Origin of the sequence: uncultured Aquimarina sp. (assembly GCF_947500065.1) — a bacterium.
GTDB lineage: Bacteria > Bacteroidota > Bacteroidia > Flavobacteriales > Flavobacteriaceae > Aquimarina.
Genome location: NZ_CANMQT010000017.1, coordinates 1 through 57671, shown reverse-complemented (window position 1 = coordinate 57671; position 57671 = coordinate 1). Strand labels below are relative to the sequence as shown.

The 57671-nt window shown below is 34.0% G+C and carries 34 protein-coding genes and 2 pseudogenes (1 of these 36 running past the window's edge); 22 read left to right on the top strand and 14 right to left on the bottom strand.

Features of this window, described 5'->3' with window-relative positions; genetic code table 11:
* Nucleotides 1–11054, bottom strand: partial view of a PKD-like domain-containing protein gene (locus tag Q0975_RS26670; protein ID WP_299443437.1) — the 5' portion only. The gene continues 1282 nt to the left of window position 1, outside the view; only the first 11054 of its 12336 coding nucleotides appear in the window; it begins with the start codon at nucleotides 11052–11054; the stop codon falls past the left edge of the window.
* Between the two features lie 325 nt (nucleotides 11055–11379).
* Between Q0975_RS26670 and Q0975_RS26665 the strand changes: the two genes are divergently transcribed.
* Nucleotides 11380–12678 carry a hypothetical protein gene (locus Q0975_RS26665; RefSeq protein WP_299443434.1) on the top strand — a complete coding sequence of 433 codons (1299 nt, stop codon included), beginning with the start codon at nucleotides 11380–11382 and terminating at the stop codon, nucleotides 12676–12678.
* Here the strand turns inward: Q0975_RS26665 and Q0975_RS26660 are convergent.
* The gene (locus Q0975_RS26660) at nucleotides 12675–14171 is read right to left on the bottom strand and encodes a hypothetical protein (protein ID WP_299443432.1); all 1497 of its coding nucleotides are present in this window, start codon (nucleotides 14169–14171) and stop codon (nucleotides 12675–12677) included. The genes Q0975_RS26665 and Q0975_RS26660 overlap by 4 nt on opposite strands.
* A gap of 179 nt (nucleotides 14172–14350) precedes the next feature.
* Between Q0975_RS26660 and yiaA the strand changes: the two genes are divergently transcribed.
* The 6 genes from yiaA (at nucleotide 14351) to Q0975_RS26630 (ending at nucleotide 18680) form a co-directional block, all read left to right on the top strand.
* On the top strand, nucleotides 14351–14827 hold the full coding sequence (yiaA, locus tag Q0975_RS26655) for an inner membrane protein YiaA (RefSeq protein WP_299443429.1): 477 nt from the start codon (nucleotides 14351–14353) through the stop codon (nucleotides 14825–14827).
* Nucleotides 14828–14955: 128 nt separating this feature from the next.
* A complete protein-coding gene (locus Q0975_RS26650; protein ID WP_299443426.1) occupies nucleotides 14956–15231 on the top strand; it encodes a hypothetical protein in 276 nt (91 codons plus the stop codon).
* A gap of 49 nt (nucleotides 15232–15280) precedes the next feature.
* Complete coding sequence (locus tag Q0975_RS26645; RefSeq protein ID WP_299443423.1) at nucleotides 15281–16315, top strand: hypothetical protein; 1035 nt, start codon at nucleotides 15281–15283, stop codon at nucleotides 16313–16315.
* A gap of 99 nt (nucleotides 16316–16414) precedes the next feature.
* Nucleotides 16415–17710, top strand: a complete 1296-nt coding sequence (locus tag Q0975_RS26640; protein WP_299443420.1) for a DUF2157 domain-containing protein — start codon at nucleotides 16415–16417, stop codon at nucleotides 17708–17710.
* 1 nt (nucleotide 17711) lies between these two features.
* Nucleotides 17712–18263, top strand: a complete 552-nt coding sequence (locus Q0975_RS26635) for a GDYXXLXY domain-containing protein (protein WP_299443417.1) — start codon at nucleotides 17712–17714, stop codon at nucleotides 18261–18263.
* Between the two features lie 72 nt (nucleotides 18264–18335).
* Complete coding sequence (locus Q0975_RS26630) at nucleotides 18336–18680, top strand: DUF6515 family protein (RefSeq protein WP_299443414.1); 345 nt, start codon at nucleotides 18336–18338, stop codon at nucleotides 18678–18680.
* Nucleotides 18681–18763: 83 nt separating this feature from the next.
* Here Q0975_RS26630 and Q0975_RS26625 read toward each other — a convergent pair whose 3' ends face one another.
* Nucleotides 18764–19387, bottom strand: coding sequence for an SPOR domain-containing protein (locus tag Q0975_RS26625; RefSeq protein WP_299443411.1), 624 nt, complete (start codon nucleotides 19385–19387; stop codon nucleotides 18764–18766).
* A 671-nt stretch (nucleotides 19388–20058) separates the two neighbouring features.
* Between Q0975_RS26625 and Q0975_RS26620 the strand changes: the two genes are divergently transcribed.
* The gene (locus tag Q0975_RS26620; protein WP_299443408.1) at nucleotides 20059–23679 is read left to right on the top strand and encodes a T9SS type B sorting domain-containing protein; all 3621 of its coding nucleotides are present in this window, start codon (nucleotides 20059–20061) and stop codon (nucleotides 23677–23679) included.
* A 35-nt stretch (nucleotides 23680–23714) separates the two neighbouring features.
* Nucleotides 23715–24710, top strand: a complete 996-nt coding sequence (locus Q0975_RS26615) for a type IX secretion system membrane protein PorP/SprF (RefSeq protein WP_299443405.1) — start codon at nucleotides 23715–23717, stop codon at nucleotides 24708–24710.
* 82 nt (nucleotides 24711–24792) lie between these two features.
* Here Q0975_RS26615 and lysS read toward each other — a convergent pair whose 3' ends face one another.
* A complete protein-coding gene (gene lysS / locus Q0975_RS26610) occupies nucleotides 24793–26484 on the bottom strand; it encodes a lysine--tRNA ligase (protein ID WP_299443402.1) in 1692 nt (563 codons plus the stop codon).
* 354 nt (nucleotides 26485–26838) lie between these two features.
* Here lysS and Q0975_RS26605 point away from each other — a divergent pair, with 354 nt between their 5' ends.
* The 4 genes and pseudogenes from Q0975_RS26605 to Q0975_RS26590 form a co-directional block, all read left to right on the top strand.
* Nucleotides 26839–30342, top strand: a complete 3504-nt coding sequence (locus tag Q0975_RS26605) for a hypothetical protein (protein WP_299443399.1) — start codon at nucleotides 26839–26841, stop codon at nucleotides 30340–30342.
* Between the two features lie 15 nt (nucleotides 30343–30357).
* Complete coding sequence (locus tag Q0975_RS26600) at nucleotides 30358–37083, top strand: DUF6443 domain-containing protein (RefSeq protein WP_299443396.1); 6726 nt, start codon at nucleotides 30358–30360, stop codon at nucleotides 37081–37083.
* Nucleotides 37084–37085: 2 nt separating this feature from the next.
* Nucleotides 37086–37574 carry a hypothetical protein gene (locus Q0975_RS26595; protein ID WP_299443393.1) on the top strand — a complete coding sequence of 163 codons (489 nt, stop codon included), beginning with the start codon at nucleotides 37086–37088 and terminating at the stop codon, nucleotides 37572–37574.
* A 438-nt stretch (nucleotides 37575–38012) separates the two neighbouring features.
* Nucleotides 38013–38096: pseudogene (locus Q0975_RS26590) on the top strand (transposase); the annotation flags it as partial.
* Nucleotides 38097–38214: 118 nt separating this feature from the next.
* Here Q0975_RS26590 and Q0975_RS26585 read toward each other — a convergent pair.
* Nucleotides 38215–38490 (bottom strand): hypothetical protein, encoded by a 276-nt coding sequence (locus tag Q0975_RS26585; protein WP_299443390.1) that lies wholly within the window; start codon nucleotides 38488–38490, stop codon nucleotides 38215–38217.
* Nucleotides 38491–38512: 22 nt separating this feature from the next.
* On the opposite strand from Q0975_RS26585, the pseudogene Q0975_RS26580 reads away from it, so the two are divergent.
* The 4 genes and pseudogenes from Q0975_RS26580 to Q0975_RS26565 form a co-directional block, all read left to right on the top strand.
* Nucleotides 38513–38653 (top strand): annotated as a pseudogene (locus Q0975_RS26580) (transposase); the annotation flags it as partial.
* A gap of 148 nt (nucleotides 38654–38801) precedes the next feature.
* Nucleotides 38802–39167, top strand: a complete 366-nt coding sequence (locus tag Q0975_RS26575; RefSeq protein ID WP_299443387.1) for a hypothetical protein — start codon at nucleotides 38802–38804, stop codon at nucleotides 39165–39167.
* Nucleotides 39168–39776: 609 nt separating this feature from the next.
* Nucleotides 39777–40973, top strand: coding sequence for a hypothetical protein (locus Q0975_RS26570; RefSeq protein WP_299443385.1), 1197 nt, complete (start codon nucleotides 39777–39779; stop codon nucleotides 40971–40973).
* Between the two features lie 136 nt (nucleotides 40974–41109).
* Nucleotides 41110–41307 carry a hypothetical protein gene (locus Q0975_RS26565; RefSeq protein WP_299443382.1) on the top strand — a complete coding sequence of 66 codons (198 nt, stop codon included), beginning with the start codon at nucleotides 41110–41112 and terminating at the stop codon, nucleotides 41305–41307.
* Nucleotides 41308–41384: 77 nt separating this feature from the next.
* On the opposite strand, the gene Q0975_RS26560 is transcribed toward Q0975_RS26565, so the two are convergent.
* The 3 genes from Q0975_RS26560 to Q0975_RS26550 form a co-directional block, all read right to left on the bottom strand.
* Nucleotides 41385–42272 carry a thioredoxin family protein gene (locus tag Q0975_RS26560; protein ID WP_299443379.1) on the bottom strand — a complete coding sequence of 296 codons (888 nt, stop codon included), beginning with the start codon at nucleotides 42270–42272 and terminating at the stop codon, nucleotides 41385–41387.
* Nucleotides 42273–42600: 328 nt separating this feature from the next.
* Nucleotides 42601–43089: a DUF1573 domain-containing protein gene (locus tag Q0975_RS26555; RefSeq protein WP_299443376.1), complete on the bottom strand. Its 489-nt coding sequence runs from the start codon at nucleotides 43087–43089 to the stop codon at nucleotides 42601–42603.
* A gap of 277 nt (nucleotides 43090–43366) precedes the next feature.
* On the bottom strand, nucleotides 43367–44428 hold the full coding sequence (locus Q0975_RS26550; RefSeq protein WP_299443373.1) for a helix-turn-helix transcriptional regulator: 1062 nt from the start codon (nucleotides 44426–44428) through the stop codon (nucleotides 43367–43369).
* A gap of 119 nt (nucleotides 44429–44547) precedes the next feature.
* Between Q0975_RS26550 and Q0975_RS26545 the strand changes: the two genes are divergently transcribed.
* Together Q0975_RS26545 and Q0975_RS26540 are read left to right on the top strand one after the other, a co-directional pair.
* A complete protein-coding gene (locus Q0975_RS26545) occupies nucleotides 44548–44706 on the top strand; it encodes a YqaE/Pmp3 family membrane protein (RefSeq protein ID WP_299443371.1) in 159 nt (52 codons plus the stop codon).
* Between the two features lie 41 nt (nucleotides 44707–44747).
* Complete coding sequence (locus Q0975_RS26540) at nucleotides 44748–45527, top strand: hypothetical protein (protein ID WP_299443368.1); 780 nt, start codon at nucleotides 44748–44750, stop codon at nucleotides 45525–45527.
* A 61-nt stretch (nucleotides 45528–45588) separates the two neighbouring features.
* On the opposite strand, the gene Q0975_RS26535 is transcribed toward Q0975_RS26540, so the two are convergent.
* Nucleotides 45589–46431 (bottom strand): hypothetical protein, encoded by an 843-nt coding sequence (locus Q0975_RS26535; RefSeq protein WP_299443366.1) that lies wholly within the window; start codon nucleotides 46429–46431, stop codon nucleotides 45589–45591.
* Between the two features lie 133 nt (nucleotides 46432–46564).
* Here Q0975_RS26535 and lipB point away from each other — a divergent pair, with 133 nt between their 5' ends.
* Nucleotides 46565–47281 (top strand): lipoyl(octanoyl) transferase LipB, encoded by a 717-nt coding sequence (gene lipB / locus Q0975_RS26530; protein ID WP_299443363.1) that lies wholly within the window; start codon nucleotides 46565–46567, stop codon nucleotides 47279–47281.
* 51 nt (nucleotides 47282–47332) lie between these two features.
* Here lipB and Q0975_RS26525 read toward each other — a convergent pair whose 3' ends face one another.
* From Q0975_RS26525 to Q0975_RS26505, 5 genes are all read right to left on the bottom strand, one after another.
* Complete coding sequence (locus Q0975_RS26525; protein WP_299443360.1) at nucleotides 47333–48361, bottom strand: hypothetical protein; 1029 nt, start codon at nucleotides 48359–48361, stop codon at nucleotides 47333–47335.
* 24 nt (nucleotides 48362–48385) lie between these two features.
* Nucleotides 48386–48871, bottom strand: coding sequence for a T9SS type A sorting domain-containing protein (locus Q0975_RS26520; RefSeq protein ID WP_299443357.1), 486 nt, complete (start codon nucleotides 48869–48871; stop codon nucleotides 48386–48388).
* A gap of 104 nt (nucleotides 48872–48975) precedes the next feature.
* Nucleotides 48976–49482 carry a hypothetical protein gene (locus tag Q0975_RS26515; protein ID WP_299443354.1) on the bottom strand — a complete coding sequence of 169 codons (507 nt, stop codon included), beginning with the start codon at nucleotides 49480–49482 and terminating at the stop codon, nucleotides 48976–48978.
* Nucleotides 49483–49565: 83 nt separating this feature from the next.
* Nucleotides 49566–52034 (bottom strand): ribonuclease HII, encoded by a 2469-nt coding sequence (locus Q0975_RS26510; protein WP_299443351.1) that lies wholly within the window; start codon nucleotides 52032–52034, stop codon nucleotides 49566–49568.
* A gap of 88 nt (nucleotides 52035–52122) precedes the next feature.
* The gene (locus tag Q0975_RS26505; protein ID WP_299443348.1) at nucleotides 52123–52725 is read right to left on the bottom strand and encodes a ribonuclease HII; all 603 of its coding nucleotides are present in this window, start codon (nucleotides 52723–52725) and stop codon (nucleotides 52123–52125) included.
* Between the two features lie 138 nt (nucleotides 52726–52863).
* On the opposite strand from Q0975_RS26505, the gene Q0975_RS26500 reads away from it, so the two are divergent.
* Both Q0975_RS26500 and Q0975_RS26495 read left to right on the top strand, forming a co-directional pair.
* On the top strand, nucleotides 52864–54927 hold the full coding sequence (locus Q0975_RS26500) for a putative porin (RefSeq protein WP_299443345.1): 2064 nt from the start codon (nucleotides 52864–52866) through the stop codon (nucleotides 54925–54927).
* A 203-nt stretch (nucleotides 54928–55130) separates the two neighbouring features.
* Nucleotides 55131–57434: an FdhF/YdeP family oxidoreductase gene (locus Q0975_RS26495; protein WP_299443342.1), complete on the top strand. Its 2304-nt coding sequence runs from the start codon at nucleotides 55131–55133 to the stop codon at nucleotides 57432–57434.
* Nucleotides 57435–57671 lie beyond the last annotated feature (237 nt).

Genomic DNA, 57671 nt, shown 5'->3' with positions numbered 1-57671 from the left:
GTTACAGAAGCTGTATTTGTTACCGAACCTGTGTCTAAGTCTTGTTGTGTTATGGTATGCGCAGCAATAACAGTAATTGTTTCTCCTGGTAATAATGTAGCTATATTAGATGGTACAATACTACCTGCATCAGCATTAGAATCTGAGATGGTAATGTTGCTTAAAGTAACATTACCAGTATTAGTTACCTGTAATGTATAGGTAATAATTTCACCTACAGTATCCCATAATCCATCTGGTGCATCATCTGCAGCTTTGGTTAATCCAATAGATGGGTTTTGAATCATATCTGTATTTGTTATATCATCAGGATCACCGTCACCATTACTATCATTATTAGTAGGGTCATTAGGATCATCTGAAATGTCATCTAGAATATTTCCGAATGGATCAGTTCCCTCTACAGTAGCAGTATTACTAACAATGCCAGTGTCTAAATCTAATTGAGTAATCGTATGCGCTGCAGTTACAGAAATGGTTTCTCCCGGAAGTAAAATGGTAATGTTTGATGGACTAATACTGCCAGCATCTGCATTATTATCGGTAATGACAATATTTGTTAACGTAGTATTGCCAGTATTGGTAATTGTTAAGGAGTACTTAATTTGTTCTCCTACTGTATCATAAGCGCCATCATCGGCACTTAATGATTCTTTGATAATACTAATTCCTCCTTGTACCATAAATGTGGTTACTGTGTCATCATCGGGATTTCCATCATTATTATCATCTATATCTGTAGGGTTATTTGGATCATCAGAATTATCTGTGATATTAGTTCCATTAGGATCTTGTCCAGAAACAACAGCAGCATTGGTAATACTTCCTGTATCAACATCAAACTGAGTTATTGTATAGGTTGCAGTAAATGTTGTTGTGTTATTTTGCCCAGGAATTAAATCAATAAGACCTCCATTAACAGCTACTAATGGATCAGAAATTGTAATATCCGTAATAGTAGTATTTCCTGAATTTATTACTTCGAAAGCATATGTAATCGTTTCTCCGATTTGAGCAAAGCCATCACCATTCGTATCATTGAACGTTCCTGTTTTTAGTAAAGTTAATTCAGGGTTGCCAATAAGATCCGTAACTGTTGGGTCATCCGGATCACCATCTCCATCCAGATCCTCATTATTTGGATTATCCGGATCGTCAGAGAAATCACTTACATCCGTAATAATACCACCATCATCATCTTCTCCGGTTACTAAGGCACTGTTAGAAATATTACCAGAGTCAATATCTGATTGCAAAATAATATAAGTTGCTGTAAAGCTTGTATTATCAGTTTCTGCAGGGTTTAAATTGATCGGGCCACCTGTTACAGATACTATGGGATCGGAAATTGTAATGTTGGTTATTGTTACATTTCCAGTATTTCTAACATCAAATGTATAAGAAATTGTTTCTCCATTTTGAGGAATTCCATCACCATTTTCATCATTGAAATTAGCTGTTTTAAATAAAGTTAGTTGTGGATCTCTAGCTAATGTGGTTATTGTTGCATCATTATTATCAGTGGTAGTTGGATCATCGGAATCATCCGTCACTGTTCCCCCAGACGGATCAATCCCAGAACTTGTTGCAGTATTAATGACTTCACCAGCATTTACATCTGATTGTAATAAAACATAAAATGCTGTAAATGTTGTGTTGTCCGTCTGACCAGGAATCAAGGTAATTGGTCCTCCGGTTACAGGAATTAATGGATCCGAAACAGTGATATTAGAAATCGTTACATTTCCAGTGTTAGATACATCAAAGTTATACTGAATCGTTTCTCCTGCTTGCGCAAGTCCATCATTATTAGTGTCTATAAACACACCAGTTTTAAAGATTGTAAGTTCTGGATTACTTGGTAATGTGGTAATTGTCACATCATCAGGTTCTCCATCACCATTAGTGTCGTTATCAGTTGGATCATTAGGATCATCAGATGTATCTGAAATTGGATTTCCATTAGTGTCTTCTGCATTAACTGTTGCAGAATTCGTAATACTTCCTGAATCAATGTTTGCTTGCGTTATTGTATATGTAGCAAAGAATGTAGTAGTATCATTATTGGAAGGAGCTAAGGTAATAGGACCTCCATTAACTGTTGCTAAAGGATCTGATATAGTAATATTTGAAAGGGTTACATTTCCTGTATTGGTTACATTAAAATTATAGGTGATCGTTTCTCCTTGTTGAGGTATTCCATTACCATTCTCATCATTGAAAGTAGCAGTTTTTTCTAGTTCAATTGAAGGGTTTTGTGCAATATTAGTATCTGTAATATCATCAGGATCGCCATCGCCATTTGCATCATTATCTGTAGCGTTATTAGGATCATCAGAAATATCAGTAATAGGATTTCCAAACGGATCGACACCTTCTACAGACGCAGAGTTACTTACTACGCCTGCATCAATTTCATTTTGAGTAATAGTATGAGTTGCATTCGCAATAATCGTTTGTCCTGGAGATATACTAGTAATAACTGAAGGCGTAATGCTTCCTGCATCCGCGTTAGCGTCTGAAACGACAACATTAGTGAGTGTTACATTTCCTGTGTTGGTTATCGATAGTTCATATATTATTTGTTCTCCAACACTGTCATAGCTACCATCAGGAGCTACTAGTGCCGTTTTGATAAGGCTAAGATTTCCTTGAAAAGGTAAAACAGTATTGGTTACATCATCAGGTTCTCCATCTCCATTAGTGTCATTATCGGTTGGATTGTTAGGATCGTCTGAAGTATCTGATACTGGATTTCCATTAGGATCTTGTCCATTTGTAATTGCGGTGTTTTGGACTAATCCTGCATCAATGTCATTTTGATTAATACTATATGATGCAGTAAATGTCGTTGTATCATTTTGCCCTGGATTAAGATTTATCGCAGCTCCAGTTACAGTTACTAAGGCATCTGTAACATTAATATTCGTTATGGTAACATTGCCGATATTCGATATATCGAATGCATAGCTTATTGTTTCTCCAACCTGGGCTAAACCATCACCATTTTCATCTTCAAATATGCCAGTTTTTGTTATGCTTACTCGAGGATTCGATAGTAACGGAGTAACGGTAGTGTCATCAGGATCTCCATCTCCATCTATATCATTGTTATCTGGATTATTAGGATCATCACTAATATCTGTAATAGGAGTTCCATCTGGATCTTGTCCAGTAACCGTAGCAGAATTTGTGATACTTCCAGTGTTTAGATCCGAAAGAGTGATTGTATAGGTTGCTGTAAAAGTAGAAGTATCTGATTCATTAGGATCTAGATCTATTGGACCTCCTGTTATTGAAACTAGTGGATCAGTAATTGTGATACTAGAAATCGTTACATTTCCTGTGTTTCTTACATCAAATATATAGTTAATTGTCTCTCCTTCTTGTGGAAATCCATCTGCATTTTCATCATTAAAAACAGCTGTTTTTAGTAATGTTAGCTGAGGGTCTCTGGATAAAGAGGTAATTGTATCGTCATTATCATCGGCAGTTGTAGGATCATCAGAAACATCTTCTACAGGATTTCCATTTGGATCAGTTCCAGAACCAATAGCAGAATTAGTTACACTTCCTGTATTGATATCATCTTGCGTAATAGTATAAATAGCTGTAAATGTGTTACTATCTGTTTGATTCGGAGGAAGATTAATCGATCCACCACTAATGGTTACCAATGGGTCTATTATCGTAATGCCAAATACCGTTACATTTCCAGTATTTGATACATCAAAACTGTATTGAATGGTTTCTCCAACCTGAGCTAGACCATCACCATTACTGTCAATAAATACTCCTGTTTTATTGATTGTTAATTCAGGATTAGATTGTAAAGTAATGATTGTTGCATCATCTGGATCTCCATCTCCATTACTATCATTATTATCGGGATTATTAGGATCATCAGAAGTATCCGTAATAGTGCTTCCATCTGGAGCTTCTGTATTAACCGTTGCAGAATTTGTAACACTTCCGGAGTCTATGTTTCCTTGAGTTATTATAAAGGTAGCTACAAAAGTAGTAGTGTCAGATGCTCCTGGATCTAAACTAATTGGACCTCCATTAACCGTAACAAGTGGATCTGAAATGGTAATGTCAGTAAGTGTTACATTTCCGGTGTTAGTTACAGAAAAATTATAGGTTAATGTTTCTCCTTGTTGCGGAAATCCATCTCCATTTTCATCATTGAAAGTAGCTGTTTTTTCTAAAGAAATGGATGGGTTTTGATCAAGAGGAGTTATTGTATTATCATTTGGTGTTCCCGTCGTAGGATCATCAGAGATATCAGATACTATATTTCCGCATGGATCAACAGCCACTACAGTAGCGCTATTTATAACCTGTCCAGTATTCAAATCGTCTTGAGTAATTGTATGTAATGCTGTAATGGTAGCAGATCCCATTGCTGGGATTGTGGGAATTGTAGCAGGAGAAATGCTTCCTACATCTGCATTAGTGTCAGTAATATTTACATTGTTTATTTCAACATCGTTTACATTTTGTATAACTATTTCATACTGAATAACCTCGCCAACTGCATCATAGCTTCCATCTGCGGAAGGTAGAAATGATTTTGTTACTATCATTTCAGCCTCAGGACTTACGGTAACTGTATAGGTGTATGGCATTCCAACACACCCATCAGGACTGGTTGGAGTAACAGTATAAATCACCGTTTGAATACTTCCACTAATATTAATTAAAGTATCTGTTATTAAAGAAGATGTATCTGGAGTAGTTGTTTCTCCACTTACGTTCGTATTATCTGCTGCCACCCATGAGAAAGAGGTTCCTGCAATATTTACATCTGAACTCAGATTGTGATTTAAAGAGGTGTTACTACAAGTGTCATCTGTAGGAGCTGCCGTATTAAGAGGTTCTGGTTGAATAGTAATAGTAAGCGTAAATGTATTTCCATTACAACCATTACTATTGAATGGTGTAATGGTATAGATAACATCCTCATTATTTCCTGAGATGTTTTGTATAGTATCTGGAATAATAGTTCCATTACCATTAATAGCTCCACTAACATTGGGGTTTGGTGTAACTACCCAATCAAATGTAACACCAGATAGGCTTGTCAAGTTTGATAAATTATATTCTAAAGAGGTATTACTACATATAGAGGTCGAAACATCTGAAATCTCTAAAGTAGCTGTAACATCAATGGTATATGTAAAATTATATGTACTATTGTTTCCTGCGCAATCTGTATACGTGAAAGTATATGTTTTGATTCCATCACAAGTAGGATTGGTACTTTCTGTTATTACTGGAATAATATTATTTCCACATACATCAGTTACTATTGGCGCAGTTGGTTGTATTGCATCAATTATGTCATTTACTATTGCAGTTCCATCGACAGGTACAACTGGTGATGTAGTCACATCAAGGGTATACGTAAACGTATAGATAGAAACATTTCCAGCACAATCAGTGTAGGTATAAGTATATATATTATCTCCTTCACAAGCAGGATCTGTATTTTCTGTAATTACTGGAGTGATATCATTATTACATACATCAGTTACAGTTGGCGCGGTTGGTTGTGTGGCATCTGCAATACATTCTACAGTTGCAGTTCCATTTACTGGCACTACTGGGGATGTTGTTACATCAAGGGTATACGTAAACGTATAGATAGAAATATTTCCAGCACAATCAGTGTAGGTATAAGTATATATTTTATCTCCTTCGCAAGTAGGATCTGTATTTTCTGTAATAACTGGGGTGATATCATTATTGCATACATCAGTTACTGTTGGTGCAATTGGTTGTGTAGCATCTGCAATACATTCTACAGTTGCAGTTCCATTAGCAGGTACTACTGGTGATGTTGTTATATCAAGGGTATATGTAAACGTATAGATAGAAACATTTCCAGCACAATCAGTATAGGTATAGGTATATATCTTATCACCTTCGCAAGCAGGATCTGAGTTCTCCGTAATTACCGGAGTGATATCATTATTACATACATCAGTTACGGTTGGCGCAGTTGGCTGTGTAGCATCTGCAATACATTCTACAGTTGCAGTTCCATCTACAGGTACAACTGGTGATGTTGTTACATCAATCGTATATGTAAATGTATAGATAGAAACATTTCCAGCACAATCAGTATAGGTATAGGTATATATTTTATCTCCTTCACAAGTAGGATCTGTATTTTCTGTAATTACTGGGGTGATATCATTATTACATACATCAGTTACTGTTGGCGTGGTTGGCTGAGTAGCATCAGCAATACATTCTACAGTTGCAGTTCCATCGACAGGTACAACTGGCGATGTTGTTACATCAAGGGTATATGTAAATGTATAGATAGAAACGTTTCCAGCACAATCAGTGTAGGTATAAGTATATATTTTATCTCCTTCACAAGCAGGATCTGCGTTCTCCGTAATTACCGGAGTGATATCATTATTGCATACATCAGTTACTGTTGGTGCAATTGGTTGTGTAGCATCAGCAATACATTCTACAGTTGCAGTTCCATTTACTGGTACTACTGGCGATGTTGTTACATCAATCGTATAGGTAAACGTATATATAGAAACATTTCCTGCACAATCGGTATAGGTATAGGTATATATTTTATCTCCTTCACAAGTGGGATCTGTATTTTCTGTAATTACCGGAGTGATATCATTATTACATACATCAGTTACTGTTGGCGCAGTTGGTTGTGTAGCATCTGCAATACACTCTACTGTTGCAGTTCCATTTACTGGTACTACTGGCGATGTTGTTACATCAATCGTATAGGTAAACGTATATATAGAAACATTTCCTGCACAGTCAGTATACGTATAGGTATATATTTTATCACCTTCACAAGTAGGATCTGCGTTCTCTGTAATAACTGGTATGATAGAACTACCACTACTATCAGTAACTACAGGCGCAGTTGGTTGTGTAGCATCGGCAATACATTGTACTATAGCTGAATCATTAGGAGGTAATACCAAAGGTGGTTCTATGGTTACTGTGATTGTGTACATTGTTCCTACACATCCATTAGCATCAGCAGTAGGAGTAATAGTATATATTATATCTTGATCAGTTGAAGATGTATTGGTAAGCGTATCTTGTATTCGATCATCTGTTGAAGTAGAAGTGGTCTCTCCTGATACATTGGGATTGTCAACAGCAGACCAAGAAAAAGTAACTCCATTAGTATAATTTGTAACATGTGTAATTAAATTTTGATTAAGTGTATCTCCTGTACAAATATCTACAGTCCTAGTAGTATTGTTTACTCTGGGAGTTCGCTGTATTGTTACAGTATAAGTATATGTATCCAGTACTGCTCCTAATGAATCAAATCCTGTGATAGTATAAATCACTTCTTGATCTGTAATACTCGTATTTACTAAAGTATCTGTAATATTTGAGTCCGTCGAAGTAACGGTTGTTTCTCCTGCAACAAAAGGATTATTGGTAGCAGACCAGCTAAATGAAACTATAGTAGGGTCAACATCTGCAGTTAGATCATGTGCTAAAGTAGTTCCGCCACATATGGTTTCTATTGGATTTACAGTTACCGTTTCGGTTGCTATAAGGTCTGTGGGATCGGCAATACTTCCTGTTCTTGGTGTGGTGGTTACGGTTACGGTATTGGTAATATCCGTTTGATTAGTAATATCTGATGCGGTTGTAATATATGTCGCTGTCCATGTAGCAATGGTTCCAGGGTCCAATTGATCCACATCATTATCAACACCATCATCGGTTCCGGTAGTACTTTGTAAAGTAATTGTGCCTAAACTACCACTACCCGAATGAATATCGGTAAGACTCACTTCATCAAAAGTTACATTTCCTAGATTGGATACGGTGTAGGTATACGTTATTATTTGACCTTCTGTAACATTGCTATCGTCATCTGCTAATTTGGTTACAGATATAGAAGGAGTAGATATGAGGGGAACGATTGTAGGGTCGTTGGTAGTTGTTGTCGGGTCATCAGGATCATCCGATAGATCCGTCACACTTCCTAAACCTGGATCTTGAGCTCCGACGGTTGCTGTATTTACCGCTTGGGCTGCATCCAAATCGTCTTGTGTAATTACATGAGTTGCTTCAAAAGTAGCAGTATCCATAGGAGCCATACTATCTACGATATCATCTGTTCCAGTATCCGTTCCTGTAGTACTTATCAATGTAATTGTATCAGCATTAGGATCTACTACATTTATATCTGTTAATGTTACATTTCCCACACTAGTGGCAATAATCGTATAGGTTATAGTTTGCCCTAAAGTATTGTATGGGCCATTTGTTGGAGCATCATCTACTTTGGTAACCTCTAATTGACCAAATTGGGGAATTGTAACTACCGTTGCATCATTTGGTGCTAAAGTAGTAGGGTCATCTGATGTGTCAGATACTACCAGTCCTTCTACAGGTTCAGTCCCACTAGCAGTTGCTGAGTTGGTAGTACTTCCATTATCAAAATCTAATTGAACAATTGTATGTGTAGCAGTAAAGACTGCCGAAGCTCCTGCAGGTAAATTTGCAACAGATATAGGGCTTAAGCTACCTGGGTCAATATTAGGATCAGTGATAGTTACATTATCTAGACTTACATTCCCAGTATTGATTACTGTAAATTCATAGGTGATAACTTCTCCTAAAGCGTCATATAAGCCATCTAGAGCAGGTTGAGCAATTTTTTCTAGTACTAGTGCTCCCAATTGTTCGATGGGAGTAATCGTTGGATCTTCTGAAGCAATAGTTGTAGGATCATCCGAAGTATCAGAGATAACAAAGCCGTTGGATAAAGTACCTTCGGCTGTAGCTGTATTTACTACTTGATCTGCTTCTATATCCGATTGCGTAATTGTGTGTGTAGCAGTAAAATTAGCTACCGCTCCTATGCCAAGATTAGAGACTGATGCAGGAGATAAACTTCCTGAATCTATATTAGGATCTGAAATGGTCACACTTGGAATAACCTGATTCCCTGTATTGGTGACTACAAAATCATAAGTAATTACTTCTCCAACACTATCATAACTTCCATCTGGAGGTGCTTGATCACTTTTGGTGATTTCTAATTCGTTATTAATAATGGTAACATCTTCTGTTGGATCATCTGGTAAAGCATTTGCTTCTACTTCGGTTTGAGTATTGCTTATAGTATTTGTAACTGTTAATCCAGCAGATCCTTCATTAACCGTTGCTTCTAATATTAATGTATGGATTTCGCCACTAAACATAGTTCCAATCGTCCAATCAGGAGCAGTCCAGGTTCCAAAACTTGGAGTTCCTGTTCCAAAGGTTAATTCTGAAGGCAAAGCATCATTGATTACCAAATTACTTACAGGATTCACACCTAAATGCTCTACCGTAATGGTAAAAGTCACCGTATCTCCTTCAATTACAGGGCTAGTATCTACTGTTTTTGTTAATACAATTTCTGGATCGCAATTATATACAGATAATATAGCAGAATCATAAGTACAGGTTCCTTTGGTAACTCGTACAAAAAAATTACCTGGTTCTGTAGGAGTAAAGCTATTAGTTGTTGCTCCTCCTATTAATACACCATTCTGAAACCATTGATATGCATCAAAACTGGATGAGATTTCAAAAACATCTGCTCCAGGTAGACATCCACCACCAGTAACATCTAGTTCTACTACCGGAACGGTGTCAAACCCAGAAAAATATCCTGCGATTCCAGCTGCGCCACTTACTCCCAAAAAACCAACGGCAATAGGTCCTGTAGATTGTACAGAAACATTTCCTGTAAGACCAGGAATGTAAAAAGTTTTCCAATCTCCTGTGCCATTTACTGTTTGTTCATTAGCTAAGGCTATCGTTCCAGTACCGTCAGTAACTATAATGTTTGCATTTGGAGTAGTAGTAGCTGCTACGATTGTAATACCTCCATTAAAATTAGAACCATCTACATCTCTAATATTGGAGATGTTACTTAGTCTATCTGGTAGCAAGCAGTTTACAGGTGCGATAAAATTTAAACCACCAGTAAAAATACTGCCAGAACCGGACAAATGTTGATAAGCATACACTTCTTTGGAAGTGGTTACGTACATGTTTCCACCTGCAGATTGAGGTGAATAATTACTTCCGTTGATTACATAATATTCTCCGTTATTTATTGTTGTTTGAAGTACACCACCTACAAAAATATCTGTACCGTTCTGAGTTCCGATTATTATAGGGGTTTCTATGTCATTTACTCCATTTCCTCTTATGAATATATACTCTCTACCCAAAACATTCTCCGGAACCGGTTGGTCAATTACAGCGTCTCTGCTATTAGCACCAATTCTGGGAGCTCCATTTAGGTTTCCATTAGAAATGGCAATTTTTTTATCCGATTGGATGGTTGCTCCCAGCCAACAGTCAATATTTGCTGCTGTTGCATTTCTCCATGCTTCTAAAACATAGGTTTGGCCTTGAGTTAGTGTAATTGTAAGAGTGTCATCTGTAATTCCATCATCGTCTCCTTGTAGTCTAAATTCGCAATCTGTTCCGTAACCAAAAATATTAATGGTTGTAGTGCCTGGATCTGTAGCCATAATCCCTAAAGTAGCATTCAGACTATTTTGGCCATTACCATAATTAGGCCTACCACCCCATTTGAATAGTGTTCCTATGGCTTGTCTACCTTTGGATGTTAATGAAGTAGCTTGTGAGCTGGATCTACCTCGATAGTTAACATAAAATTCTTCGCCATTTTCAGATTCAAAACGTAACCCACTATTGTTTAAAACTATTCCGGTATTAGTATTTGTAACAAGCGTAATATTATTGTCACCATCCGCTATATTATATTGTTCTGGGGCGGTATTTGAAATGTTTAGGGTTGCAATTGCTGTTGTATTGGTTCCCCGAAAAACACTAACGTCAAAAGCTGTTGTTTCTGGCGTAGATAAATAAAAAGCTTGTTGACGTATTGCCTGATTATTTCCTCCTTGTTTTAGTGGCGGTAAATAATGCACATTACTAAGTTGCGCCTGAATATGTATAATGCTTATAATAAAGAAAAAGAGGAGTAGGTAATATTTTTTCATTAGGTGGGTAGTTATGACAATGGTTTTCTAAATTAGAAAAGAACGATAGGTTTGGCTTTATTAGGTACTTATAAAAAAGGTGTTTATCGATTAAGTACACTAAATATGGTTAAACGGTAAAAACTGTTAAAAACTGTTAAAAAATCAAACCTTATCAAAGGTACATTATATGGGAAATAACCCACTATGTGAAAACCACAAACTATTAAATGATATAGCGTAATAAGCAGTGGACATTATGAGTAATCGGTATATTTAGCAATAAATTGTATAATGTTAAATTAGAATAATTGAATTACTTTAGTCTTCAATTATAAATTAATGTATGCAGTATATCGTATCTAATCATATACACAGAATATTCCTATACTTACTTATTTGTATATATGTTATTTGGGTTGGAGTAGTGATTGAACCTGATACAATTAGTTATGTTGGGTTTTCTTTAATTACACCGCCAGGATATGGTACTTTTTTATTCATTTTTCGTAAACTGTTTGGAGAAGATCATTATTATCCCATTATCGTATTTGTCCAATTAATTCTGAGTTTTATTTCTTGTTGGTATCTTATTAAAACAATAAGAAAGGTATTTGCGTTGGATAAGAGGTTGTTGATATTGATTGATGTAATGCTATTGGCACCTATTTTTATTCCAGAATATTTGATCGTTAACCGTATTGTAACCCAAGGCCTGGCATATCCTTGCTTTTTGATAATTACGACATTTTTGATTCAATATGTTTTTCTAAATAGTAGAAGAACAAGCGTGTGGTTGCTATTGAGTGTTTTTGCAGGATTATTGATCCGAACACAGTTTTTCTTTATCATTCCGGTATTGCTTTTGGTTTTTGGCTATCAATGGTATGTCACTAAAAATTTTAGAAAATTTATAGTTCTGATAATTGCATTGCTATTGATGCCAATGACGATTTCTCTGGCTCAGAAAACGTTTAATTATGTAGTTCATGGCAGGTATATTAATATTTCGAGCACAGGACTTCAGGTAATGATTATGCCATTTTTTGTGGCAGATGCTGAGGATTATAAGATATATGATGATCCCAAAACTCAAGAATATTATAAGCAGATGTACCAAGTGGCAGTGGATCGAAAATTACTAGACGATTTTTATGTCCCAGTTAATGATAATGTGTTTCATCATTTCGATTATAATTTTGTTAATATATCCTATGGAGTATTTTCTAAAGAAGGACGAAAATTTTTAATGCCATCTAATCCGGATTCTCACGAAGCCTTGATTGCAAATGACAAGTTCTTAATGGATATGTGGTTGCCATTATTGTTTGATAATTTCTGGAAGTGTTTGGATCTTTTCTATAAAAATGTAGCACATGCTTTTGGCGGATTTTATATGATATGGTTATCGCTTTTGATTTTAATAGGGGCTTTGTTTATCTGGAAGACCTATAATGAGAAACTTGCATTACTTGCATTCGTTTTAATGTTATTGACATTTAGTAATATACTATTGATATGTATTGTGCAGCATAGTATTGATCGATATATGATATATCATCAATGGATGATTCCCGTATTGTTCATATTGTTGTTAAATGAGATCAATAAAAGAGTAGACAACATTCCTGAATCCAATAATTAGTTTTTGTTAGATTGTGCTACTACTTCTAGTGTAGTTTGGTAGACGTCAGATTTTAGAACTCTTGCTTTTAACCAGGCATAAAAGCTCATTGCAAAAATATCTTCTTGATCAGGACTATTCTGTATTAATGATTTTTGAATTTTAGATAAAAAACTATCAGTTTCAATGGTGTCACTATTCAGGTAATAGGCCATTGCTAAAGATAGGAACTCTAAAACTCGATTTTCATTATTGTTTTTTAAGTAAGTACGATGTTTTTTTCTAAAGCTTTTTATTCTAGATTCTACTACGTCGAGATGATCTAATTCGATATGTAATAATATTTCTGTAAGGTTTTTTTTGATCACCCAAATGATTCCCGCTTTTTCTGTATACCAGGTATCACTATGGTGTAATTCGTTGAATAACCTTAAAGCTTCTTTGAATCTGGATTGTTGGAAATAAAATACTATTAAGGTTAGCTTTAAGTCTAAAATATAGGTAGTTTGATCTTTGAACTTGTAATAATTGAAATTCTCCAAAGCAAGTGATGCTTTTTCTGTTTCTCCACTATAATGTTGGTTTAATGCCTTCAGGAGTTTGAATTGAGGAAAAAATCTTTTGTAATATTTTTCACGTTGTTTGATCATTTGCAATTCCATTGATTTTAAATACTCTTGCGAGGTTGAGAAGTTTTTGTTTCTGAAATAGGAATTAGCTACATAATATAATATCTGGATATGATAGAAGAGGTGTTTGTCTGTTAGTTGTTCTTTTGATTCGATTTGCTGGTAGGTTTTTTCGACAAAAGATAGAATCGAATGAAAGTTACGAGTAACGTTTGCTGCTTGATTTATAATTTCTAATAACTTAAATAATGATCTAAAAGTCATGTCATTAGTGATCGAAATATCAAATTTCTCCAAAGAATCACGGATGGTTTTAGTGATGTCATCTCTGTTTTGAGTAAGTTTATTCTGAATACTCGCGTAAAAAAGATTTAGATTTTCTTCCTGTTGTAATAACTTTTGATTGTGTCTAAAATCGTGTATTAAGCTTTCCAAGGATGTATCTGGGTCAACATGGGCATATTGAATTTTAGTATAATAGATCTCATGCAGTATGCTAAAAAGGTCGTAAGTTTTGGCTTTTAAAGTTGCTTTTTTTATAGTTTTTAAAGCAATCTTGTATTGTTTCTGTTCAAAGAAAATTCTACTACTAAGCAATAGTTTAAGAATCTCCATCTCTTCTGAAGTCTCGCTTTCAAAACTTTTGGTAGCAATAAAATCGATAAGACTATCATGTAGCCTTTTGCAAAGCGCATGGAAAGCACCTTTAGCACTCTTGCCATATAACTGGATATCTAAGTTTTTAGTGTCAGACGAAGTGTCTAAAAGCTTAAATAATTGAATGTTTTTAGTATCGTTTCTCTTGTTCTTTTGTTTGAGATTATTAATAAAATTCCTTTTTTCTTCAGAAGATAAAGTAGCAATTATAGAAGAAATTGTGTTCATTATATCATAAGTATGAATAATGTAAAAGTACTATAAATAAAGAATAGTTTACTTAAAAACCACAAATATATCATAAGTTTTTTGTGAATATTGAGTTTTTGGACTGATTAAGTATTTGCAAATTTGTCCTGTTCAAAACAAACAATTGAAATAAAATTTAATCATCAAAATTAATTATTATGGATTATAAGTTTAGTAACGATGTAACAGAAGAAATAGGTAAAGACAACATCGATAAAAAAGAAATCAAAGTATATGATCAAAAACCAACACCGGCATTTATAAGTGCTTCTTGGGTAGCATTGTTTGCTGGTATGGTATCCTTTTGTACTGGTTTATGGAATGCAGAAATGCTACTGAATGAGAAAGGATATTATTTTACAATTTTACTATTTGGATTATTCTCAGCGGTATCGGTTCAGAAAAATGTGCGAGATAAACTAGAGGGATTGCAGGTTACAGAAATCTATTATGGGATTAGTTGGTTTGCAGCATTAGCGTCTATTGTGTTATTGATCATAGGATTATGGAATGCGGATTTAGATCTCAGTGAAAAAGGATTCTACGGGATGTCATTTACGCTTAGTTTATTCGCAGCCATCGCGGTGCAAAAAAATACCAGAGATAAAAAATTCATTGAAAGTAAGGATGCATAATTGGAAGACTAATCAAAAGGAGGAACTGCCATATGGTAGTTCCTTGTTTTGATGATTAGAAAAGGCAGCTGCGGCTGTAGCTGCCTTTTTTTAGTATTAAGAAATACGGGTTAATAATATTTATAAAAATGCAAAACTTCAAACAGAATTTAAAAAATAAACCAACCTTATTTCTAATAATAGGGGTTATTATGTTTGCCTTTGGAATTCCTTCAGGAATTTATGGTTTAACTCTTAACGGCGGTGCTAGTTTAGGAGGAGTGTTAATTTTAAGTGGTGTTGTTATTTTTATCCCGTTTATTCTGTTAGATAGAATTCTAGTACAGCATATAAAACCGCTCAAACTCTCAATATTTGAATTAATTTTTAGCTTAATCATTTTGTTGTGTTATAGTATTCAATAAAGTTATTTCTAATTAATAAAAAACAATTAACTAAATAACCATTCATAGTATGAGTTCAAAATTTAATAAAGAATTAAAAGAGCTGGTCAGTGATCAGGTAATCTCATCTGAATCAGTAGAAATTACTTTGTATTACAATCAGAAACAAACTTCTAAAATAAAACGTAAGCTTTTCGTAGTTTTTACTCTAATAACTTTACTGATTTCAACATCATGTAGAAGTGTTCTTTTTTTTAAACAAGAAAGTCAAGCTAAGAAATTCATGAAACAAGAAATTGAAAAGAATTATGGAGAGAGGTTTAAAATTAACCGATTGGGGGCTTATCACGAATTTGGTAAAATTTACGGCTTTCAGATTAAAATTGTAGATGATAGAAACAATCCTATTTACTTCTTTTATAACCTTCCTTTTTCAAAACCATTGTATTTCGATAAGGCGCAATTTGAAAAAAATTACACTATGGTTAGCGAGGTATTAGAAAGCTCAGAAGAACTTGAAGAAGTATTTAAAAAGGTCTTTTCTAGTTCAAGAGCTCTATCAAATAAAATTGAAACAAAAGACAGTGCTTTTAGATGGGTTCATAATATCTATACAGCAGTTCCTCTAGATGAAAAAAATAAAACATTGGAAAAAGTAGATTCCATTTGTAGGATAACTTTGGGCAATTATGAGGAGTTTGACTTAAAATATAACTTGTATTTTACCAAAAAAGAAGATACCAAGGAGTATAGCAATAACAAAGGAAAACTTTTTAGCTATGATAATTTAGAAGATAAATGTATAATCCATTATAGGGTAGATTTTAAGAAAGATAGTTCTGGTTTTAAGATTGTTGATCATAAACTAATGAATAACATTAATGAGAAGGTTGAAAAAGGCTTGAAAAATGAAATAAGGAAATGGATCATTAAAAATAATACAGATTATGACCAAAAAGGAATATGGCTCCTTCATGAAGAGAAAGTAGATAGGGATATTCAAAAAAAGAAATTCCTTTTCAATAATAACCTTGGAGAAAAACGATTTGGTTTTATAAACATTGAGACGAAGGAAATTGACTTATTAAAACAAAACAAATTGTGATCCATAACGGATAACCGAGTTAGGGGCAGACAGTATTATGATCAGTATTGTTTTATGTCTATGAGTAAAAGAGAAATGTATTATAGCTAAAATGACACTATGAGTTCAAAATTTAATAAAGAATTAAAAGAGCTGGTTAGCGATCATGTGATCTCATCTGAGATTGCTGATAAGATATCACAGTATTATGATCAGAAGCAAGCAAATAAACCTAATCGGTTATTTACCATATTTGGGATTTTTGGAGCTTTGCTCGTTGGATCTGGCATTATTCTGATGCTAGCACACAATTGGGATGATTTCCCAAGAATGATAAAAACTATTTTTGCATTTGTTCCTCTAATCATCGGACAATGTGTAGCAGGTTTTTCTATACTGAAAAACAAAAGCCGTACATGGAAAGAAGCTTCTGGAACTTTCCTGTTTTTTGCAGTAGGAGCTAGTATCTCTTTAGTAAGTCAGATTTATAATATATCGGGCGATTTAGGTTCGTTTTTAAGAACTTGGGTACTACTTTGTTTGCCAGTGATCTATTTGCTTAGATCCCATGCGGTTGCGCTACTCGTTATCTTATCAAGCACCTATTATGCAGTAGAGGTCGGTATCTGGAGTTATAGAAACCAGAGTACTCCTTGGTTATATGAGGTTTTTATTATGGGAATAGTACCATATTATTGGTTGCAACTCAAGAATAATCTATCTAGTAATGCGACCACAATTTTTAACTGGATCATACCTGCCAGTATCACTGTAGGATTAGGAGCATTTATAAGAGGTAATGAAGAATTAGGTTTTATCATGTATATGACGCTCTTTGGGATATTCTATAATATAGGAAGGTTGTCGATATTTAAAGAGTTAAGAACATTGAGAAATGGACATCTGATTATAGGTTCATTAGGAACTATTGTTTTGCTAATGATATTTACATTCAGATGGCCTTGGGAAGAAATATATGATAAAACAATGTATGTTTCTCAGGAATTTTATACTTCATTGGCTTTAGGAGTTGTAGCAATTTCGATTTTGGGATATACTGTCATTAAAAAAGGAATCCGATTGATAAATCCGTTTCAAATTTCATTTTTAATATTCTGGGGGTTGTTCTTTTTACTTTCTGGAATGTCTACACTGCCAATGATCTTAACCAATATATTAGTTTTTTTACTAGGAATTACCGCTATCAAGATAGGTGCAGACAAGTTTAACTTTGGAATTCTTAATTATGGATTGTTGATCGTTTCAATACTCATCATATGTAGATTTTTTGATACTGATGTGAGTTTTGTAATACGAGGATTATCATTTGTCATTGTTGGTGCAGGATTTTTTATGACCAATTATATGATGTTAAAAAGACAACAGAAAAAATCAAATACATTAAAAACACAATAAGATGAAAATCAGTTATTTATTTATCCTGTTTATTCTAGTAGCACTGGCTCAGATTTTTGTTCCAATTCGGATGATTGTAGGTAGTGAGAATGCGATTATGTCTGGAGTTGCTTATAAGTTTAAAACAAGACCGATTGACCCAACAGATCCTTTTAGAGGTAAATATATTACATTACAATATGAGATGAATCATTTTAATACAAAAGATTCGACCTATGTCGTGGGTGAGGAAATCTATATTTATCTTAAAAATGACACTGAAGGTTTCGCAGAAGTTTCACAAATAAGTAAAACACCTTTGGAGATAGAAGCCGATTACGTGACTGCCAGAGTAACCTATTATTATAAAGGGAAAGTGAATTTTCAACTGCCTTTTAATACTTTTTATATGGAAGAAACAAAGGCATATGATGCTGAGTTGGCATATGCCAAAGCTATTAGAGATAGCATAGCTAATAATGTTTATGCATTGGTGTATGTTAAAGATGATCAAGTGGTTCTTAAAGATGTATTGATAGATGATATTCCTATACAAGAGTATGTAGAAAAGTGAAATTTCTCATTAGAATTAAACCTTTTTTCATAACGATAGTCCTAATAAGGAAGAACAAAAAAGACGATCATTATGAAGGCATTATTAAAAATACCAGTATTAGTAATCTTGTTATCTGCATTGACGACTTCTTGCGCAACTACAGTAAGAGTTCGTCCAGCGAATAGCGTAGTGGTAACCAAAGTACATAATCCTAGAGTCATAGTTCATAAAAATGTAAAGTACTATAGAAGCGGAGGTGTTTGGTATATAAAAAAGAATAGAGGTTATGTTACTGTTGCGGCACCAGTTGGTATTCGAGTACAAGCATTACCCAGAGGATATAAGGTGGTAAAAGTAAAAGGCGTGAGATATTATAGACATAACGGAATATACTACAAAAAATCCGGTAGGAATTATGTAGTAGTAAATGTATAGTTATTTAAGATAGATTGAGTTGGTTAGTTTAGTTAAGAGAAAGTCCTTGAGGTTTTATAAAATGAAACCTTGAGGATTTTTGATTACCAAGCTTCCTCAATTTTTATGCGTTCTCCATTCTGGTAAGAAGCGATAAAAGCATTTCTAAAACCTAAACCAACAAGTTCTCTACGAAATTTCTTAGCCTCAGATAAAGAAGCAAAATTACCAAGTGCATATTTATTAAAACTACCTGATTTGATTTCTTTAAAATTAACGAACTTATCCGAGTATAAAGACAAATCTTTTTCTTCAAAAGCTCCTATCTGTACGGCATATACGAGTTGATCTCGCAGAGAAGCTTTCTCCTGTCCGTTATCAGTATCAGTATCATTTCCAGAAGCATTGATCTCCTGATCCATAGATAGATTCTTAATTGTCTCTTCTAGTTCGGTAATTTTATTTTTAAGAATGTCAGACTGCGCTTTAGATTCACTTTTGGCAATCAGATTATCAGGAGTATTAAAGTTCATAAAATAAACAGTTCCTGCAACACCCAGAAGAGAGATAATCCCTAAAATAATGGTAGCTATCTTAAACTTTCTGGTGTTTTCTTCTTCATCTCTAAGTGCTTTGGTATGAGCATAGTTAGAAACACGTTTTTCTTCTTTAGCATCGTCAATTTGAACCTGGAAATCCAATAGTTCATCATCACTAATATAAGGCATGATTTGTGGTTTTAATATGTTCAAATATAGGGGATTATTGTTTTACCCAAAAATTAAATTACTGATTAACCGTAGTTCCTTGATAAGAATTGGATGTTTTGATTGATTTTGATATGGAAATAATAAAAAACTAAAAGATAAGAAAGTTATAAAAAAGCGAGAGAATCAATAATTGTTGTAAAATCAACTCGTTCAGACTATACAGGAATAAAAATAGCTGTAGGATTTTTTGTCAAAAAAAATAATAAAGTGTCTTTTAATATACTCCTAACGATTTTTAGCTACATCATATCGAATACTTTCAAAACCTAAAAATATAATCTAGACTAGTACGTTATTCTTTTTTCGGTATTCTATTTCAACGATCTTCCCACCCTAAATCGAAGTAGAGTACGGTTGCTGTTACCATATACAAAACTTAACCATCGTGAACACAAAGATATACCTAAGGGTACTGCTTGTATTGTTTTTCTTTTTATCGAATCATAAACTTTTACTTTCAAAATTTCTTTTGGAGGGACACAAGTTGAAATTCAAAAATATAAGTATACAAACCTCAATCCTAATTCATACACTCACCAATTCTTTTACTAGAAATGTATGTCGAGGAATGGAATACTTGTCTGTTGATGATGCTTTTTTAAAAACCAACTTAATCAATGTCAACAATTATGATACGTAAACTATTTTCTACTTGCGTAACCCTGTTTTTATTCACATTTAGTTATAGCCAAACTGTTACTTTTCAAACAGATGATGGTTTGACTGCTAAAACTATTTGTAAAGGAACCGAAATTCAGCTAAATCTGGATATCGATCCTCCTAGACCATCGGGAGGCACTAGTACATATAATATACAATGGGAAAAAACAACAAACCCAACGTTTATTAGAAATTGTCAATTTCCTAGTGCTGATGGTTCCTGTTCATTTTATAGAGATATTCCAGGAGCTACCACTACCTATACAGTAACGGTCAATGGGGGTTCTAGTGGACCTATTTCCGAAAGTATCGTTATCACTGTAGAAGATCTTGCTGATCCAGGATTAAATACCACTATGTTTTTATGTGGTAGAACGGGGATTATCAATTTGTTTGATGAATTAGACGGATCTCCTTCTGCCGGAGGAGTTTGGAGTAATGGTACTGGTACTTATGATACTTCAGATCCTACTGGAGGAGCTTTTACATATACAATTGATAATGGCGGGTCATGTCCAGCTGTTAGTGTAGTACTAACCGTAAAACCTTGCGGTGATAATGATTCTGATAATGATAATGTACCTGATGCAACAGATGATGATGATGATAATGATGGTATTCCTGATATAATAGAAGATGGTTTTTGTACCGCTGTAACAACCTCTCCTATATTTGTTTTAGAAGAAGATTTCGGTTTTGGAGGACCTACTAGAAGTAGGTATTCAGAAGGCTTGGGGTTGACATACAATCCTCTTCTACCGGAAGATCGATTTAGTGATGGAGAATACAATGTAGCAACCTCTACTTACTTTCGTACTGCAGGAGGATTTGATGCAACATTCCTTTCTTCAGACCTTATAGGCGAGGTTGATGCAAATGGAGATGTAGATGGTAGATATTTAGCCATAAATATGAAGTCCAGTGCTTTTGCGGATAAACCTGTTTTTGTGGCCGAAAATTTACCTGTTACTCCAGGTATAGCATATGATTTTAGTATGTCTATTGCTAGTTTAAATAATAATGTTGGTGAGCGACCGGCCAATCTGACAATAGAAGTAGTAGATCAAACTACTGGAACTCCTATTTTTAGTCAAAACTCTGGAGAAATACAAAATGGTACGGATAATTGGATTCTTGTGCAAAGCTCTTTTGTTCCTGATCCAGCAGTTAATGTCGTTACTATAAGAGTAATCAATAGACAAGGGACAGATGGAGATGGAAATGATATTGGGATTGATAATATTTTCTTATCCACAAATGCTTGTGATTTTGATCGTGATGGAATTCCTAATTCTCAAGATTTAGATGCGGATAATGATGGAATCTATGATATTGTAGAGTCAGGTAATGCAGCAGCAGATGGAGATGGAGATGGACGTTTTGATGGAGCAATTAATGCAGATGGGACATCGACGACGATAGTTCATAATGTTATAAATTCTGATAGTGATTCGAATCAAGATTTCTTGGATATCGATGCTGATGGAGATGGTATTATTGATAATATAGAAGGGCAATCTACTGCGGGTTATATAGCAACAAGTGGTGTGGATGGAGATTTTAATGGAGTAGATGATAGCTATGATACTAATGGTGTGGCAATAACTCCTGTTAATACAAATACTACGGCAGCTCCTGATTATATAGATCTAAACGCTGATCCTTTATCAGGAGATTGTTTAGAAGATGTAATAGAAGCATATGATATAGATCAAGATGGAGTTTCTGATATTTCTGCAAGTGGTTCAGATAGTGATGGTGATGGATTGGATGATGCGTTTGATATGATTACGTTGGATAGATTAACAGTAGAAACGAATGCAACCAATGGAGGAACCGTTCCTACCGATTTTCCTAATAATCATAACCCTTTAACAGATGAAAGAGATTGGAGAGAAGAAATTGGTGATGTGGATGTTGGGAGTTTAGCGATTACTATATGTGATCCTTTAAATTTATTTGAAGAATTACCAATGGGAACATTGACAACAGGAACTTGGAGTGTACCAGCAACTGGTGCAGCACTAACGGGTGGTCATTTAGGAACATTGGATCCAACTGCTACTGGTGTTTTAGATGGAGAGTATGTATATACACTTCCAGTGTTAGTCGCCGGTTGCCCGCCTATACGATATCTTGTGGATGTTGCAATTGATAGTGTTTGTACATGTCCTGATATTATTGAGCCTACCAATCCAAGTAATGAGAGTATATGTGTAGGTTCAGTAACACCTGTGTTGTCTGTAGATGTATTGACGGGTCAGACAGCCAATTGGTATGATGCAGATGGAAACCAATTAATTACTAATAGTACAACCTTTACACCAACAGATACAGCAGTTGGAAATTATATTTATAATGTGGAAGCATTTGATACTGTAGAAAATTGTGCAAGTGATCGTATAGAAGTTTTTTACCAAATTCTTGATATTCCTGTTATTGACCCAATAAATGCAGTTTCTGTCTGTGAATCTTATGAATTACCTACACTTACTATTGGGAATTATTTTACACAAACGAATGGAGTCGGTACTCAGCTCAATGCAGGTGAAATTATTGACGTAAGTCAGGTGATATATGTGTATGCCGAAACAGGAACAACTCCTAATTGTTTTGATGAAGAAGTATTAGATATTACAATTAATCCATTACCTAATCCATTAGCACCAGTAAATCCAGGAGATCGTTTCTGTCAAAGTTATGTTTTACCAGCTTTACAAAGTGGGCAGAATTATTATACGGCATCTAATGGAGGTGGAACGCAGTTAAATCCTGGCGATACGATACAAGCTAGTCAAACAATTTTTTTACAAGAAATCGATAGCAATGGCTGCGAAAATGAAGTGCAATTTTTTGTAGAGATAACAGATATCGAAGAGTTGGAAATCGAAGCAGGTGTTATATGTGCTGGCCCTATTACTTCGACTTCTTTTATGATCAACACAGAATTAAGTGAAACCGATTTTTCTTTTGAATGGAGTTTTGAAGGAACAGTAATAACGGGAGCAACCCAATCTTTTTACGAAGCAACGCAAGTCGGAACATATACAGTTGCTTATACGGATATAGTGTCCACTTGCTCCGGAAATTCACAAGTGACAATCATAGGCGTTAATGATCCAGAGAGTTTGGATCTCAGATTGTCAGCAGGAGCATTTTCTGGTAATAGCGATATCATTGCAACAGTTGTAGGGGATAGTACTTATGAGTTTATCCTTGATAATGGAAGCCCACAAGATAGTAATGTATTCACCAATGTGTCTCTTGGGTTACACGAGGTTACAGCAGTGGATATTAATGGGTGTGGTTCTATAACAGCATCTATTTTCGTAATTGGATTTCCTAACTTCTTTACTCCTAATAATGATGGAATTAATGACGAATGGGGAGTTGTAGGAAATGCGGATACTCCAGAGATGGATATCTTCATTTTTGATAAATACGGAAAACTTCTTCAACAATTGAATAGAGATAATAGTTGGGATGGAATGTACGGAGGAAAACCTCTTCCGGCTACAGATTATTGGTTTGTTGCAGAATTCAAAGATGGATCAGCTACATACAGAAGACACTTTACACTAAAACGATAATGGAAACAATTTTTTTCTATTTCAAAACAAGCAACATGAAATTTACACAAATATGTCTAGCAACAATAACGATGTTGTTTTTAAGATTTGGAACTGCTCAAGAAGGGTTGTCAATATATTCAGATTATCTCACTGATAATTATTATCTATTACATCCATCCATGGCAGGAGCCGCTAATTGTTCACAGATTAGATTAACGGGTCGTAGGAATTGGATAGGCGAAGAAGATAGTCCGGGGTTGTATACTGCAGCATATAATGGTAGAATCGGTAATTCTCAATCAGGGATTGGCGCGATAGTATATAACGATAAAAATGGATTTTCTTCTCAGACAGGTGGATATGTGACGTATGCGCATCATCTCATATTTTCTAGAAGTGAAGTAGATCTAAATCAATTATCCTTTGGATTAAGCGCAGGTGTAATTCAGTATAGATTAGATCAAACTAGATTTGATCCCAATGACCCTTTAGTTGGACCTGGATCACTAAGTCAAAGTGAATTTAATATGGATGTAGGTTTTTCATATAATCTGTATAATTTTTATACTCATGTTACGGTAAAAAACCTTTTGAAAAATTCTGGAGTTAACAACGACCTACAAGTGGCTAATAATTTAAGGAACTATCTGATTTCTGTAGGATATGTTTTTGATCGTCCGGGAAAAACATTTTCTTATGAACCCTCTATCTTGTATTCTCATAGAGATGGAATAGGTCAATCTACTATTGATTTTAATCTAAAGGTATATAGTGATATGAATTTTGGCAAACTATGGGGTGGATTATCATATAGAAGGGGTTTTGACTCCATCGATTTTGTAGAAGAAACAGAAATAAAAAGTCAGACATTAAATTATGTAACTCCTTTTGTCGGAGTCAATTTTGGAAAATATATGTTTGCTTATACGTATTCGTATCAGTCCAATCCGGTAACATTTAATAATGGTGGTTTTCATCAAATTACCTTAGGGATTGATTTTTCATGTAGAGCTAAAAAATATGCGTGCTATTGCCCTTGGGTAGAATAGTTTTTATTTATAAGTATTAGAATGAAAAACGCAACCGATGAGGTTGCGTTTTTTATCATAAATTATATGTTCAGTAGTATACTTACTCAGCTACCTCTACAACCAGATTGTCATCTGTCTTAGTAACTTTGGTTAGACCAAGTTTAGAAAGACCTTTCATTCCTTTGTCCCAAGCTTTATTACTTAAACCAGAAGCAGTTTTAAGATCACCTAAAGCCATGCTTTGTTCTTTTTTGATGATATCAAAAATTGCTTTTTCATTATCATTAAGTGCTACTGCCTTTTTCTCAGGGCGCATCTGCGGGAAGAATAATACTTCTTGGATTGATTGATTATTGGTTAGATACATAATCAACCTGTCCATACCAATTCCCATTCCGGATGTTGGAGGCATACCATATTCTAGTGCTCTAATGAAATCGTCATCAATAAACATTGCTTCATCATCTCCTTTTTCACTTAGTTTTAATTGTGCTTCAAAACGTTCTCGTTGATCAATAGGATCATTAAGCTCAGAGTATGCATTGGCAATTTCTTTACCACAAACCATTAGTTCAAAACGCTCAGTAAGTTCAGGATTATCTCTGTGCTCTTTACATAGAGGACTCATCTCTTTCGGATAATCCGTGATAAATGTTGGTTGGATATAGTTTCCTTCACATTTCTCGCCAAAAATCTCATCAATCAATTTTCCTTTACCCATGGTTTTATCCACTTCTACACCCATTCCTTGTGCTGCCTCACGAATCTCTTCTTCAGACTTTCCTGTGATATCAAATCCAGTAAAGTGTTTGATAGAATCGGTCATCGTTACACGAGCATATGGAGTCTTGAAGTTTATTTTATGTTCTCCAAAAGTAGCATCAGTAGTTCCATTTACTGCAATAGCGCAATGTTCTACTAAGTTTTCGGTAAATTCCATCATCCAGTTGTAGTCTTTATAAGCTACATAAATTTCCATGGCAGTAAATTCTGGATTGTGGGTTCTGTCCATTCCTTCATTACGGAAGTTCTTAGAAAACTCATATACGCCTTCGAATCCACCTACGATTAATCGCTTTAGATAAAGTTCATTAGCGATACGCATATACAAAGGAATATCAAGAGAATTATGATGCGTTATGAAAGGACGAGCCGAAGCACCACCGGGTATTGGCTGTAGGATCGGAGTCTCTACTTCAAAATACCCTTTGGTATTAAAAAACTCACGCATGGCATTAAAAAGTTTTGTCCTTTTAATGAATACATCTTTTACACCTGGATTTACAACTAAGTCTACATAACGCTGACGGTATCGTAATTCTGGATCTGTAAATGCATCGTGAATATTCCCATCTGCATCAGTTCTTGGTTGAGGTAGCGGTTTTAGCGTTTTACTTAATAACGTAAAGTCTTTTACCATAACCGTTTTTTCACCAACCTGAGTTGTAAAAAGTTCTCCTTCTACACCTATAAAATCACCAATATCAAGTAATTTTTTATAGACCTCATTGTATTTGGTTTTGTCTTCACCCGTACAGATTTCATCACGGTTAAAATATACCTGTATACGACCATTAGAATCTTGCAATTCTGCAAAAGAAGCTTTCCCTTGTATACGTCTGGACATCAATCTACCTGCAATGATTACCTTTTTTCCTTCTTCATATTGCTGTTTAATATTTTCAGAAGAGTGATCCACAGGAAATAATGCTGCTGGATATGGATTAATACCTAAGTCGCGTAGAGATTGTAGTTTTTCTCTTCTTACAAGTTCTTGTTCTGATAATTGCATAATGCTGCCGTTTTAAGCGTGCAAAGATACGAAGTATGATATAATCTTTCAATTGATTTTGAAGGATAGTGATGCTGAACAGAAATTATGTTGAAACTGATTCAAATCGAATACCAAAACAAGAGAATTCATAAATCAAAACACCATCGCTTTTTGTATATACATGATACAAGAACTCTTCATTTTAAAATAAAATTCAAAAAAAAGTAAAAAATACTGGTAACGATTCTATTCCTCATGACATAATCATATAGGAAAGCAATTTTAGTGCTCAATGATATTCGTTTTGTCTTGGGCTATTGATTTTGCAAAAGGAAAAATTGAATAGAATATAAATTATTAAATAGTAGTAGTATGAAGAGAATTTTTTTAGTATTAATGATCTTGTTATCTGGATATCTTGTAAAAGCTCAGGATGCAAATTCTGAGGAAGAAAAGGATGTCAATCTGTTTTCATTTCCTGTTTCTCCAGAAGCAGGTCGATTGGGTACCTATGGTAATGTACCTGTAAATCTAAGTACAGGGCAAATGAATTTCCCTGTACCCATATATACCATTAATGAGAAAGGTTATTCTTGGCCTATAAGTTTATCTTATAATTTTAAAGGATTAGTGTATGAGGATAAGCCCTCTGTTACTGGATTAGGATGGAATTTACAAGCAGGTGGAGTTGTTACCAGAGAAGTACGAGGAATTCCAGATGAACATCCTAAAGGGTATTATGGAGAGAGTCAAATACGCCAACAACTGCTAGATCCATATTTTAGTTCAAGAACCATTAGCAAAGGTACGGCAGATCTGTTGATGAATGGAGAATTAGATGGAGAAGCAGATAAATACTATGTAAGTGTCAATGGGATCAGTTTTTCTTTTAAAATAGGATTGGATAAAGCTCCAGTATACCTGTCAGAGCATAATCATAAAGTAATTTTGGATTGGGCAACCCCTTATGAATTGAATGGTTTTGAAGTCCTGGATCACAATGGAATTCAATACTTTTTTGAAGGAAAAGAGTATAATGAGCCTACTAATATTGGTAGCAATTGGCAAGTTTATAATGATTCTTTTATGAAATATATTTCTAGTTGGAATTTAACTAAAGTTGTTTTTCCTAATAAAGAAGAGCTTACTTTTAATTACCAATCAAGAGATTATTATAGCTATGATCATTTTGCTTCTGGGGGAACCCATAGTGCAGACATACAATGTGGTACCAATAGTTTTACAGATCCTTTTTATAGTGATGGTTTTGCAAAAACTAAGATCGTTCGTAAAATTCTGACTCAGATTAGTTCATCAACTGCAAGGATCGATTTTGGAGTTCCATTTCAAACAGGCCCTAATTCTGAAGGATATTGTGTTACCTATTCTAACATTTTAGTTCGTAATAATTATGACAATACAATTTTATGGGATTATGATCTTTCTTATGAAGGTCCTAGAGATGTATTGACAAGTATCACCAGAAATGAGGAACATTTTTATAGTTTTGATTATCACTACAAAAACCTAGTCCCTGCGTTTACAAACTCGGAAGATGCGAATGTTTTTAAACAAGATCTTTGGGGATTCTATAATGGTATAAACAATCAATATGGGGTAAATATTGCTGGTACTTCTTTTACTGCAAATAAAAATTCTAGCCTTAGCCATACAATGGCAGGAGCTTTAAAAAGAATTACGTACCCTACCAAAGGGTATTCTGACATTAGCTATGAACAAAATACAGCTAAGACACCTTATCAAGAAGTTTTAAATTCTGGTCAAAGTTTCAGTCCCAATTGGCAAATTTTTTTAGAATTAGAAACTGATCCTGCCAAGGATTCGGGTAAAAAAGAAAAAAAGTTCACCTATACATTTACTGAAACAACAGTAGCGGATATTAAACATATTTTAAACGCATTACCAACTTCTTTTTCTGGAATATCCATAACCAAAAAGGATCCTTGTATTGGAGATACAAATTCATCGACCTCATATCAGCATTATGCAAGACATCTAAGAGCAATTGGCGATGATAATATTCCAGAATTTTGCCCACGATTGTATGATGTGGTGGATGATGGAGATACTGATGGAAATTATAATGAGTTAGTTAGAAAAAGCCAAAGTACAAATGGACAGATAAAAATTCCAGCTGGTACTTACGAATTCAAAATTTGGACAGATCGAAGTCATAAACCAATGTCTGGTTGGATTAGAGTTCGTTTTTATCAACCGATAGTCACTGGGGATGGAGTTGTAACTCCAGAATTTACTAATAAGATGGTGGGAGGTATTCGTATAAGTAGAGTATCTCATTATACTTCAGAAAATAAACTAGGGAGTTCAAAGCTATATGAGTACAAAGATGAATCAGGTTTTTCATCCGGAAATGAATTACAAAAGGCAATATTGTTTCATAATTATAATGTGCAATATGGATGTGATACAGGACCTAATGTGCAAGGAACTAGTCAATGCCATCTTTATAATTATTATAGATCCAACTACACAACAAAATCTTTTAATAATCTAAACCTCAATACTGGTATACCTATTTTATATACACAAGTTAGAGAAATAGATTTTAAGCAAGTGAAACAAAGTTTTAGTCGATCAAGTTGTAATACAGAGGATTGTATTGATACCACCATTAATGATACTTCAGATTCTATACTTACCTATATTGGTTCTGAAGAAGATATGTATGGAGGAACAAGTCCTTCTACCTACATTTACCCCAATGGATATAAAGTTACTCGATTTATAACAGATGATATTGGACAAGATAGTTATCCCTCTATACCAAGTGTAGTTGATTTAGATATGGGTAGAATGTCACAACAGTTGGTTCTCAAATACAATGAAAAAAATGATAGCTTAATACCTTTATCTCAGAGTGATTATATATATCAACAATTGATTGGAAATAAAGGGTCGAATTATCCTAAAAGCATTAAAATTGCATATAAATTTAAGCAAGAGGGAGATTGTTTTTATATGAATCCAGAGTATACGGCTTCAGATTATTACAGGTTAATACCATATTCTGAATTGAATAAAAAGCACCAACAAACTCAAACAATCTCAAAACAATACTTCCCTGAAGAAGTAACTACGACTCAGACCCTTTCTTACGATGCTTATTATCAGGTAGAAAAAAGTGAGACTACTGATAGTAAAGGAAGAACAATAGAAATAGAAAACTTCTATCCATATGATGGGCAAATGCAAGATGGAGGATTGTTAGAGGCAAATATTTACACTACAGTATTGGGAAGTATCACCAAACAAGATGGTGAGATAATTGGACAATCTAGAACAGATTATGGTGTTATAAACGAACGAACAAATGGAAAAATAATTCGCCCAATGAAGTTATGGGCGGCTACAGGAGGAGAACCTTTACGCGGAATCACCAAATATGATCAGTATGATGATTACGGGAACTTGTTGCAATATTTTAAGATTATTACAGACGGAACTAGCGCAAATGACACTAGTTCAAATCCTCTATCAGACGAAGGAGGAATATTGACAGCCGCTATTTGGGGCTATGACCATACGTATCCAATTGCTCAGATTATCAATGCATCTTATGAACAAGCTGTTGCTCAATTGTCAGTTTCTATGGAGCAGTTACAAAATCTGGATGGTGATGCTTTGAGACTGGAGCTCGACAATATCCGTCAAGGGTTACCAAATGCTCAAATAACAACTTATACGTTTAAACCACAAGTGGGGGTAACAAGTGTTACCGATCCAAGAGGTTATACTATGTATTATGAATATGATAGCCAATATCGATTACAATTTGTAAAAGATGAAGATGGTAATTTGATATCTGAGAATCAATATAAGTATAGAAGTAATTAAACAACAGAAGAACAGATGAATACTAAATATATATACCTTATACTCACACTTTTCATAACACTTCCTGCTGTTGCTCAGTTAGGTGGTGCTAGAGATGGTGGACTTATTGGATCTGATGGAGATAAAGTAAAATTCTACAGAGATGCTGATGGAGATGGCTATGGAAATAATAATACCTTAAGCCTGGATATTAAATATGCTCCTACGGCTGGATATGTTTCCAATCATACCGACTGTGATGATACCAAAGCCAGTATAAATCCAGGGATTACCTGGTATCGTGATAGCGATGGAGATGGTTATGGGACTAATTCAATAACCAAAAAACAATGTTATCAACCCTCAGGTTATGTAAGTGCTGGAGGCGATTATAATGATGGTAATGCATTGATTACTAATATTGCTCCTCGTAATTTCTATAGAGATGCTGATGGAGATAGTTATGGAGATTATAGTGTTAAAACATATCGTAGTGTAAGACCTAACGGATATGTAACTAATAATAAAGATTGTAATGATAGTAATGCATCCCTTAATTTATTAAAAACCTGGTACCGAGATAGTGATGGCGATGGCTATGGTAGTGAATATCTTGGATCTATTGTTATAGGACAAGCACCTAGACAATCTTGTGCGCAACCTAGCGGATATGTACTGAACAAATTGGATTGTAATGATAGTAATGCTGCCATCCGTCCAAATACAGTTTGGTATCGAGATGCCGATGGAGATGGATATGGGATTGCCAGTAGCACCAAAACAGGATGTTCTGTAGGACTTGGATATGTGTTAAATAAGCTAGATTGCAATGACAGCAATGCTTCACTAAATCCTAATACGGTTTGGTATCGAGATGCTGATAATGATGGATGGGGAAATAAGAATGTAACCAAAAAGCAATGTTCTAGACCCAGTGGATATGTAAGTAATGATGATGATTACAACGATGGTACTAATCTGATCACTAATATCGCTCCTCGTAATTTTTATAGAGATGCAGACAATGATTCCTTCGGGCATCCTACCAACAAAACCTATCGTAGTACTCGTCCAAATGGTTATGTAACAAATAGCAGCGATTGTAATGATAATAGCGCAGCTATTAACCCAAACACTTTTTGGTACCGTGATGCTGATGGAGATGGGTTTGGTAACTCTTCGGTAACCAAAAAACAATGTACACAACCTAGCGGTTATGTATTAAATGATGACGATCTTAACGATAGTAATAGTTTGATTACTACCATAACCCCAATGCATTTTTATAGAGATGCAGACAACGATACTTTCGGAAACCCTGCTAACAGTAAATACCAGAGTATACAACCAAGCGGATATGTAGTCAATAGTAGTGATTGTAATGATAACGATTCCTCTCTAAACCCAAATACTCGTTGGTATCGTGATGCTGATAATGATGGATGGGGAAATGCCTCAGTACTAAAAAAACAATGCATACAGCCTAGTGGATATGTGCGTAATGATGACGATTATGATGATAACAATAATCTGATTACCAATATCGCACCCAGAACCTTTTATGCAGATTCAGATCTAGATACTTATGGTAATCCTTCGGCAAGTATTTATCGTAGTGTACAACCTGGTAGCTATGTTACTAATAACAGCGATTGTAATGACAATGATGCAGCGATCAATCCCAATACCAAATGGTATCGTGATGCGGATGCAGATGGCTGGGGAAATGCTTCGATAGTCAAAACCCAATGTGTACAACCTTCAGGTTATGTGCGTAATGATGATGATAACGATGATAGCAATAACTTAATAACCAATATCACTCCTAGTAATTTCTATCGGGATGCTGATCAGGATACCTTTGGTACTAATACGGATAAAAAATATCAAAGCGAACAACCTAGCGGTTTTGTAACCAATAATAGAGATTGTGATGATAGTAATGCTTCCATCAACCCCAATACGGTATGGTATGTAGACAATGATGGAGACGGTTGGGGAAATAGGTTAGTTACCAAAACCCAATGTACGCAACCTGCAGGATATGTAGAAAATAATACGGATGTTGATGATACGACAAGTCTGATAACCAATCTAACCCCAAGTACTTTTTATAAAGATACAGATAATGATGGTTTTGGTGAACCAGACAATACCATACTGGCTAGTTTACAACCGGTAGGTTATGTAGGTAACTCATTAGATCAATGTCCTGATGAGATGGGTAATTATGGAGGATGTATATCAAGACCCTATAATAATGTAGTTTTTAGCGATGAGAACTATGTTTTTACTAGAGCATATCAAGCTCCTATGCAGTCCTCATCAGCTATTAAATATGATAAAGATGTTATAGAGAGTATTACCTATTTTGATGGTTTAGGTCGAGCGAAACAACAAATAGGAATCAATGCATCTGCGACATCGTCCAATACCATAAACAATGAATTACCAATGGATTGGGCAGAAGGATCTGGAAGTACAGCATTTTTTAATCAAAATGGAGCTACAGCAGAGAATCATAGAATTCGGGACGTAGATCCTCGTGGAGAACGCTCACTTGTTTGGCGATGTGGTAATGATGAATATAATAATGCAGATGGAGGTTGGAACACCGATTACTTTGCTGTAGATAAAAATGTAGGATATCGGTATAGTGTTTGGGTAAAAAGAACAGGATCTCAGAATGGAGCTACCTATCACGGTACCCAAAATGTAAACAACCTAAGTGGTACTGCCAATAACAATCCATATTTCTGGGCGAGTGATCTTCCAGAGCTAGATACTTGGTATATGGTTGTTGGAGTAATACATCCATATCAATATGGTGGCGATAATACAGGAGTTAGTGGAGTTTATGATATTAATGGTACAAAAGTATTAAATGGTCACGAGTTTAAATGGAGAGATAATACGACCACTTCGCGATTCAGAAGTTATTTATACTATAGTACTGATGTACGAACGCGTCAATATTTTTGGAAACCATTAGTACAAAAACTGGATGGCACGGAAACTAGCCTGAAAGAGATGTTTGCAAGTCTGAATCAAAACCCTAAGGATATTGTTACCCATATCGAGTACGATGCGCTGGGAAGGCAAGCAATAAATAGATTACCCTATGTATCAAAAGGGACTTCAGGCACATACAATGTTGTAGATATCTCAAACGATATCAATGCTTATTACTTAAAGAAATACAACCAAGATTTTACAGGAGTTACCAAACCAGAAGAAGTAAATCCGTTCTCAGAAACTATTTTTGAAACTTCTCCGTTAGGTAGAACGCTAGAGCAAGCTGCACCAGGTACTAGTTGGAAATATGATGCTAACAATGTAGCATTAATAGGAGCACAATATAAGCCGATGCCTCGGAGTTACTATGGTTTTACTAATAAACAATGGTACATCAACTATTTCTTTGACCCTGATAAAGATCAACCAGAAGAAGGATATGATAATGATCGATCTCCTAAAGCAGAAGTGTTGATCGATCATAACAATATACTTACATTTACGGTGGTAGGCACCATAAATAGTGTCGGGTTAGGAGAACCAGAGGCTACTACACTGATCCTTGGAGATATTGATAATGTAAGAACTGCCCAACCACTGAAAGAAGTAGATTTGGGGAACCTGATCGATGGTAATGGACAGACAACAAGCTATCACCTAAGAATTATCAATAATACATTTGTATTAACATCTGATACCGGACAGTCAGAAATCATATCATCTCTAAATACTACTATTACCGTAGATTTAAATGAACCCGTGTTAGAAGATTATAATGAAAAGATTTCCTTAAACAAAACGATTAAGTTTGATTATAAAACCAATGGTACTAATGAAGTAGTTAATTTTGATATTGCAGGAACTGCTACTACCGTAAGTTTGGTGAAAACAGGATTTTACACAGTCAATACATTATTTAAAAATATAATTAGAGATGAAAATTGGCAACTAGGGCAAACTTATCCTAAGGATTATACAACGGAGGAGTTCAAAGATAAATCAGGAAGAGTAATCCTAAAAAGAACATACAATACCGGAGTAGCGCACGATACATATTATGTGTACGACAAACTAGGTAACCTAACCTTTGTGTTGCCTCCTAAAGTAACTCTTAATGATGGTGTTTCTTCAAATGAGCTCAATGAGCTCTGTTATCAATATAAGTACGATAGTAGAAATCGATTGGTAGAAAAGAAAATCCCGGGTAAAGGATGGGAGTATATAGTTTATAATAAACTAGATCAACCAGTATTAACACAGGATGCTAATTTAAAGGCACAATCTGCCTGGTTATTTACTAAATATGATGCCCTAGGAAGAGTAGCTTATACAGGTACCCTTACAGATAATAGAGAACGTGATGTATTACAGCAAGAGGCTAATGACTTTACAAATGATCTTTGGGTAGAAAAAGGTAATGAACTGATGATCGGTGGTGTTGCCATGTATTATACCAATGGAGGATTTCCAAGCACGCAGAACAGTGAAGTACTGACGATCAATTACTATGATGATTATAATTTTGATATCCAGGGATTGATGAACCCAGGAACTGTATATGAGCAACCTGTAGATAACAGGACAAAATCACTGGCCACAGGATCCAAGGTAAAAGTATTAGGTACCAATGACTGGATTACTACCGTTACATATTATGATAGTAAAACAAGACCAATTTATCAGGCAAGTAAAAATGAGTATTTACATACAACAGATATTGTAGAAAGCAAACTTGATTTTACAGGTAGGATAGAACAATCTCGCACTACCCATACCAAAGATGCGAATGCACCAATAGTGACCATTGATACATTTACATATGATCATGTAGGTAGATTGATTGACCAAACTCAATCCGTGAACGGTCAAGAAGAACTGGTTGCAGAAAATCTGTATGATGAGCTAGGACAGTTAATCGCTAAAAAAGTAGGTGGTGGTCTTCAAACCGTAGATTATAAATATAACGTACGTGGATGGTTAACAGATATCAATGATGTTAATAACATCGGTGATGATTTGTTTAGTTTTAGGATCAATTATAATACACCAACGCAGAATCTGGGAGCAGCCCCATTATTTAATGGTAATATTAGTGAGACGATCTGGAAAACGGCCAATGACAATACCAAGCGTGCCTATGGATATCAATATGATGCCTTAAACAGAATAAAAAGGGCGGATCATAGTGATCAAAATTACAATGCTTCTTATGCGTATGATAAAAACGGAAACCTTACATTTTTAGAGCGCGATATCTATAGTAATTTTCTGGGTGAAAAAGATAGAATAGAATATAGCTATCAATATCAAGGCAATCAATTGACAGAGTTACGTACCTATCAGGAAGAATTTGATGATCATACAACCAGAAATTACCAATATGATACCAATGGGAATATGAAAATTGATATCAGAAATTATACGGGTAACACCCGAGGCGGAGGAGTTAGGAATATAGATTATAATCATCTGAACCTGCCAACAGCGGTTGCGGTTAATAATTATTATACTGCCGATCCATACGAATATAATGACACGGCAGATGGAAATATTACTTATATTTACGATGCCACTGGAGCGAAACTTAAAAAGATCGTAACAGAGGGAAGTTCTTTAATAGAAACGGAATATGCTGGTAATTATATCTATAAGAATGGAATATTAGAGTTTATGAACCATCCTGAAGGATATATAGAACCATCCAGTAGTAGCTTGAGCGGAGCCGAAAGCTATGATTATGTATACCAACTTAAAGATCACTTAGGCAACATCAGGCTTAGTTTTTCTGATAAAGATAAGGATGGGAAGATAGATGTGCTGAGAAATAATGCCGATGTAGATGGTGATGGAGATAATGTACACGAAATCTTAGAAGAGAAGAATTATTATCCTTTCGGGTTACAACATAAAGGGTATAATAATATGATTGTCGGTACTGAAAATAACCACAAAGAATATCAAGGGCAAGAATACACAGAAGATCTTGATTTGAACATTCATGAATGGACATTCAGATTCAGTGATCCATCGATTGGTAGATTTTGGCAAATAGATCCATTAGCAGAGGATTACAATTATCAATCACCATATAATTTTTCAGAAAATAGAGTAATTGATGCGGTTGAATTAGAAGGATTAGAAAAAGTACTTGTAATAGATATTGATGAAAGACCACAGGATAATGGAACTTCAGGAACTACTTATACTGGTGAGATTTATGTTTTAAATGAAGAAACTGGTAACATAAATGGCCCATATGAAGCAAGTAGTTATCCAAATTCTAAATCAAATTCTGATAATTCCACATCCTATAATACGTTAAATGAAGGAGAGCATATTTATAATAATGCTAGTGGTCATAGCGAAGGAACGGAAAAAGGTCTAAATATTGTTAATGAAAATGGGGATCGAGTGGCTGAAGGAACCGATCCAAATGCCAATGATGTTGAAATGACTGTAGTAAATGTACACGACGGACAAAGTGATAATGGAAATTATAATAGTAGAGGATCCGCGGGTTGCATAACCTGTAATCCGGATGTTGCTGATGATTTATGGTCCAATTTTAATTGGACAACTTCAACAACCGGAGACTCTTCTGGAACAATAAAAGTTGTAAGAGGAAATGCAACTGAAAGAACGAATGCTGTTAAATGGTTAAAAGGAGAAGGCAGTATAATTAAGACTAAGAATTTTCATGCTCAAAAAGCTAAACAAAGAAAACTAGAACTAAAAGGACATTTTTAATCATGACACAAAAATTAATATTTTTTTCTTTTCTATTTATTTTTTCTTGTAAACAAGAACCAAAAATTAATCAAATAGAAAAGCCTAAAGTCGAAAATGAAAAGAAAGTAGAAGAGATTTTAAACGGTAATAAAAAGTGTGATATCAAGAAAGTAGTTTCTTTGAAGAATGAATTACCAAATGCTTCCAAAAAATCAATAGAAACATTTTTGTCAACTGTATCAGTTGATTGTAAAAATAATGTGGAATTTAGTCAGTTTTCAAATGAAGTTTTGTTTGAAGTACTATATTCAAAACCAATGGATGTTATATCTATTATGGAAAAAGAGAATATAATTGACAAAAATGAAATTTATAGAATGCTTGAAAACCCTATTAATGATGTTGTTAACTTAAAAAAAATGATAGATAATATTAATAAACTTGAAGTTCAAAATACGAATAAAACGATAATTTTAGAAGCACTACAAAAAGCTTTGGATAAATACTAAACCCGATCGCTCAGATATGATAGCGCAGATTTGCAATCTGTGGGGCGAATGAGTAAGCAGTAAGAGCTTGTCTGCCAACAGGTAGATGCTAAATAAAAGTAAAAAGTCAGTTACAATGATTTGTAGCTGACTTTTTGTTTTATAAAGGATTATGTTCTTATTAAAGAAAAATGGGTTTCCCCGCTCCCGCTAGTCTGTGACTAGTGGCGTCAGAGATTGGTGGGTAAAAGTAAGAAATAAATAAGAAGCAAAAAGCTGTACTGTATTGTATGGCTTTTTGTATTTTGTTATGATTCCCTCGCTAGCGCGAGCGTATCGCTCGTGCCGATACAGATTGAGTCGAGTTAGACTATTTAATAAAAAAGATTTTTTTCACTTAGAATAACAAACAAGAAAAGCTATGGTTATAATATCATAGCTTTTCTTTATTTTAGAGTTATGAGTAGAAAGTACAAATTTCATAATAAATCTGGACTTTATTTTATCAGCTTTGCGACGGTTTATTGGATTGATGTTTTTACCGCTCTTCGAAGAGTGATGCTCTGCGAATGTCTCCTGACTTCGTAGCGGTAAGAGTAAGAAAATAAATATTGATAAACAGTCATCTAGCAATAGGTGGCTGTTTTTTTATGCGATAGATTTAAGAATATACTTTTTTACCTTTATGATATCCGATAGCCATATCAATCAGGTCATATATTTTAGTTTTTTCTTCTTCGGAAAAACTCTCGATATCTTTTATTTTTTGTAATAGTTTTTTATCTATAACAGTATCATCACCACCCATAAGAAAATCAATAGTTACCCTCGCTAGCGCGAGCGTATCGCTCGTGCCGATACTGAGTAAAATATCTAAATAGGAAAAAGGATTTTTATTTAGAATAACAAACAAGAAAAGCTGTGGTTGTGATATCATAGCTTTTCTTTATTTTGGTATTATGAGTAGAAAGTATAAATTTCATAACAAATCTGGACTTTATTTTGTGAGTTTTGCTACCGTTTATTGGATTGATGTTTTTACTAGAGAAAAGTACTTATCAATATTATCTGAAAGCATAAGTTATTGTAGAAAAACAAAGAAAAATAGATTCTATAAAATCTGCGAATGGAATAAATTATTTAAAGATGTAGCGAAATTTCAAACAACTTATATTATAAAGAATCCAGGGAAGGCTGTAAATAAAAGTTTTAAGAATGCCTTGTCGGGAGAAAATTAAAAGCCTAAAAATGAAGGATATTAAAAAAAACATATGTGTAGTAATTATTAGTGTTATTGCTTTAGTTTCATGTAACGAAGAGAATAATAAGGAAGAAAAATTGATAAAAAACTTTGATGAGATAGGTGTTATATTAATGGGGAAAAACGATACAGTTAAAATTAACAATAAAAACGAGATTGAAAAAATTGTTAATTTTATGAATCAAGGAGAGTTGTACCCTTCCAAGATATCATTCAAATATTGCCTTTACTCTTGTTTAAAAGATTCATGTGATAGAATTGGTCTTAAAAAGAATAAACTAAGTTTTAGAGGAAAAAATTATTTACTTAAAATAGATTTAGAAGAGTATTTAGAAAAGGAAATTTTAAACTAGAATGAACCCCAGCTCCCGCTAGTCTGTGACTAGTGACTACAAAGATTGACGAGTAAAAATAATAAATAAGAAAAAGAAAGCTATGGTTGATATCATAGCTTTTCTTTATTTTATTAAAAAGAGTAAGTATTCTCAAGACAATTCGTGACAAGAACAATGAGTGTTTGCTAGGATCGGGTTTCGACTATGTGGATATTGAGCTAAGTCGAAATACAGTCCTTTAAATAGATTACGTCCCGAACCCTAGCGGAGCCGACGGGTGCTGTATAATCTATTACCGTACCCTAGACATAAAAGCTTTATTTCCTATCAATTACTTATAGCTAAACAAGGAGAATACTAACATTTGGTTTGTATTGTTTATAACAAAAACAAGATTGTAAACTATTTTTTGTTTTTTTAACACTTTATTTTGTTAAGGATCAGTACATTGTATTTTATAACACAAATCAAAGTACAATTAACGCTATGGGGATAGCATCATCGTGATTTTTACAGCATATATAGACGTTTGTTTATGATAGTACCATAAACAAAGGTGTTTTTTTGTATGCAATAGTTTCGTAAAAGTTACATGTACCTTGTACATGACCAACAAAAAAGTAATCAATGACATTGCAAAAAAACCTTTTGGGGCTGGTTTTTTTCTTTTTTTTGAATCCAACATTTTCTCAACAAAAGCAATTAGCAATAGCTAATAATATTCCAGATGAGTATGCTTTTGCAGAAACAGCCAATGTAAATTTTATTACAGCTACTGATGTAGCTACAGTATCAACCGTGTCTTATGATCAAGAAGAACCGGAAGTCTATGACTTTCTCTCTGAGCGATCTATATCCACAAATTCCGCAAATTCCACAAATAATGCGTTTACAAATTTTATAGTAGAATCATTACCAATCAATTCTAAAAACTCTGACTATGCACCTAGTTTTTATAAAGGAGAACTGGTATTTGCGTCTTCTCGTAATAGCAAGTCTGTATCCGTAATCCTTCAGCAAGACACCAATGAGCCTTTTTCGGATTTGTATATGACAGGCAAAAATATTCCTGATAAAGGGGTGTCAAAACTAAAAGGTATGATTAATACTAAGTTTAATGAATCTTCTGCAACCTTTAGTCCGGATCAAAAAACGGTATATTTTACAAGGAATAATTATTCAAAAAGAAAGTTTAAAAGAAATTCTGATGGATATGTTTCATTAAAAATATATAAAGCAAATTATAGTAACGGGAAATGGAAAAACATAGAGGAATTGCCTTTTAGTAGTGATGAGTACTCTATAGCAAATCCAGCATTATCGCCAGATGGTAGATTTATGTATTTTGCGAGTGATATGCCAGGAAGTTATGGGCAATCTGATCTTTATGTAGTAAAAATTTTTGAGGACGGTACTTATGGTACCCCACAAAATTTGGGTGATAAGATTAATTCTCCAGGGAGAGAGACTTTTCCATATATTAGTGATAGAGGTACCTTGTTTTTTGCCAGTGATGGACATGTAGGTCTTGGAGGTTTGGATATTTTTATGGTATTACCTAATAGAACAACTGGCTGGTCGATTTATAATTTGGGAGCTCCTATAAACAGTGAGAAAGACGATTTTACGTTTATCATTAACGAGGAAAATAACACAGGATATTTTGCTAGTAATCGAATCAATGGAAAAGGTGGAGACGATATTTACGGATGTAAATTACTAGTTCCTTTGTTAGATTATCGAGATAATACACCTGCGATCAAAAGAAAGATAGAAAGGCATATGGATATAAAACCTATTACAGAAGAAATTACTGCTTTTTGATAAACGGCTACTACAAGATGAAATAAATGTTAATTAAATTTTTAATAGGGGTATTTTTCTGTTAAAGGTTATTAATTAACACACCGTGATTTGATAAACATAATATCTTAATGTCATTAACCTTAAATGATATATTATGTTACACAACATTTCAAAAATTAACGGTATTAAGTTGATAAACAAATCTTTGCAGAAAGATATTAAGGGAGGATTTCATTTTGATGGAGAATACGGCCAATGTTTAACGCCTAATTCTTTTTTCTGTGGAGTTCCTGATCATATATGTTGTAATGGTTTTTGTGTGCTACCTTCGCACGCAGCTTGTAATTTTTAATAAAGAATTCAGTAAAGCGAACCTTGGTTCGCTTTACTTTTGATTTTATATTGCTCTTCTTTTTAGAAAACTAATACTTACTGTAATGACTTTTTCAATTCTTGTATTTTGATATTGATTTTTTGATCTTTATTAAAATCCAAAGAGCGTTCATAATACGTTATAGCTTCAGATGTGTTTTTGGTAACTGCTAGTTTATTAGCCAAACTTATATATGTATCAGCTTCCTTGGGAAATAATAAGGTATTAAACTTTAGTACCGCTAAAGCTTCTTTTTCCTTACCAGCAAAGAACAATACATTGGCATACGTATTTAATTCATATAAATTTTTTGAAATAGTACGCAGTTCTTTAACCAAGCTTTCAGAATTTTCAGATAGGTAATCCGTTTCATGCGTTGTAATAATCGTATTTATTTTAGTTACCGTAGGGTAGTTAGGTGTGTATTTTCCGGATAATATATCGCTAATATCTTCTTCAATAGTTTTTTTTGGAGACTCTACAATACGATTTACTTCTTTACCATCTTTATAGAAAATAAAGGTAGGAACTTTGTGTATGTTTAATCCTTCATGTTCGCCACCTACACTTTGTTTATAGTGTTCACGGTCAGCTTCTACTGCTATAGTCGTTAATCGATTTAAAGGGAAGTTGCTAGCATTTAATACCTTATAAAATTTCGGAACCTCTCTTTTACTATCTCCGCACCAAGTGCCTAAAAAAGCTTTTATGGTATATGTCTGTAAATTGGTTTTGATATTAGCAGTAACCTCTTTGTTAGGGGTATAAGCGTCATAGTTTTTAGAAAACCAAGTCTGATAAGGAGTTGTATTTAGTTTTTGGAAATTTATTTTTCCTGTAAGATTAGGTGTGCCTTTCGTGTTCGTTATTTCTTGATTAAAGCTTTGTGCAAATGTGGTAGCACCAATACTTAAAAAGATGAATAGCAGTAGTGTTTTTTTCATTAGTATAGAATGATAAGGTTAAGAATTTTCAGAAAGAAACTTAATTTCAACCTGAGGAGTATATATAGATTTATAAGACTCAGGCAGCAATAATAGCCAGAGTTCGGTATTAAATATTCTGTTATTTAATGTTTTACTATCTAAAGGAGTTCCTTCTCCTTTGGGAGAAGGTTAGGATGAGGGGATATTCATAATAAAAGCCCTCACCTTAATCCTCTCCTAGAGGGAGAGGAAACAAGAAACCCATAATTACAAGTAATTAGACATTACCTACATCTTTTTTTATATCGAACTCAGGTTGTGGAAATAGCGTGTTATATTTCCGTTTTTATTTACTTAAAGGAATACCACTTGTAGTATTTTTAGTCTTAGGAGTTACCATAGCCTTAATTTTTAGTATTTGCTTTCCTGCGGCGGTATTTGTTGTGATGGTCACTTGTTTGTTTTGTGCGTTAGGCTTTCCATTGGTATTAAAAGTCACTAACATTTCTTCAGTCATACCAGGAGCAATTGGTTCTTTGGGCCAATTAGAAACTGTACAACCGCAACTCCCTTTAGCATTTACAATAACCAATGGAGCATTACCTGTATTAGTAAATGAAAAGGTATGCTTCAGGATATCACCTTCTGTAACTGTACCAAAATCAAATACAGTTTCTTCAAAAGTCATTAATGGAACTGCATTTTTTTCTGCAGAATTCAGATCATTCTTCATTGCGACTGCTGTAGAAGAACTATTTTTAGTTTGATTGTTACAAGATAGTAGAGTACAAGAGAGTATTACTAGTGTTATTATGGATGTAATCTTTGTTTTCATGTTTTAAAATGTTTTAGTTACTATTAATTTTTTTTGAATTTCGATTCAGGATCAAAACTCTGGACATGTGAGTGAAAAAACAATGAAAACGAGGTTGAAAAAGGGACTAGACCCCCGATGGAATTTTAAATGTAAGCGTGAAAAGCCAATGAAATCAGCAGTTGATTGTTCTGAAGCTACTTAAAGAAAAAACGTGTGGTCGAATGATTTTTCGTAGAAGAATCAGGAAAAATGGAATCAAGAATGGCCTTTTTGATACAATATCAGTGAAACCTATTTATTTCTTATAGAGTGTTTTTGCCTCTTCTCGATTTTCTACATCTATTTTCTTATAAAGATTGTTGATATGTGTTTTTATGGTACTAATACTTAAAAATAACAGAGAAGCGATTTCTTTATTGGTTTTATCTTGTAGAATTAAATCCAATATTTTTTTCTCTTGTTGCGTAAGTTTTCTATCTGCTAGTTTATTAGAGTTCTTATGTTTCTTTAATTTTTGAAACTGAAAAATATTCAATAATCCAGATACAATTAATAATGAAATGAGGATCCACAACCAATAGGATGAGGTCTCTCTTGTAATAATTTCTACAGAGAATTTATCTGCAGCCAGTTCTGTTTTGTATTGTTTGGTATAAGGACTGTTAGGGTATGTGTTTTCTAACCGTTCTAATAATTCGTCGTAATAAGTATTCTGTTTTAGATCTTTTAGATAATAGGTGTATAGATTGTTGGATTTATTGGATAGAAATGAATAAATATATAATTCAGTCAAAGGTTCATTCTGGTTTTTACCATATTCCTGTAGGGTGTTGAACCATTTTATAGAATTCACCTTTCTGTTGGCTTCACTTCTATAAGAACTAAAGGCATAACGCATATTTTCTATAATAGAATCTACTTTAAGAAACGTATTACTGCGTTCATTTGTGGAGACTACTTCACAAAATACTTCGTCGTCAGTGGTAAACGGAAGTGAAATAGTATCTTCATTCTTGGCAATAAAAAGAATCTCTTTACTGTTCAAGCAAATTCCATTAAAATGAATGGATTCTTTATCGGCTTCAGAACAATTTTCGGTGTGGATGCGATAGATTCTGTTCTGAGATGGAAGATTATTCTCTGTGAACATAAAATAACCAGTAGAGTCAGGGTTTACTTTTTGGATAATCTGTTCTGGATAGATGCCAGACATTTTTCTATAATCTTCGATGAGTGATAAATAGATGTTACTATCCTTATTGGTAGTATCAACATAGCCTGAAAATTTATATTGACTCCAAAGCGCTGAAGAACTAATTAAAAAAGAGATACATAAAATAGTTTTTATCCATTTCATATAATATTGTCAGATGTTTTTTAGAAACTACCCCAATATAAAAATAATTTTAAGATAGAGGTGTAACATTATAAGATATAAGGCTACCTATAATTATATTATTTAATTTATTTTTGTTTATGAGTATTTGGAGAGTTTTATTATCGATTTTTTTTCCGCCACTGGCAGTTTTAGATAAAGGATGCGGATCCGTTTTAATCGTGCTTTTATTAACCTTGTGTGGATGGGTTCCTGGTGTGGTAGCAGCACTGGTAATTATTAATAATCCCAATAATTAGTTTTTTAATTAATGTATATGAAATTGAAAAAAAATAAACATATGAAAAAAGTTTCCCTGTTGGTTCAGGTATTTTTGGTAGCAATTCTTTTGGTAGGATGCCAGTTTTCTGAAGAATTAAGTCTTAGTGAAGATGGAACCGGAAAAATATCTTTCAATTTTGATGGTTCGGAGCTACTTAAAATGGCAGGAGATAAGCTTGGAGAAGGTGTAGGAGAAGAGAAGAAAGAAGAAAAAACGATAGATACCTTAATGGTTTTTAAAGAGTTTTTAGAAGAGAAAAAAGATAGTATTGCACAATTATCGCAGGAAGAACAAGATAGATTAAAGAAATTAGAGAATTTCAAAATGCATATGTTTATGGATCCTAAAACATATGAAATGAAATTTGACTTATACTCTGAATTTAAAGATGTGTCGGATTTAGGGAATTTATTTAATGACTTTAAAACGGCTTCTGCTTTAGGTGGTAAAAACGCTGGAAGCTCTGTAGGTAAAGCTAGTGATCCTTTGTCTAACCCTGAAGGCGATGACCCAACTAAGGTTTCATATACTTTTAAAGGGAATAAATTTAAAAGAGTTACCGAAATTTTAGATAGAGAGAAACTAAAAATGAGCTTGGATAGTTTAGAGCAAATGAAGATGTTTTTGGCTAGTTCTAAATATAAGATCAATTATCACTTTCCGAAGAAAATTAAAAAGATATCCGCCGAGAAGGCTTTGTTTAGTCAGGACGGAAAAAGCTTTACGTTAGAAGTAGGTTTTCTGGAATATATGGAAGATCCTACATTACTGGATGTAGAGGTAGAATTAGAAAAATAAAAAAAAGAGGCGGTTTAATTTAAACCGCCTCTTTTTTTAGCTTCAATAGTATTTTTGAGGATTATAAAACTCCTTTTCGAATTAGTTTTATTGCCATATCGCGAACAGTGTTTTTCCGTTTGTCTGCGCTCAATGAACCAAGATCGTGATCTAACAACCCTTGTTCCTCATTAAGGTCGTAAATTTTAAAAGTTGCTTTATTGTATGATCCAACAGGAACTTTTTTAGTATTAAAAACAAATAAGTATTCTCCTTTTACAGTTCCGTTTTCATAGATAGCACGACCGATCAAAACATGCTCACCATCTGTATTACCCTGATAAATATCAAATTTCATCTGAGTAACCATACTTTTATTAAGTTGGCTGATAGCATTTTTAGCAGCATATGATTTTATAAAAACATCAGTGTCATCAAAGTTTCTTTCCACTTTATGACCTTTTCCAGCTAAAAACTCTTTTTCTTCGTCTAATCTCTCTAAGATCCAGTCAGGTCGTTTAGGTGTTTGAGAAGCAATTTCTTTAGTTTTTGATGGATCAAAACCATTAGTAGAGAATATTCCAATTTCTAAAGCATACTGTATAACACGTTTTTCGGACAACCAGTAATTTTTTTTATTGATCACAATGGTATCGACTATTTGATCTCCATAATAAGCGCGGAACGGAAATGTTTTATCAGCACCAAAAAGTAGTGATTCTTCACGAATTTCTTGTGCTTTAAAAAGAGGAGCCTTTTCAATATCGCTTATCTGATAATATTTAGGACCATCACCTTTTATTTTTTCTATGTGTGCTACTTTTACTTTATTAATAAAAACTTCTCCTTTTTTGACTTTTACTTTTTGAGCAGAAGCGAAGGCTGTCATTAACAAACAAGTTAAAACTAACTGTAAATTTTTCATTTTAGGGACTTTAGAATTTTAAAAGTGCAAATATAGTATTCTAAATTATAAAGGGGATTTAATTCTTTTTGAAAACCTTCAACAGAAAAGGATAATTAAGTTAGGCTATTTTTAATCTCGTATCTTTGCAATAATGAATAAGAAGATAGAACTACAAGAGTTGGGTTTAAAGGATTTTAAGGAAACCTGGGAGTATCAAGAAGAGCTTTTTAAAGGGATTCTAGATACAAAAATTAAGAATAGAAGAGAAGATGCTAATCTGGATACGAGTAACTATTTTCTTTTTGTAGAACATCCTCATGTATATACCTTAGGTAAGAGTGGCGATATTAGTAATTTATTGTTGAATGAAGAACAACTGCAACAAAAAGGAGCTACTTTTTATAAAATTAATCGTGGTGGCGATATCACCTACCATGGACCTGGACAAATAGTAGGATATCCAATTCTGGATCTTGATAATTTCTTTACAGATATTCATAAATACCTACGTTTTCTGGAAGAAATGATCATTTTTACTTTAGCAGAATATGGTATCAAAGGAGTGAGAAGTGATGGAGAAACTGGAGTTTGGCTAGATGTAGGAACTCCGTTCGCTCGTAAGATTTGTGCAATGGGTGTTAGAGCAAGTAGATGGGTTACGATGCATGGTTTTGCGTTTAATGTAAATGCAGATCTCGGATATTTTGATAATATTATTCCTTGTGGGATTAATGATAAAGCGGTGACTTCCTTAAATGTAGAATTGGGAGTAGAAAAAGTAAATATTGAAGAAGTAAAAGAAAAACTCTTAAAGCATTTTAAAAATCTGTTTGAAGCAGAAATGATACAACAAAAAACCGAAGTATAAATGACTTCGGTTTTCTTTGACTAAAAACTAAACAAATCAAATAGGTTGGGGTTAATTTATTTTATATCCTTCAAACCAACTACCAGTTCCGTCTATTCGTACATCACCAGCACCAAAGTTTCTTAAGGATACAAATACTTCTTGTCCAACATTGAGAAAATAAATACCGCTAACATCTGTTTTAACATCATCTCCATCTACAATTTGTGTAAAATCAACTCCGGTATCTACATTAAAGCTAATTCTAAAGAAAGAAGTGGTTACAGCATTGGATTGTCTCACTACAGCATGTAGATAATAATATCCGCTTTCTGGTACAACAAATCTTTTGGTCGTGGTGTTAAATGCGTTACGCGTGTCATAAGTTCTGATATCCCAAATATCTGTTTCTATAGTTGTGTTGGCATCTAAATCTTTTACAGCAAATCCATTACCTCTAACTTTAAAAACAACTGGTGTAGTTGCAGCAGTTGCATTATCCACATACGTTTTTACAGCTCTTTCTGTTGGAACCGCATTATCACTATTACTTCCAAGTGTAGCATCTGTAGAGATTTCATTAACAGACGTACCGTTTTCTAGTTTTAAATCTCCATTTACATCTAATTTAGCCGTAGGAGTTCTATCAATTCCTACGTTTCCACTATTTATATTCTCGATATCATTGCCATTAGAAAACCATCTGGTATCTCCAGATGTGATTGCATAGGGTACCGCCATTAATTCATTAGTTCCAACTTCAGCTCCGTTTATGGATACCGTTACATAAGATGCAATTCCTCTCCATTGTAGTGTGTCAAAGTCACCTGTAACAGCAGTTCCACTACCAATTAATAAACCAAATACACCATTAGCATTACTAGTTACTGTATGATTTTCTACATAGCTAGCTGCAATATCTGGAGCTCCAAATTTTATAGCTATTTGTATATTAATAGATTCATCAGAAAGAATATCACCGCTAGCGCTTCTGGCAACTCCTTGATAGTTGATAAAGTTTTTTTGTGCGGATTGAGCGGATACTAGTGTACAAAAGAATAGTGCACTGAAGATTAAAAAAATGTTTATTATTTTTTTCATGATTTTATAGTTTATGAAATGAGATTATTTTTTGATGATTTTAAATGTCTTTTTTTCATTGGTTTCAGGAACCGACAGATTTAATATATAGACTCCTTGTGACAGGGAGCTGATATCAATTTGATTTCCTAGCAGTGTAGCATTAACCTTTTGAGAAAATACCAATTGACCGCTAAGGTTGTATAAAGAGACAGTGTAGTTATGAATATCCGGAATCCTAATTGTAAAGAAATCCGATGCTGGATTGGGATATATCGTCACGATACTATTGCCGTCCGTAAACTCTTCTGTAGATAATTCGTTTAGAGAAGAAACACCAGACCAAAATCCTTGGTCTATGGATTGTGTATTAGTAATGGAGCCAATAAAAGATTCACCAATGGTAAAGTTTATAATATGAGATGCATTACTATTGATATCACCAGAATTAGAAATTACGCTCGTATCAATCGATTGTGCCTGAATGGCCGAAGCAATACATAAGAGTAGCAACGTATATATGGTTTTCATAATATTGTTTTTTTTAAGTGAAGGTTTTTTATAGAAAAGGATTCGTAGCTTTATTTGTAGAACAATACCTAAGTAAGTCTTAAGATTTAGAATAAAGCAGTTTCTTAATTTCTAAAAAGATCATTGATTCCTGATCCGCTAACAGTTAACTCATTATTTGTTAGATCTACATCGTCATTGTTATCATTACCATCTATGAAGATATCAGGATCATAGTCTAAGACTATTCTGTATTCAGGCGGGAACTCACCTTCAGCAGGAGATGAAGCATTCCAAGGTCTTGTATAACGAATGGCTAAGCTATCACCCGCAGCAATGTTTACGAAATTTATTGTTTCTACTAAATCTCCAGGTGCAGACGCTCCAAGATTTCTTTGATATAAGTTTATAGTTTGCTGTCCTATAGAGGAATTAAAATCGGCATCTCCAATATTGGTGATGATACCTTTAATTGTTGCCGTTCCTGCTAAATCTGTATCCTTGATTATAGAAAAAGTAATAGAAGTAGCTTCTAAGTCTGCAGTTACTATGGGAGCAGAATCATCGTCGCTATCACAAGTAACAAATAAAACTGTAAAGCATAATATGGATAAAATTTTTAATGTTTTCATGACTTTTTAATTACGTTGTTTTACATTAGTGAGACACATAATCAAAAAGTCAACATAGAACTAAAATTAAATAGAAGGATGTTTTAGTTTATCTGATAAATTAAAATACTATTCTCTTCACCTTGAACCGCAAATTCTAGATTAGGATCTTTATCCATATTGCCGAGGCTGATTATAGAATTTCCATATACCGGAAAATTGGGAAACAATTCTGCATTGCTGTCATACAAGTATACTTTTTTGGATTGTATATCTGTAATCGCAACATATATCTTATTATTGATATAAAATATTTGAGGTTTGGTATAGACACCAAAATCAAGCTCTAAGGTTTTCTCTTTAATCGATAATTTGTTTTCAGAAAAAGTAACTAATGTTTTATTAGTAGCTACTAATGAGCTGTTTGCATTTAGTTCTTTATCCATTAAAGATATTGTACCATCAGATGGAATTTGGATTAGTTTTCCATCTTTGGTAAGGGATGTGAATTTATTTTGATATTGTTGCCATTGATTCGTAGAGAAATCAATACTCTCTTTTACAGACACTCTAGTTCTTCCCAAGCGATCTAAAATATTTAGTTTTCCATTTTCTTCCGATATAAGAATGTAATCCTTGCTTCCTATACGAATGTGTTTAGGAGGCATGATAAGATTAGTTTCTGTTCCTTTAAATCCAAAACCAGTTACTACTTTTCCTTCAGCATCTAGCATGCTTACTTCGTTGCCTTGCGTAATAAGGATACGATAACGTTTGTTTTTGTCATAATCAAATAACGAAAGTGGTTGTGTAATAGATTTTTCAAACTTTTTGGGATAAGAACTCACATCGTTTCCATCTCTATCCACTAGGTATAATGTGTTTTCTGTATTAAATAAGAGCTGATATCTACCGTTTTTATAAATATCAATTTGTCGGATATCGCCCATAATGGCTCCATTAATTTGTTTTTTCCAAAAAATAGTTCCTTTGTCAGAAATTAAATAAAGATTATTATCGACGTCCTGAACTGCAATATCCATGCCCTTGGTTCTATGGTTTTGAACTAGTAAAGGGGTGTTTAATATTTTGTTTTCTAAAGTAGTAGAGGTTGTTTGAGTAACCGAAGTAGCAGAACCTTTGGCAATATTCTTCTGGAAAACTCCATGAATATGGGCAAAATTACTTTCTTTGATTACTTGCAATGCACCTATCTGATATCCTTTAGTTTTAGATTCACTCCATTGTTTTTGTTTAGATTCATCTACATTAGAAGTAATATAATTCTTTAGATGTTTAATAGAACTCACCATCAATATCGAAGATTGGTCTGATAGTTTTTCCAACGTATTGGAGTAGTATAGCTGTTCTTGTAAAACTGTTTTATTAAGGATGTTAGCAATAATAGTTTGTAAACCATTTTTAGAAGAAGAGAATACAATATGATCTTCATATATAAAATAGAATTTAGCTTCTAATTCAGGAATTAATGGTTTTAATAAGCCCGAAAACGTAGTGGTTTCTTCATAACTAAAAATAGCAATATCTCTGTAAGATCCAGATGCGGATCCCGCCAATTGTTCTAATGTGTTTTCAGGAGCTAAAGAGGTTAAGGTTAAAACCGTCTCGCTTTCCATAAAAATCATTCCAATTTCAGAAACCCCAGATAACAGTTCGTCAAGATCATCAGGAATATTCTCTATTTCTCGATCTTGAGCTAATGCCAAATTCTTTTTTAGTGCATAAAAATCATCATAGGTATACGAGATAAATCCATCGGCGGTGATAGGAGTTATTTCCGAAATTCGATTTTCCTGAGCAATAGTGTTGTCAAAAATACCAATGGTAGTGGATAATGAATCTTTTTCTATAGCAATTCCATCGATATACATAGCATTTTGCTCTAGCTTGGCATCCATAGAAATCCAGCCGCTAAAATTTGATAATCCAGATAATTCTTTATTAGGTAATAAAGAAGTGTGAATTTCTTTTAATTGTTTTCCGTTAACTAAAACTGCTATCGGATTTTTTGTATCAGAAACATCGTATGCTTTGAGAAGATCTTCATTTACTGAAATCTTATTCTCTTGCTGACGAATAGCATTTTCTATTAATATTTTAGAAGAAGAAGCAATGAGTAAACTATCTTGCTTTGTAGCAAAAAAAGTGTTGCCTCCTGAAGTTACTTTATGAATTGTTTTGTTAGAATAAGATATGTTTTCAATTGTTTTTTGATTCAAAGAATCTTTATTGATAATAGAAAGGTCAAACTTTGAAATATAGGTGTATTCAAAATCATTTTTACCAATGGGAGAAAAACATAATAGACCTTTAGGTTGATTAATCTGATCTAATATAGGGAGCGCTTTAAAATATGTAAAAAACTCTAAATCATTGTTTTTTTTCAAGAAATCATTATCTCGTAACATATTTTTAGTCTGCTCCAGATCGTTGATTTTTAGTATCACCTGAGCATCCTTCGGGATGTAGTCGATAAGCGTGTTAGGTTTTTCAGTAGTTGTGTTACAAGCTAAAACAATTGTGGATATTAGAATTACAACTATTTTTTTCATGTGTTTGTTTTCCTTTTTATTCTTTATTTTTCGAGAGCCTCATCATTTCGCATATCATCACCAAATGCGCCTTAGGTGTCAAAGATAATTATTTGAACTCTAGTGTGAGCTGTTCTGGTAATAATCTAAAACTTTTTCTGTGATATTTAGTAATACCATATTTTCTGATAGCATCACGATGCTCTACAGTGGGATATCCTTTGTTTTTTTTCCAGTTGTACATCGGGAATTCCTCATGAATTTTTTCCATATATTCATCACGATAGGTTTTTGCTAGCACAGATGCGGCGGCTATATTCATATACTTACCATCACCTTTGATAACGCAGGTATAAGGTATATCGTCATATGGTTTAAATCTATTTCCGTCTACAGAGATATGTTCTGGTTGAGGCGTTAATTGCGCTATAGATTTTTGCATTCCTAATATAGAAGCATTTAAAATATTAATTTTATCAATCTCTTCCATGTAAATATGTGTCACACCATAGGTAATTGAGCAGTCTTCTAATAGCGGTCTTAATAATTTTCGTTTTGCTTCGCTGAGTTGTTTAGAATCATTTAAGATGTCATTGCTAAAATCATCAGGCAGAATAATGGCAGCGGCGGTTACCGGTCCTGCCAGGCAACCCCGACCAGCCTCATCAGTACCGCATTCGATGAGATCAGGTTTTAATTTTAATTCGAGCATACTACGAAGATAACGTATGAATAGAAGATCAGAAAACTATTTTTAAGAATCAAGAAAAAAACTTAGTACTAAAACGGGCAATCCATATCATCAACTTTCGTTAAAAAAGTATATTTTTGCCAACAGTTTATTATTTAGATGAAAAAGAACTTAGTATTTATAATTATACTTCTTATAGGATCAATAACCTTGGCTCAGGAAGGCAATGAGTTGGAGATAGAGGAAGGAAAAACGACTATTGAAAAGAAGCCGTCTTTTGATAAAAAAAGAAAGCTTGCAACAAAAAAACTCAAAGAAAAACCTTCTATTACTACTTACAAGATTATTGACATAAAGAATGACACTACTTTTGTAGATACTACTTTAACAATTCAAAAAGATTATAATTTTAATTATTTACGCCGAGATGATTTTGGACTACAACCCATAAATAACGTTGGACAGAGTTATAATAGTCTTATTAAAGTAGAGGAGAGGAATCATTTGTTACCACTTTTTGGAGCTAGATCTAGGCATTTTAATTTTATAGAAGCGGATGATATTAAGTACTATAATGTGCCTACACCACTTACAGAAATATATTTTAAAACAACCTTTGAGCAGGGACAACAGTTAGATGCATTTCTTACCGTAAATACTTCTCCTAGATTGAACCTTTCAATCGCTTATAAAGGAAATCGATCTTTAGGTAAATATCAACATGTGTTAACCAGTACAGGTAATTTTAGAGCAACGGCTAATTATTCCACAAAAAATGATAGGTATAAGATAAAAACACATTTTGTGTCTCAAGATCTATTAGGTGAGGAAAATGGAGGCTTGTCAGAAAGAGGACTCAATCAATATCTTAATAATACTACAGAATTTCAGGATGCTGATGAGTTTTCGGATAGAGGCTCGATTGAAGTTAATTTTGAAAATGCAGAGAGTATTTTGCTTGGAAAAAGATTTTATCTAAATCACAGCTACTCGATTATTAAGAAAACGGATAGCACGAACACTGATATAGCAGTTGGACATATATTGGATATAACCGATAAGTCGTTTCAGTTTGACCAGACTGCACCTAATGATCTTTTTGGAGAATCTTATGAAAATTCAGGCGCATTGACAGATAAAGTGGCACTAGAAGATTTTACCAATCAATTATTTTTGGATGTCAATAATAAGTGGCTGGGTAATCTAAGAATCAATGCAGGATTTTCTGATTATAATTATGGATATAATACCATTCTTACCTTAGAAGATGGCACCGATATCACTAATAGAATAAAAGGAGATGTATTCTCAGTAGGAGGATCATATCAAAAGAATTATAAAGGATTTGAGCTAGCCGCTAATGGTATGTCTATCGTATCAGGAGATTTTGATGGTTACTATTTAAATGCTTCTGCTGGATATCAGCTTAATGATTATGGATTACAATTAGGAATAAGTACAAATTCCACAGCACCTAATTATAATTTCTTATTGTATCAAAGTGATTATGTGGGGTACAATTGGCAGAATTATAATAACGATACTAATCTGAATCCTTCTTCAGTTAATTTCAAAAATGTAGAAACACAAAAGATTCAGGCTAATATTAAGGTCAAGAAATATGCTAATCTAGAAGCTAGTTTTACCACAATTGATAATTACACCTATTTCACTAAAAATGTAGATTCTCTAACGATTCCAGAACAGTATGATGGAAAAATAGAGCTTTTAAAACTTAAGTTGTCTCAAAACCTGAATTTTGGTTGGTTAGGGATGGATAATTCGATTGTATATCAGAATGTAACAGGAGGTGAGGTTTATAGAATCCCAAATGTAGTTACCCGTAATAGTGTATACTACCAAGATCACTGGTTTAAGCGAGCGTTGTTTTTACAAACAGGAGTCACCTTTAAGTATTATTCAGAATATGACGCGGACGGGTATGATCCAGTATTATCTGAGTTTTATGTGCAAAATCAAAATGAAATAGATTATTTTAATGATGTAGATAAAACAGATGAAGCCGGAGATACAACACAAAATTTTGGCGGCTTTCCTCAATTTGATATCTTTTTTAATGCCAAAATTAGACAAACAAGAATCTATTTTAAAGTAGAAAACTTTGGAGAAGCCTTTAGTCAAAATAAAGAGTTTTCTGCACCTGGATATGCACCACGTGATGCCGTGATCCGTTTTGGTCTGGTTTGGAATTTCTTTTTATAAATTTAGGGCACCCGAGCGGGCTATTCGTTTCAATTCCTCTCCGCTTATGGCGGATGCGGGATTTCCACTACTATCCCTGGTGCAAGATTTTCTAATGCATAATGCGGGTTAAAGTAAAGAAAATCCTTGGTTACTCCCTGTCATAAATAGATAGTAAGACGTATCTTTGGTATAGATCACTCTCTTTTTATTTTCAATATACCATGAGTACTATCAAGAAACGAAATATATCCGTTTTAGGACCTGAAACATTTACCGGAATCAAATTACAAAAACCGGCAACATATGCCGCAGGACTTCCTGCAGTTAAGGTAGCGCTGCAGCATGCGTTTAAAGAAATGGGCGTTGTAAAATCGATGAGCGGTCTTTCTCAAATGAATCAGAAGGATGGATTTGATTGTCCTGGTTGTGCCTGGCCGGATCCAGAGAAACCGTCTAAATTGGGTGAATACTGCGAAAATGGAGCAAAAGCACTTGCAGAAGAAGCTACAAACAAAAGGGTCGATAGAGATTTTTTTGCTAAATATTCTGTGGAAGAGCTTTCTAATTGGTCCGATTACCAAATCGGAAAAAGTGGAAGACTTACAGAACCTATGGTTTTGAAGCCAGATAGTATTCATTATGAACCTATATCCTGGCAAGATGCATTTGACTTAATTGCAGAGAAATTACGAGGATTAGATACTCCAGATCAAGGAGTATTCTATACTTCAGGTAGATCCAGTAACGAAGCGGCTTTTTTATACGGTTTGTTTGTAAGAGCTTTTGGTACGAATAATATGCCGGATTGCTCTAATATGTGTCACGAATCTAGTGGAGTAGCACTTAATGAAACCTTAGGGATAGGTAAAGGGTCTGTGAAGCTAGAGGATTTTGATCAAGCAGAAATAGTGATGGTGATAGGACAAAATCCTGGAACAAATCACCCTAGAATGTTATCAGCTTTACAGAAGTGTAAGGAAAATGGAGGCAAAATAATTAGTGTTAACCCTCTAGAAGAAGCAGGACTGATAAGGTTTAAAAATCCTCAAGAAATTAAGGGAGTATTGGCTTCTGGAGCTTCGTTAACAGATATACATCTACAAGTAAAGATAAATCAAGATGTTTCTTTGTTAAAAGTGATTCAGAAGAAACTAGCTACTATAGACAGAAAGGATAAAAATGTGTTTGATCATCAATTTATCGAAACCTATACGAATGGTTATGAAGAACTCCTTAAGGATCTTGAGAAATATTCAGAAGAAGAGCTAATTGAGTTATGTGGAGTAGAAGAAAGGTTAATTGACAATGTGGTTCAGTTGCTGGCAACAAGAAGTAAAATTATCATCTGTTGGGCAATGGGGTTAACACAACATAAAAATGGAGTCAATAATATAAAAGAATGTGTCAATCTTTTGCTGCTCAAAGGAAGCTTAGGGAAACCTGGCGCAGGAACTTGCCCTGTTAGAGGGCATAGTAATGTGCAGGGAGATCGAACCGTTGGAATCATGCATCACGTTTCACCAGTACTTAACGAATCGATCAAAAAAACTTTTGGTTTTGCGCCTCCAGATAAAGAAGGCTTAGACACCGTGCATTCCATAAAAGCTATGAATGAAGGTAAAGCAAAAATTTTTATCGCTCTTGGAGGTAATTTTTTATCAGCGGCATCAGATACAGAATATACTGCAGAAGCACTTCAGAATTGTGAACTGACAGTCAATATAAGTACTAAGTTGAATAGAACACACTTAGTGGCAGGTAAAACAAGTTTGATATTGCCAACATTAGGGCGGTCGGAATTAGATCAAAAAGAAGGGGAGCCAAGGTATTTTACTGTAGAAAATAGTATGGGTAAAGTACATCGATCTAAAGGAATGCTACAACCTGCTTCAGATAACCTTGTTAGTGAGCCTGAAATAATAGGTGGAATTGCAAATGCATATTTTAAAGAAGAGCATCCTGTAAAATGGAAACAACTGGGTGAAGATTATGAATTGATTCGAGAAAAGATAGGAAAAGTAATCAAAGGATTCGATGATGTAAATACCAGATCAAAAGGTTCCGGTTTCTATCTGCCTAATAATGTAAGAGATTTAGATTTCAGTAAACTTCCAGAAGGCAAAGCACAATTTAGTTGTTGTGATTTGCCAGGGCATACTTTAAAAGAAAATGAGTTGTTATTAATGACAATTCGTTCGCACGATCAATTTAATACAACTATTTATGGTTTAGATGATCGTTATCGCGGAATTTATAATGAGAGGCGCATTGTTTTAATGAATGTTCAGGATATGAATAAACGTGGACTGAAAAAGTTTGATGTCATTAACATGATAAGTTTATATGATGATAAAGAAAGAAAAGCATCTAATTTCTTAGTAGTTCCTTATAATATACCCAAAGGGAATGTAGCATCTTATTTTCCTGAGACCAATGTATTGGTGCCTTATAATCATTATGCAGATAAAAGTAATACGCCGATTAGTAAGTCTATCGTGATTACCTTAGAAAGAACAATAGATTAATCTTTTTCTTATGATTTTGTGTTTCCTTATATATATAGGACCTATTAATATAGGAAATGTAGAAGTAGAATAGTTTTTTTTAATTGTAAAAGTTATGTTCTCAAGGTGTTATGAAAAGGTTAAAAAAAACTTCAAAAATTTTGTTATTTATCTAATAATAGGTTGTAGGTTTGCACCCGCCAACGGATAAGCATAAGGCTTTAATTTGGAGAGTTCATTGAAGAAGATTTAGTTTGA

Excerpts from the sequence above, each read along its gene's own strand:
- Q0975_RS26665 (WP_299443434.1), top strand. The coding sequence starts at position 11,380 with ATGCAGTATATCGTATCTAATCATATACACAGAATATTCCTATACTTA.
- Q0975_RS26660 (WP_299443432.1), bottom strand. The coding sequence starts at position 14,171 with ATGAACACAATTTCTTCTATAATTGCTACTTTATCTTCTGAAGAAAAA.
- yiaA (WP_299443429.1), top strand. The coding sequence starts at position 14,351 with ATGGATTATAAGTTTAGTAACGATGTAACAGAAGAAATAGGTAAAGAC.
- Q0975_RS26650 (WP_299443426.1), top strand. The coding sequence starts at position 14,956 with ATGCAAAACTTCAAACAGAATTTAAAAAATAAACCAACCTTATTTCTA.
- Q0975_RS26645 (WP_299443423.1), top strand. The coding sequence starts at position 15,281 with ATGAGTTCAAAATTTAATAAAGAATTAAAAGAGCTGGTCAGTGATCAG.
- Q0975_RS26640 (WP_299443420.1), top strand. The coding sequence starts at position 16,415 with ATGAGTTCAAAATTTAATAAAGAATTAAAAGAGCTGGTTAGCGATCAT.
- Q0975_RS26635 (WP_299443417.1), top strand. The coding sequence starts at position 17,712 with ATGAAAATCAGTTATTTATTTATCCTGTTTATTCTAGTAGCACTGGCT.
- Q0975_RS26630 (WP_299443414.1), top strand. The coding sequence starts at position 18,336 with ATGAAGGCATTATTAAAAATACCAGTATTAGTAATCTTGTTATCTGCA.
- Q0975_RS26625 (WP_299443411.1), bottom strand. The coding sequence starts at position 19,387 with ATGCCTTATATTAGTGATGATGAACTATTGGATTTCCAGGTTCAAATT.
- Q0975_RS26620 (WP_299443408.1), top strand. The coding sequence starts at position 20,059 with ATGATACGTAAACTATTTTCTACTTGCGTAACCCTGTTTTTATTCACA.
- Q0975_RS26615 (WP_299443405.1), top strand. The coding sequence starts at position 23,715 with ATGAAATTTACACAAATATGTCTAGCAACAATAACGATGTTGTTTTTA.
- lysS (WP_299443402.1), bottom strand. The coding sequence starts at position 26,484 with ATGCAATTATCAGAACAAGAACTTGTAAGAAGAGAAAAACTACAATCT.
- Q0975_RS26605 (WP_299443399.1), top strand. The coding sequence starts at position 26,839 with ATGAAGAGAATTTTTTTAGTATTAATGATCTTGTTATCTGGATATCTT.
- Q0975_RS26600 (WP_299443396.1), top strand. The coding sequence starts at position 30,358 with ATGAATACTAAATATATATACCTTATACTCACACTTTTCATAACACTT.
- Q0975_RS26595 (WP_299443393.1), top strand. The coding sequence starts at position 37,086 with ATGACACAAAAATTAATATTTTTTTCTTTTCTATTTATTTTTTCTTGT.
- Q0975_RS26585 (WP_299443390.1), bottom strand. The coding sequence starts at position 38,490 with ATGATATCACAACCACAGCTTTTCTTGTTTGTTATTCTAAATAAAAAT.
- Q0975_RS26575 (WP_299443387.1), top strand. The coding sequence starts at position 38,802 with ATGAAGGATATTAAAAAAAACATATGTGTAGTAATTATTAGTGTTATT.
- Q0975_RS26570 (WP_299443385.1), top strand. The coding sequence starts at position 39,777 with ATGACATTGCAAAAAAACCTTTTGGGGCTGGTTTTTTTCTTTTTTTTG.
- Q0975_RS26565 (WP_299443382.1), top strand. The coding sequence starts at position 41,110 with ATGTTACACAACATTTCAAAAATTAACGGTATTAAGTTGATAAACAAA.
- Q0975_RS26560 (WP_299443379.1), bottom strand. The coding sequence starts at position 42,272 with ATGAAAAAAACACTACTGCTATTCATCTTTTTAAGTATTGGTGCTACC.
- Q0975_RS26555 (WP_299443376.1), bottom strand. The coding sequence starts at position 43,089 with ATGAAAACAAAGATTACATCCATAATAACACTAGTAATACTCTCTTGT.
- Q0975_RS26550 (WP_299443373.1), bottom strand. The coding sequence starts at position 44,428 with ATGAAATGGATAAAAACTATTTTATGTATCTCTTTTTTAATTAGTTCT.
- Q0975_RS26545 (WP_299443371.1), top strand. The coding sequence starts at position 44,548 with ATGAGTATTTGGAGAGTTTTATTATCGATTTTTTTTCCGCCACTGGCA.
- Q0975_RS26540 (WP_299443368.1), top strand. The coding sequence starts at position 44,748 with ATGAAAAAAGTTTCCCTGTTGGTTCAGGTATTTTTGGTAGCAATTCTT.
- Q0975_RS26535 (WP_299443366.1), bottom strand. The coding sequence starts at position 46,431 with ATGAAAAATTTACAGTTAGTTTTAACTTGTTTGTTAATGACAGCCTTC.
- lipB (WP_299443363.1), top strand. The coding sequence starts at position 46,565 with ATGAATAAGAAGATAGAACTACAAGAGTTGGGTTTAAAGGATTTTAAG.
- Q0975_RS26525 (WP_299443360.1), bottom strand. The coding sequence starts at position 48,361 with ATGAAAAAAATAATAAACATTTTTTTAATCTTCAGTGCACTATTCTTT.
- Q0975_RS26520 (WP_299443357.1), bottom strand. The coding sequence starts at position 48,871 with ATGAAAACCATATATACGTTGCTACTCTTATGTATTGCTTCGGCCATT.
- Q0975_RS26515 (WP_299443354.1), bottom strand. The coding sequence starts at position 49,482 with ATGAAAACATTAAAAATTTTATCCATATTATGCTTTACAGTTTTATTT.
- Q0975_RS26510 (WP_299443351.1), bottom strand. The coding sequence starts at position 52,034 with ATGAAAAAAATAGTTGTAATTCTAATATCCACAATTGTTTTAGCTTGT.
- Q0975_RS26505 (WP_299443348.1), bottom strand. The coding sequence starts at position 52,725 with ATGCTCGAATTAAAATTAAAACCTGATCTCATCGAATGCGGTACTGAT.
- Q0975_RS26500 (WP_299443345.1), top strand. The coding sequence starts at position 52,864 with ATGAAAAAGAACTTAGTATTTATAATTATACTTCTTATAGGATCAATA.
- Q0975_RS26495 (WP_299443342.1), top strand. The coding sequence starts at position 55,131 with ATGAGTACTATCAAGAAACGAAATATATCCGTTTTAGGACCTGAAACA.